At 62.3% G+C, this 57,360-nt stretch carries 50 protein-coding genes and 1 riboswitch (1 of these 51 only partly in view); of the genes, 29 read left to right on the forward strand and 21 right to left on the reverse strand.

Annotated features, from left to right (window positions below; genetic code table 11):
* The first annotated feature begins 245 nt into the window (after positions 1-245).
* The 4 genes from G4923_RS19650 (at position 246) to G4923_RS19665 (ending at position 5,333) form a co-directional block, all read left to right on the forward strand.
* A complete protein-coding gene (locus G4923_RS19650; RefSeq protein ID WP_111912235.1) occupies positions 246-695 on the forward strand; it encodes an early set domain-containing protein in 450 nt (149 codons plus the stop codon).
* A 207-nt stretch (positions 696-902) separates the two neighbouring features.
* Positions 903-3,050, forward strand: coding sequence for an adenosylcobalamin-dependent ribonucleoside-diphosphate reductase (locus tag G4923_RS19655; RefSeq protein ID WP_163138067.1), 2,148 nt, complete (start codon positions 903-905; stop codon positions 3,048-3,050).
* 9 nt (positions 3,051-3,059) lie between these two features.
* Complete coding sequence (locus G4923_RS19660) at positions 3,060-3,740, forward strand: TSCPD domain-containing protein (RefSeq protein WP_163138068.1); 681 nt, start codon at positions 3,060-3,062, stop codon at positions 3,738-3,740.
* A 222-nt stretch (positions 3,741-3,962) separates the two neighbouring features.
* Positions 3,963-5,333, forward strand: coding sequence for a PhoH family protein (locus G4923_RS19665; RefSeq protein ID WP_163138069.1), 1,371 nt, complete (start codon positions 3,963-3,965; stop codon positions 5,331-5,333).
* Positions 5,334-5,402: 69 nt separating this feature from the next.
* Here G4923_RS19665 and thiQ read toward each other — a convergent pair whose 3' ends face one another.
* From thiQ to thiB, 3 genes are all read right to left on the reverse strand, one after another.
* Complete coding sequence (gene thiQ / locus G4923_RS19670; RefSeq protein WP_163138070.1) at positions 5,403-6,107, reverse strand: thiamine ABC transporter ATP-binding protein; 705 nt, start codon at positions 6,105-6,107, stop codon at positions 5,403-5,405.
* Between the two features lie 69 nt (positions 6,108-6,176).
* Positions 6,177-7,805: a thiamine/thiamine pyrophosphate ABC transporter permease gene (thiP, locus tag G4923_RS19675; RefSeq protein WP_171276803.1), complete on the reverse strand. Its 1,629-nt coding sequence runs from the start codon at positions 7,803-7,805 to the stop codon at positions 6,177-6,179.
* The gene (gene thiB, locus G4923_RS19680) at positions 7,781-8,761 is read right to left on the reverse strand and encodes a thiamine ABC transporter substrate binding subunit (protein ID WP_163138071.1); all 981 of its coding nucleotides are present in this window, start codon (positions 8,759-8,761) and stop codon (positions 7,781-7,783) included. Before thiB ends, thiP begins: the two co-directional genes overlap by 25 nt.
* Positions 8,762-8,861: 100 nt before the next feature.
* A riboswitch (TPP riboswitch) is annotated at positions 8,862-8,952 on the reverse strand.
* 91 nt (positions 8,953-9,043) lie between these two features.
* Here thiB and G4923_RS19685 point away from each other — a divergent pair.
* Positions 9,044-9,334 (forward strand): PilZ domain-containing protein, encoded by a 291-nt coding sequence (locus G4923_RS19685; RefSeq protein WP_111912247.1) that lies wholly within the window; start codon positions 9,044-9,046, stop codon positions 9,332-9,334.
* Between the two features lie 104 nt (positions 9,335-9,438).
* Here G4923_RS19685 and G4923_RS19690 read toward each other — a convergent pair whose 3' ends face one another.
* From G4923_RS19690 to leuA, 5 genes are all read right to left on the reverse strand, one after another.
* Complete coding sequence (locus tag G4923_RS19690; protein ID WP_163138072.1) at positions 9,439-10,368, reverse strand: transglutaminase-like domain-containing protein; 930 nt, start codon at positions 10,366-10,368, stop codon at positions 9,439-9,441.
* A gap of 262 nt (positions 10,369-10,630) precedes the next feature.
* Entirely contained in the window at positions 10,631-11,230 is a 600-nt protein-coding gene (gene leuD, locus G4923_RS19700) for a 3-isopropylmalate dehydratase small subunit (protein WP_111912251.1), read from the reverse strand.
* A gap of 98 nt (positions 11,231-11,328) precedes the next feature.
* Complete coding sequence (leuC, locus tag G4923_RS19705) at positions 11,329-12,726, reverse strand: 3-isopropylmalate dehydratase large subunit (protein WP_163138073.1); 1,398 nt, start codon at positions 12,724-12,726, stop codon at positions 11,329-11,331.
* 32 nt (positions 12,727-12,758) lie between these two features.
* Positions 12,759-13,844, reverse strand: coding sequence for a 3-isopropylmalate dehydrogenase (leuB, locus tag G4923_RS19710; protein ID WP_106885894.1), 1,086 nt, complete (start codon positions 13,842-13,844; stop codon positions 12,759-12,761).
* 206 nt (positions 13,845-14,050) lie between these two features.
* Positions 14,051-15,613, reverse strand: a complete 1,563-nt coding sequence (gene leuA, locus G4923_RS19715; RefSeq protein ID WP_106885895.1) for a 2-isopropylmalate synthase — start codon at positions 15,611-15,613, stop codon at positions 14,051-14,053.
* Between the two features lie 406 nt (positions 15,614-16,019).
* Between leuA and G4923_RS19720 the strand changes: the two genes are divergently transcribed.
* From G4923_RS19720 to ilvN, 6 genes are all read left to right on the forward strand, one after another.
* Positions 16,020-16,643 (forward strand): TetR/AcrR family transcriptional regulator, encoded by a 624-nt coding sequence (locus G4923_RS19720; RefSeq protein ID WP_005323843.1) that lies wholly within the window; start codon positions 16,020-16,022, stop codon positions 16,641-16,643.
* A gap of 139 nt (positions 16,644-16,782) precedes the next feature.
* Positions 16,783-17,286 (forward strand): phosphatase PAP2 family protein, encoded by a 504-nt coding sequence (locus G4923_RS19725; protein WP_163138096.1) that lies wholly within the window; start codon positions 16,783-16,785, stop codon positions 17,284-17,286.
* Positions 17,283-18,392: an MJ1255/VC2487 family glycosyltransferase gene (locus G4923_RS19730; RefSeq protein WP_163138074.1), complete on the forward strand. Its 1,110-nt coding sequence runs from the start codon at positions 17,283-17,285 to the stop codon at positions 18,390-18,392. Before G4923_RS19725 ends, G4923_RS19730 begins: the two co-directional genes overlap by 4 nt.
* Positions 18,393-18,427: 35 nt before the next feature.
* Positions 18,428-18,580, forward strand: a complete 153-nt coding sequence (locus G4923_RS19735) for a hypothetical protein (RefSeq protein ID WP_106885898.1) — start codon at positions 18,428-18,430, stop codon at positions 18,578-18,580.
* A 388-nt stretch (positions 18,581-18,968) separates the two neighbouring features.
* Positions 18,969-20,687, forward strand: coding sequence for an acetolactate synthase 3 large subunit (locus G4923_RS19740; RefSeq protein WP_111912261.1), 1,719 nt, complete (start codon positions 18,969-18,971; stop codon positions 20,685-20,687).
* Positions 20,687-21,181 carry an acetolactate synthase small subunit gene (gene ilvN, locus G4923_RS19745; protein WP_025328160.1) on the forward strand — a complete coding sequence of 165 codons (495 nt, stop codon included), beginning with the start codon at positions 20,687-20,689 and terminating at the stop codon, positions 21,179-21,181. The genes G4923_RS19740 and ilvN overlap by 1 nt, the downstream gene beginning before the upstream one ends.
* 401 nt (positions 21,182-21,582) lie before the next feature.
* Here the strand turns inward: ilvN and pta are convergent, their stop codons facing one another.
* Both pta and G4923_RS19755 read right to left on the reverse strand, forming a co-directional pair.
* Entirely contained in the window at positions 21,583-23,736 is a 2,154-nt protein-coding gene (gene pta, locus G4923_RS19750) for a phosphate acetyltransferase (RefSeq protein WP_139745677.1), read from the reverse strand.
* 70 nt (positions 23,737-23,806) lie between these two features.
* Positions 23,807-25,009 (reverse strand): acetate kinase, encoded by a 1,203-nt coding sequence (locus G4923_RS19755; RefSeq protein ID WP_025328158.1) that lies wholly within the window; start codon positions 25,007-25,009, stop codon positions 23,807-23,809.
* 302 nt (positions 25,010-25,311) lie between these two features.
* Here G4923_RS19755 and yfbV point away from each other — a divergent pair, with 302 nt between their 5' ends.
* Entirely contained in the window at positions 25,312-25,752 is a 441-nt protein-coding gene (yfbV, locus tag G4923_RS19760; RefSeq protein ID WP_025328157.1) for a terminus macrodomain insulation protein YfbV, read from the forward strand.
* A gap of 45 nt (positions 25,753-25,797) precedes the next feature.
* Here the strand turns inward: yfbV and G4923_RS19765 are convergent, their stop codons facing one another.
* From G4923_RS19765 to G4923_RS19775, 3 genes are all read right to left on the reverse strand, one after another.
* The gene (locus G4923_RS19765) at positions 25,798-26,298 is read right to left on the reverse strand and encodes a YfbU family protein (RefSeq protein WP_005323826.1); all 501 of its coding nucleotides are present in this window, start codon (positions 26,296-26,298) and stop codon (positions 25,798-25,800) included.
* 221 nt (positions 26,299-26,519) lie between these two features.
* Complete coding sequence (gene bcp / locus G4923_RS19770) at positions 26,520-26,984, reverse strand: thioredoxin-dependent thiol peroxidase (protein ID WP_106885901.1); 465 nt, start codon at positions 26,982-26,984, stop codon at positions 26,520-26,522.
* Between the two features lie 23 nt (positions 26,985-27,007).
* The gene (locus tag G4923_RS19775) at positions 27,008-27,541 is read right to left on the reverse strand and encodes a glycine cleavage system transcriptional repressor (protein WP_025328154.1); all 534 of its coding nucleotides are present in this window, start codon (positions 27,539-27,541) and stop codon (positions 27,008-27,010) included.
* A gap of 201 nt (positions 27,542-27,742) precedes the next feature.
* Between G4923_RS19775 and dapA the strand changes: the two genes are divergently transcribed.
* The 3 genes from dapA (at position 27,743) to G4923_RS19790 (ending at position 31,020) form a co-directional block, all read left to right on the forward strand.
* Positions 27,743-28,630 carry a 4-hydroxy-tetrahydrodipicolinate synthase gene (gene dapA, locus G4923_RS19780; RefSeq protein WP_163138075.1) on the forward strand — a complete coding sequence of 296 codons (888 nt, stop codon included), beginning with the start codon at positions 27,743-27,745 and terminating at the stop codon, positions 28,628-28,630.
* The gene (bamC, locus tag G4923_RS19785) at positions 28,623-29,747 is read left to right on the forward strand and encodes an outer membrane protein assembly factor BamC (protein ID WP_171276796.1); all 1,125 of its coding nucleotides are present in this window, start codon (positions 28,623-28,625) and stop codon (positions 29,745-29,747) included. The genes dapA and bamC overlap by 8 nt, the downstream gene beginning before the upstream one ends.
* 169 nt (positions 29,748-29,916) lie before the next feature.
* Positions 29,917-31,020, forward strand: a complete 1,104-nt coding sequence (locus G4923_RS19790) for a phosphoribosylaminoimidazolesuccinocarboxamide synthase (protein WP_163138077.1) — start codon at positions 29,917-29,919, stop codon at positions 31,018-31,020.
* A 128-nt stretch (positions 31,021-31,148) separates the two neighbouring features.
* On the opposite strand, the gene G4923_RS19795 is transcribed toward G4923_RS19790, so the two are convergent.
* Positions 31,149-31,751, reverse strand: a complete 603-nt coding sequence (locus G4923_RS19795) for a short chain dehydrogenase (RefSeq protein ID WP_163138078.1) — start codon at positions 31,749-31,751, stop codon at positions 31,149-31,151.
* Positions 31,752-31,849: 98 nt separating this feature from the next.
* On the opposite strand from G4923_RS19795, the gene G4923_RS19800 reads away from it, so the two are divergent.
* From G4923_RS19800 to G4923_RS19815, 4 genes are all read left to right on the forward strand, one after another.
* The gene (locus G4923_RS19800; protein WP_163138079.1) at positions 31,850-32,749 is read left to right on the forward strand and encodes a LysR family transcriptional regulator; all 900 of its coding nucleotides are present in this window, start codon (positions 31,850-31,852) and stop codon (positions 32,747-32,749) included.
* A gap of 69 nt (positions 32,750-32,818) precedes the next feature.
* Positions 32,819-33,442, forward strand: coding sequence for a DUF2057 domain-containing protein (locus G4923_RS19805; protein ID WP_163138080.1), 624 nt, complete (start codon positions 32,819-32,821; stop codon positions 33,440-33,442).
* A 70-nt stretch (positions 33,443-33,512) separates the two neighbouring features.
* On the forward strand, positions 33,513-33,959 hold the full coding sequence (locus G4923_RS19810; protein WP_163138081.1) for an HIT domain-containing protein: 447 nt from the start codon (positions 33,513-33,515) through the stop codon (positions 33,957-33,959).
* 118 nt (positions 33,960-34,077) lie between these two features.
* Positions 34,078-34,776, forward strand: coding sequence for a DUF3334 family protein (locus G4923_RS19815; RefSeq protein WP_163138082.1), 699 nt, complete (start codon positions 34,078-34,080; stop codon positions 34,774-34,776).
* 69 nt (positions 34,777-34,845) lie between these two features.
* Here G4923_RS19815 and G4923_RS19820 read toward each other — a convergent pair whose 3' ends face one another.
* Positions 34,846-35,844 (reverse strand): DUF2860 family protein, encoded by a 999-nt coding sequence (locus G4923_RS19820; RefSeq protein ID WP_163138083.1) that lies wholly within the window; start codon positions 35,842-35,844, stop codon positions 34,846-34,848.
* Between the two features lie 201 nt (positions 35,845-36,045).
* Between G4923_RS19820 and arcB the strand changes: the two genes are divergently transcribed.
* From arcB to G4923_RS19850, 6 genes are all read left to right on the forward strand, one after another.
* Entirely contained in the window at positions 36,046-38,358 is a 2,313-nt protein-coding gene (arcB, locus tag G4923_RS19825; protein ID WP_163138084.1) for an aerobic respiration two-component sensor histidine kinase ArcB, read from the forward strand.
* A 33-nt stretch (positions 38,359-38,391) separates the two neighbouring features.
* A complete protein-coding gene (gene dgt, locus G4923_RS19830; RefSeq protein ID WP_163138085.1) occupies positions 38,392-39,762 on the forward strand; it encodes a dGTPase in 1,371 nt (456 codons plus the stop codon).
* A 291-nt stretch (positions 39,763-40,053) separates the two neighbouring features.
* Positions 40,054-40,257, forward strand: a complete 204-nt coding sequence (locus G4923_RS19835) for a hypothetical protein (protein WP_139745667.1) — start codon at positions 40,054-40,056, stop codon at positions 40,255-40,257.
* A 143-nt stretch (positions 40,258-40,400) separates the two neighbouring features.
* Complete coding sequence (locus G4923_RS19840; protein WP_163138086.1) at positions 40,401-44,654, forward strand: transporter substrate-binding domain-containing protein; 4,254 nt, start codon at positions 40,401-40,403, stop codon at positions 44,652-44,654.
* Positions 44,647-45,858: an EAL domain-containing response regulator gene (locus G4923_RS19845; protein ID WP_163138087.1), complete on the forward strand. Its 1,212-nt coding sequence runs from the start codon at positions 44,647-44,649 to the stop codon at positions 45,856-45,858. The genes G4923_RS19840 and G4923_RS19845 overlap by 8 nt, the downstream gene beginning before the upstream one ends.
* A 37-nt stretch (positions 45,859-45,895) precedes the next feature.
* Positions 45,896-47,872, forward strand: a complete 1,977-nt coding sequence (locus G4923_RS19850) for a HAMP domain-containing methyl-accepting chemotaxis protein (protein WP_163138088.1) — start codon at positions 45,896-45,898, stop codon at positions 47,870-47,872.
* A 126-nt stretch (positions 47,873-47,998) separates the two neighbouring features.
* Here the strand turns inward: G4923_RS19850 and rfaH are convergent, their stop codons facing one another.
* The 4 genes from rfaH to metN form a co-directional block, all read right to left on the reverse strand.
* The gene (gene rfaH, locus G4923_RS19855; protein ID WP_106885915.1) at positions 47,999-48,499 is read right to left on the reverse strand and encodes a transcription/translation regulatory transformer protein RfaH; all 501 of its coding nucleotides are present in this window, start codon (positions 48,497-48,499) and stop codon (positions 47,999-48,001) included.
* A 98-nt stretch (positions 48,500-48,597) separates the two neighbouring features.
* Positions 48,598-49,398 (reverse strand): methionine ABC transporter substrate-binding lipoprotein MetQ, encoded by an 801-nt coding sequence (metQ, locus tag G4923_RS19860; RefSeq protein WP_106885916.1) that lies wholly within the window; start codon positions 49,396-49,398, stop codon positions 48,598-48,600.
* A gap of 26 nt (positions 49,399-49,424) precedes the next feature.
* The gene (locus G4923_RS19865; protein ID WP_005327310.1) at positions 49,425-50,078 is read right to left on the reverse strand and encodes a methionine ABC transporter permease; all 654 of its coding nucleotides are present in this window, start codon (positions 50,076-50,078) and stop codon (positions 49,425-49,427) included.
* Positions 50,059-51,102: a methionine ABC transporter ATP-binding protein MetN gene (gene metN / locus G4923_RS19870; protein WP_111912285.1), complete on the reverse strand. Its 1,044-nt coding sequence runs from the start codon at positions 51,100-51,102 to the stop codon at positions 50,059-50,061. Before metN ends, G4923_RS19865 begins: the two co-directional genes overlap by 20 nt.
* Positions 51,103-51,584: 482 nt before the next feature.
* Here metN and G4923_RS19875 point away from each other — a divergent pair, with 482 nt between their 5' ends.
* The gene (locus G4923_RS19875; RefSeq protein ID WP_111912287.1) at positions 51,585-52,040 is read left to right on the forward strand and encodes a hypothetical protein; all 456 of its coding nucleotides are present in this window, start codon (positions 51,585-51,587) and stop codon (positions 52,038-52,040) included.
* A 52-nt stretch (positions 52,041-52,092) separates the two neighbouring features.
* Here G4923_RS19875 and ppgK read toward each other — a convergent pair whose 3' ends face one another.
* Together ppgK and queG are read right to left on the reverse strand one after the other, a co-directional pair.
* Positions 52,093-52,836 (reverse strand): polyphosphate--glucose phosphotransferase, encoded by a 744-nt coding sequence (ppgK, locus tag G4923_RS19880; protein WP_163138089.1) that lies wholly within the window; start codon positions 52,834-52,836, stop codon positions 52,093-52,095.
* 83 nt (positions 52,837-52,919) lie between these two features.
* A complete protein-coding gene (gene queG / locus G4923_RS19885) occupies positions 52,920-54,074 on the reverse strand; it encodes a tRNA epoxyqueuosine(34) reductase QueG (RefSeq protein ID WP_163138090.1) in 1,155 nt (384 codons plus the stop codon).
* A gap of 132 nt (positions 54,075-54,206) precedes the next feature.
* On the opposite strand from queG, the gene G4923_RS19890 reads away from it, so the two are divergent.
* The 3 genes in view from G4923_RS19890 to G4923_RS19900 are tightly spaced (at most 17 nt apart) and all read left to right on the forward strand, a layout consistent with a single transcriptional unit that may run on beyond the window.
* Complete coding sequence (locus G4923_RS19890) at positions 54,207-55,709, forward strand: NAD(P)H-hydrate dehydratase (RefSeq protein ID WP_163138091.1); 1,503 nt, start codon at positions 54,207-54,209, stop codon at positions 55,707-55,709.
* A 17-nt stretch (positions 55,710-55,726) separates the two neighbouring features.
* Positions 55,727-56,200, forward strand: coding sequence for a tRNA (adenosine(37)-N6)-threonylcarbamoyltransferase complex ATPase subunit type 1 TsaE (gene tsaE / locus G4923_RS19895; RefSeq protein WP_041206351.1), 474 nt, complete (start codon positions 55,727-55,729; stop codon positions 56,198-56,200).
* Positions 56,191-57,360: the 5' portion of an N-acetylmuramoyl-L-alanine amidase gene (locus G4923_RS19900; RefSeq protein WP_163138092.1), read on the forward strand. It continues 363 nt past the right edge of the window; the window shows 1,170 of its 1,533 coding nt (coding positions 1-1,170); its start codon is at positions 56,191-56,193; the stop codon falls past the right edge of the window. Before tsaE ends, G4923_RS19900 begins: the two co-directional genes overlap by 10 nt.

The following is a 57,360-nucleotide window of genomic DNA, read 5'->3' on the forward strand; positions in this document are numbered from 1 at the left end:
GGGTTTTTTATTGCCTGAAAATCAGTGTGTTGACTGATAATTGACCTCGAAATTTGACTGCTTGTCCCCTCGACCCAAAAATCCAGCCCCTTTTTCTGTTCGATATTTATCCATTGGCACTAGGTGCTGGATATAAAAAGCACAGAATGTGATGACTCTACCTTTCTTGTGATGCCCGCTCTGCTTTAATTCGTCTGCCCACGTTCGATGGGCCAAGGAATCACAATAATTTAAGGAATAGACCCATGTTCAAAAGAACAGTAACGATGATGCTGGCGGCGGGAACCCTGGTATTAGGCGGTTGCGCATCCAATGGTGGTGCAGAGCAGGCGGCAGATAACAGCGACTTCGGTGGCAAGTCCATCTACCTACGCGGGGAGATGAACGACTGGATGGCGACCGATGAGAGCAAGGTGGTCAAGGTGGCCGACAAGCTCTACATGGCCAAGGGCACGCTCAAGAAAGAGTGGGCTCCCTACAAATTCAAGTTCGCCGATACCGGCTGGAGCTGTGGCACCAACTTCGGTTACAAGAGCCCGAGTGACGGTGTCGCCGTGCTGGGCGGAGAGCCTGTGCCGGTCAACCCCTGCTCCAAGTATGAGGACATGAAATTCTCGCCGGATGCCGACGGCGTCTACGAGTTCTATCTGAATATGGCGGGTGAGACGCCGAGCGTGTACGTCAAGAAGCCCTGAGATTCCCTCTCCCGTTAAATTCATCGGGAAATGAACCGGTTAAATGCCCTGGCCCAAATATCTGCTGGCCGGGGCATTTTTTTAGGATAGAATCTGCGCCCCGTGAGAGAGATACTATATATAGTGTTATCTGGTTGATGTGAAACCTATTGGTTGTGTTTTTGACTCTGTCATGACGTTGTTGCATTCACATAAGGTGGCTTGAAAATGGCTAAATCCAACCCTGTGCTGGAGAGTGGAACCGGCTCTGCCCTCATCCCCATGCAGGAAACCTCCCTCGAGATCTGGGACAGCAAGTATCGCCTCAAGAGCAAGGATGGGACGCCTATCGACGGCACCATAGACGAGACTTATCAGCGGGTCGCCCGTGCGCTGGCGGCGCAGGAGAGCGAGCCCGATGCCTGGTATGAGTCCTTCCTGTGGGCGCTGCGCAATGGCGCCATTCCGGCGGGCCGGATCACCTCCAACGCGGGGGCCTTCGAGCACAAGCCCGCCACCTCGACCATTAACTGTACCGTCTCCGGCACCATCGAAGATTCGATGGATGACATTCTCGGCAAGGTGCACGAGGCGGGACTGACCCTGAAGGCGGGTTGTGGCATCGGCTACGACTTCTCGACCCTGCGCCCGCGCGGTGCCTTCGTCTCCGGTGCCGGGGCCTATACCTCGGGCCCGCTCTCCTTCATGGATATCTACGACAAGATGTGTTTCACCGTCTCGTCTGCCGGCGGTCGCCGTGGCGCCCAGATGGGCACCATGGATATCCGGCATCCTGACGTGATCGAGTTCATCCAGGCCAAGCGGGAAGATGGTCGTCTGCGCCAGTTCAACCTCTCTCTGCTGATCACCGAAGAGTTCGTCAAGGCAGTGAAGGAGGATGTCCCCTGGCAGCTGATCTTCCCCTACACGGCCAAAGAGGTGGAGCAGGACGGCATAGCGCTGGATGATCCCGACGTGGTGTTCTGGGCCGACTGGCCGAACAAGGAAGGGGTGGTGATCAACGCGCTTGGGCAGGTGGCCTGCAAGGTCTACAAGACCCTGCCCGCGCGCAAGCTGTGGAACGTCATCATGAGTTCCACCTACGACTACGCCGAACCCGGTTTCATCCTGATCGACAAGGTCAACCAGATGAACAACAACTGGTTCTGCGAGGAGATCCGCGCCACCAACCCCTGCGGTGAACAGCCCTTGCCCCCCTATGGTGCCTGCCTGCTGGGGTCGGTCAATCTGACCAAGTTTGTGCGTCACCCCTTCACCGAGCAGGCCAGCTTCGACTGGCAGGGGTTTCGCAAGGTGGTGGCCATCTTCACCCGCATGCTGGACAACGTGGTGGAGATCAACCAGCTGCCCTTGCCCAAGCAGCGTGAGGAGATCACAGCCAAGCGTCGCCACGGCATGGGCTTCCTTGGTCTGGGCTCGACCCTCACCATGCTGCAGGTAAAATATGGCTCTGCTACTTCAGTTGCCTTTACCGAGCAGGTTTCACAAGAGTTGGCCATGACCGGCTGGCGCGAATCCCTGGCCCTGGCCAGAGAGAAGGGGCCGGCCCCCATCATGGAGCAGGAGTTTGAGGTGACCGGCAAGATGCTGCGTCTGCGCCCGGAGATGGCAGCCGATGGCATCAAGGTCGGCGACAGGCTCAAGGGCAAGGTGCTGCACGCGCGCTACAGCCGCTACATGCAGCAGGTGGCCGAGGTGGATCCCGCCCTGGTGGCCGCGCTGGCCGAAACCGGTGGTCGTTTCACCCACCACAGCAGCATAGCGCCGACCGGCACCATCTCGTTGTCACTGGCCAACAACGCCAGCAACGGCATAGAGCCGAGCTTCGCCCATCACTACAGCCGCAACGTCATCAAGGCGGGCAAGAAGAGCAAGGAGAGCGTGGATGTCTACTCCTTCGAGCTGCTGGCCTACCGGGAGCTCATCAACGCCGCTGCCATGCCTTACACCGAAGATGATGCCTGCCGTCTGCCGGATTACTTCATCACAGCCGACGACATCAGTCCGGCCCAGCACGTGGACATCCAGGCGGCGGCCCAGCGCTGGATAGATTCGTCCATCTCCAAGACGGCCAACGTACCGACCGACTTCCCGTTCGAGCAGTTCAAGGACATCTACATGTATGCCTCGGACTCGGGGTTGAAGGGTTGTACCACCTTCCGCTTCAACCCTGAGGCCTTCCAGGGGGTGCTGGTGAAGGAGAAGGATCTGGAGAACACTCAGTACGAGTTCACCCTGGAGGATGGCTCCGTCATCACGGTCAGGGGCAACGAAGAGATCGAATACGATGGCGAGCTGCACACCGCCGCCAACCTCTATGACGCCTTGAAAGAAGGCTATTACGGTAAATTCTGAGAACAGATTATGGTCAAGAAGATCGACAAGAAAATCGTCGCCTACAAGGTGCGTACCAAGGATGAGCCGCAGGAAGATCTGGCCCCCCAGGATGACGTGGTGCACATGCACGAGACGGTGCTGCGCCCGGAGCGCTTGATGGGCACCACCTACAAGCTGAAGACGCCGGAGCATGTCTCCGAGCACTCGCTGTTCATCACCATCAACGACATCATTCTCAACGAGGGGACCGTCCACGAGACGCGCCGTCCGTTCGAGATCTTCATCAACTCCAAGAGCCTGGAACACTATCAGTGGATAGTGGCGCTGACCCGCATCATCTCGGCGGTGTTTCGCAAGGGCGGGGATGTCACCTTCCTGGTGGAGGAGCTGCGTTCCGTGTTCGATCCCAAGGGGGGCTACTGGAACAAGGGCAAGTATGTACCATCGCTTATCGCCGAGATTGGCAACGTGATCGAGACCCATCTCACCGAGATAGGCATGCTCAAGGCCACCGGGCTGGATGAGCATCAGCAGGCGTTTCTGGCCGAGAAGCAGGCCGAACTGCAAGCCGAGCAATCCAGTCAGCAGCAGGCCGGCAGCGGCTTCCCGGCCAATGCGGCGCTCTGCTACAAGTGCCACAGCAAGGCGCTGGTGCAGAAGGATGGCTGCATGACCTGCCTCAACTGCGGCGACTCGAAGTGTGGCTAGCAGGTGTGGTTAGTCCGATAAGCAGTGCGAAAAGACCGGCCTATGGGCCGGTCTTTTCTATTGATTATTTTCTGTTCAATCGGTGGTGGGAGCCAAAGGGATTTGTTGCACGCTGGTAAAATCGGGCGTAGCGTGAGGGGTAATAAAACTGTCACGGCCGTGTGGTTTCAATGACATCTGAGATTCACACACGTGGCACCTTCAGTGCCAAGGAGGATGCTTATGGACAACACGGACCGAAAGCTGTTTATCCTGGATACCAACGTTCTGCTTCACGAACCCCTCGCCATCTACTCCTTCAAAGAGCACGACGTGCTCATCCCCATGACGGTGCTGGAAGAGCTCGACAACATCAAGGATCGTCAGAAAGACGTCAGCCGTGATGCGCGGGTCGCCATCCGTGCGCTGGAAGACGTGTTCCGTGACGCCAACCCTGAGCAGATAGTGCAAGGGGTGGCGCTGGCGGGGGAGGCGAGCGGTCATATCTCCATCTTCAGTGATCACCATCTGCCCCAGGATGCCGAGGTGTTCACCGACAAGGAGGCCGACAACCGCATCATCAACGCGGCCCTCTATCTGCAAAAGCACGAGATGAAACGCCAGGTGGTGCTGGTGACCAAGGACATCAACATGCGCCTCAAGGCCAAGGGGGCCGGTCTGGCGCATGTGGAAGACTATCGCAGCGACCAGCTGATCGATGACATCCGGCTGCTGGCCAAGGGCTTCCAAGTGGTGCCGGGCAGCTTCTGGGAGCGGGTCGGCGAGTGCGACAGCGAGACCCATGGCCGCGACACCGTCCACGTGATCGACTCGAACCTGCTGGAGGGGGTGCACGTCAATCAGTACCTGCTTGACGAGGAGAACTTCTTCGCCGCCAGGGTATTGAGCAACGATGGCAACAAGATCCGCCTCAAGGATCTGGGCCGCGAGCGGTTGATGTCACGCAAGGCCTGGGGCGTGCATCCCAAGAACATCTATCAGGGCATGGCACTGGATGCCCTGCTGGATCCGCACATCGATCTGGTGATCCTGACCGGCCCGGCGGGCTGCGGCAAGACCTTGCTGGCGATGGCGGCGGCGCTTGAGCTGGTGATTGAGAAGGGGATCTACGAGAAGGTCATAGTCACCCGCAACACCCCGGAAATTGCCGAGAGCATCGGCTTCCTGCCCGGCACCGAGGAGGAGAAGATGATGCCCTGGCTGGCGGCGGTGACCGACACCCTGGAGGTGCTGCACAAGCAGGACGAGAACATGAGCGGGTCCCTGAGCTACATCATGGAGAAGGCCAACATCCAGTTCAAATCCGTCAACTTCATGCGCGGGCGCAGCATCCAGAACACCTTCGTGCTGCTGGACGAGTGCCAGAACCTGACCGCCTCCCAGATCAAGACCATCATCACCCGCTGCGGCGAGGGGACCAAAATCGTCTGCTCCGGCAACCTGGCCCAGATCGACTCCAACTACCTGAGCCCGGTGACCTCGGGTCTGACCTATATAGTCGAGCGTTTCAAGGACTTCGACGGCAGTGCCAACATCTTCCTGAACGGTGTGGTGCGCAGCCGACTGGCTTCGTTCGCCGAGGAAAATCTCTGATTTAACGCAATCTCTGCATGAGAAAGGGGAAGCCAGCAGGCTTCCCCTTTTTTGATCCCGTTACCGTCATTACCCTTGCGTACGGCCAAGGTAGCGCAGCAGCCCGGGGTGCTCGCTGTCTTGCAGTATGTCGGGTTTGCCCTGCAGGGCGATGCGGCCCTCGTCGACGAAGAGCACCTGATCGGCGATGAGCTGGGCATCCTCAGGGTTGTGGGACACCATGAGCACTGTGATCCCCTGCTCGCAGGCGAGGCGGGCCACTTCGGCCAGCATCTCCCGGCGCAGGGCGGGATCCAGGGCCGAGAAGGGCTCATCCAGCAGCAGCAGGGGTTTTCCCCGCACCAGGGCGCGGGCCAGCCCCACCCGCTGTTGCTGGCCACCGGAGAGCTGCTCCGGCAGGCGGCTCAGCATGTCGCCAAGACCGACTCGCTTTGCGCCCTGTTTCACCTGCTGGCGCTGGGCCGGGCTCAGGCGCAGGCCCGGGTGCAGGCCGATGGCGATGTTGTCGAACACCGAGAGGTGCAGGAAGAGGTTGTGATCCTGAAACAGGGTGGTCACCGGCCGCTCGGCGGGGCCGAGCGGCAGCAGATCGACGCCATCGAAGCTGAGACGGCCGGACTCCACCGGCACGAAACCGGCGATCATCCCGAGCAGGGTGGACTTGCCGGCGCCGCTTGGCCCTATCAGGGCGGTGATCTCCCCCCTGGGCAGGGTGGCGCTGAAGCTGACGCGCCAATCCGGGTAGCTGGTGACCAGCTCATCGATGTTCAGCATTTTTTCCTCTCAAAGAGTCCGTTCGACCAGCCAGAACAGCCGCAGAAACGGTAGCGCAGGGTTTGTACCTCAATGCTCGCCATTTTTTCCTCCAAGACCCCGCTCAACCAGCCAGAACAGGGAGAAACAGAGCGTGAGCAGCAGCAGGGCAGTGGCGGCCGCGTCGGTCAGCCGGTAGCTGCCGAGCTGCTGATAGAGCAGCCAGGGCAGGGTGGTGAGGGCCTGGCTGCCGAACATGGCGATGGCGCCGAGATCCCCGAGGGACAATATCATGGAGAGCGCCATGGCCAGCGCCAGCGGGCGACGCAGCAGGGGCCACTCCACCAGTCGCAGGCGATGCAGACCGCGCACTCCCAGGCTGTCCGCCAGCCGGTCGTACTGACGCACCACCAGCTGCATGGGGGCGCTGAGGGTGCGCAGCACATAGGGCAGCGCCATCAGGGCGTTGACCAGTACCACCAGCCAGGGGCCCAGGGCAAAGACGTCGGCAAAGGGCATGAACATGATGAAGAGCCCTGTACTCAGCACCACGGCCGGGATCATCAGGATCATGGAGCCGCTGGCCTCCCACAGGGCGGCGGCCCGCCGCTTGCGCCCGCGCACCCTCAGGTGGCGGCTGGTGAGCAGCAGACCGGCGCCGAGCAGGGTCGCCAGCGATCCGGCAGCCAGGGCGATGGCCAGGGATTGACCGCCCGCCTGCCACAGTCCGGGGGATGCCAGCGCCGTCAGCAGGCCGGGGTTGAAACCGGCCACGACTATGGCCAGCAGGGGCGGCAGGAAGATGGCGAGCCCGGTGCAGAGCGCCACGGCATCCACCAGGCCTGTCCCCGGCTGATGGCGATCCGGCCGCAGGCAGGGGCGGCGGCTGGTGAGGCGGCTGGCAGGGGTGGTCTGCAGCCTGTGTTGCAGCAGGAGCAGGGCGACGGTCAGCAGCAGCTGTACCAGCGCCAGGCCGCCCGCGGTGGCGAGATCGAAATCAAAGCGCAGTGCCTGATAGACGGCGACTTCCAGGGTGGTGGACTTGGGGCCGCCGCCCAGCGCCAGCACCGTGGTGAAGCTGGTGAAGCAGAGCATGAAGATGAGGCTGGCGAGCCCCGGCAGTATGCCGCGGATGAGCGGCCACTCCAGCAGCAGGAAGATGTGGGATGAGCGCATGCCGAGCTGGCTGGCGAGGCGCCAGGAGGTCTCAGGGACGCTCTCTATGCTCTGCAGCATGAGGCGCGCCGCCAGCGGCATGTTGAAGAACACATGGGCCAGCAGTATGCCGAACAGGCCGTACAGGTAGTTGCCAGGATCCAGCCCCAGGCCGCGCAGCAGCTGTGGCAACCAGCCCTGGCGACCGTGTACCGCGACCATGCCGAAGATGGCGATGATGACGGGCAGCACCAGGGAGAGGCCGAACAGCTTGAGCAGCAGGGCTCGACCGGGGAAGCGGCGCCGCGCCAGGGCACGGGCCACCGGAATGGCGAGCCCCAGGCTCAACAGGGTGGAGAGCAGGGCCTGCCCCAGGCTGAAGCCCAGCACATGGCGCAGATAGGGATCGGCCAGCAGGGTGCGGGGAGACAAGGTGCCCGCCTGCCACAGCAGGGCCGCGAGCGGCCCGAGGGACAACAGCAAGATCAGCAGGGTGGCCGCACTGCCCGGCAGCCACCAGAGGGGACGAGAGCCTGCGTTCACTGGGTGACGGCTTGCAGCCATTCGCGGATCCAGTTCTTGCGATTGGCGGCCACCTCATCGGCGCTGAAGGCGAGCGGCTTGGCCACGGTGATCATCTGCTCGAAGCCCTTGGGCAGCGGCTGGTCGGTCACCGGGTACATCCAGTTGCCGGCGGGGATCTCCTGCTGGAAGGCCGGGCTTATCATGAACTGCAGGAACTGGTCCGCCAGCTTGTCCTGGGCAGCGCCTTTCAGCTTGGCGGCCACTTCCACCTGACGGTAATGCCCCTCTGTGAAGGCGGCCGCCTGATACTGGGGCTTGTTCTCGGCGATCAGGTGATAGGCGGGGGAAGTGGTATAGGAGAGCACCATGTCCGCCTCGCCGTCGAGGAACATGCCATAGGCCTCTGACCAGCCCTTGGTGACGGTGACCGTCTTCTGGGCCAGCTGTGCCCAGGCGGCGGGGGCCTGGTCGCCGTAGACGGACTTCATCCAGAGCATCAGCCCCTGGCCCGGGGTGGAGGTGCGGGGATCCTGATAGATCACCTTGAGATCGGGCCGTTCCACCAGCTCTTTCAGGCTCTTGGGGGGCTGCTTGAGTTTGTCCTTGTCATAGACGAAGGCGAAGTAGCCGTAGTCATAGGGGACGAAGGTGTCATCCTGCCAGCCACCCGGCACCTTGAGGGCGTCTAGCCTGGTGTGATGGGGGGCAAACAGGCCGCTCTGCTTGGCTTCGCTGACCAGGGCATCGTCCAGCCCCAACACCAGGTCTGCCTTGCTGTGCTGGCCTTCCAGCCGCAGCCGGTTGAGGATAGCGACGCCGTCTTCCAGGGCCACCAGGTTGAGGGTACAGCCGCACTCCTTCTCGAAGGCCTGCTTGATCTTGGGACCCGGGCCCCATTCGGCTGCAAACGAATCGTAGGTGTAGACGGTGAGGGTGTCGGCGGCAAATGCCTGGGCAGAGAGCAGGCCGGTCGTGAGCAGCAGCAGGGTCTTCATCAATGGCACTCCTGTGGGTACTGAGGTGCCATGGGCAGCGGTCTGCTCATCAATGGCACGTCTCCTGTGGTGAGGGCCAGCGGATGAGGGCACAAAAAACGCGCGCCATGCCTCAAATTCCTCCGCCAGCATTATCTGGATCAGGTTCACGGGTATAATCTCAGCGGTAAACCGCACCCCGTTTGAGCAACGAACCGCATTGTATTGGCCTTCTTTGGGGGAGGCCAGCACTATGTTTCACGGGCCGCGCCGTGCGAGCCACCACCAAGGAGGATGCCCCCAGTGATCACCAGCACCAAGGAAAGACGTGCCTTCCAGCGCATGGTCATCAACGCCCCCGTCACCCTGTTCCAGCGCCAGCAGGTGCTTGAGGGAGTCTGCCGGGATCTCAGCGCCAATGGCATGGGGGTCGAGGTGAATGAACATGGCTTCGATCTGGCTCACCCCATCAGGGTGAGCCTGGCCACCAGCAGCAACCTGCTGCCCCCCTTCGAGGCCCAGGCCCGCATAGTGCGGGTGCTGGAGGAGGAGGGCGGGCTCTTGCTGGCGCTGGAGTTCCTGCCGCTGACCTGAGCCCGCACACTACCCTGTTCCATCGACCAGCCACCGGCTGGTCGATGCATTTTCGGCCCGGGCCAGCCTTGTCTTCCCGCCCGGGCTGCCGCCCTGGGGGCAGCTCAGTTGCTGGCCAGCACGGGTTGGATGCTCAACTGCTTGCTGTCGACCAGCGTCTTGCTGGTGGGGGCGAGCTGGCCCATGGGAAGCTGGGCGGGGCCGGTCGGTTCCAGCAGCAGATAGCTTTCCCCTTGCCAGCTCAGGGTCGCCTGACCCGGGCTGGCCGGCAGTGCCACCCCCAGCAGGGCATGGCCCGGTACGAACACCATGGCTTGCTTCAGCTCGGGAAAGCGCTGGGCCAGCAGGGCCGCCATCAGGGTGACCTTGCTGTCACAATCCCCCCGATTTTGCTCCAGCACCTGGCGGGGGCTGAGAAAGCCCTTGCCCGAGCGCCCCGATTGGCTGTCGAGCAGCTGATAGGGGATGGTCTGGATGAAGTCGAGCATGTGCGCCACCGTCTTCTGGCGCGCCTCTGTCTCTGTGGCCCCCTCCTGCTTGAGCTGCTCGGCCAGGGGCGCCAGTTCGGCGCGGCTCTCCAGGGCGATGCGCACATGATCCTGCTTGATGGCGGGGGTGCCGTCGGGCGGGGTGAAGGGCTGGAAGTAGTGCTGCTTGAGCCACTCTGCCTCCAGCCTGGCCTGCTCCGGCTTGACCCATAACGAGGCTTCCCTGGCCTTGTCGGCGTTGCGGCTCTTGAGGCTGAGGGCGAGGCTGGGGCGAGCGAGGGAGAATTGCACCTCGGGGAACTCAAGGGCAGCCTGCTGCAGCAAGGTCTGCAACACCTCCTCCTGCATCCTGGCCGGGCGATAGGCGATGAGCGGCGGCAGCTTGCCCGCCTCCAGCCGGTAGCTGAGTTGCTGGGGTTGGCCCTCCCTGTCCTGCCAGCCGACGTTGAGCTGACCGCCGTTGCTGTTGAAATAGGTCTGCCCGGCGCTGGCCGGGAGGGCGAGCAGCATGCCAAGCAGCAGGGAGAGGGAGCGGGTCGTCTTCATCATCCTTTCCTGTCGGTGAGCCCACTGTGCCTGGGCGGGACTGAGAATAAAACAGGGAGCCTGGGCTCCCTGTGGATTCTACTCGTTTTCTTGCCGCTGGCGCGTCAGATCCAACTTGGCTGTTTTGCCTCGAAGGCACTGATGGCTGCCTCGTGTTGCAGGGTCAGGCCTATGGCATCCAGCCCGTTGAGCAGGCAGCACATAGATGGGGGCGGAACTCGTCGATGTGAAAATTTCATCGGACCCGCCCTCATATGTCTGTTTAAATCCAGCTCGGCTGCTTCGCCTCGAAGGCGCTGATGGCCGCTTCGTGTTGCAGGGTCAGGCCTATGGCATCCAGCCCGTTGAGCAGGCAGTAGCGGCGGAACTCGTCGATCTCGAAACCGAAAGTGAGCGCACCCGCGCGCACCTGGTTCGCCTCCAGATCCACTTCGATCTGGGTGCCCGGATGGGCCGCGACCAGCTGGAACAGGGCCTCGACCTCTTCTTCTTTCAGGCGTACCGGCACCATGCCGTTGTTGATGGCGTTGCCGTAGAAGATGTCGGCAAAGCTCGGGGCAATGATGGTCTTGAAGCCGTAATCCGCCAGCGCCCAGGGGGCGTGCTCGCGGCTCGAGCCACAGCCGAAGTTCTCCCGGGCCAGCAGTATGCTGGCACCGGCGAATTGCGGCTGGTTCAGCACGAACTCCGGGTTGGGCTGCTCCCCTGCATCGTCCAGGAAGCGCCAGTCGTGGAACAGGTGCTTGCCAAAACCGATGCGGTTTACCTTCTGCAGAAACTGCTTCGGAATGATGGCGTCGGTATCGACGTTGGCGCTGTCGAGGGGGACGACGATCCCCTTGTGTTGCTTGAAACCTGTCATATGAATTCCCTCTTACAGCGCACGAAGATCGGTGGAGATAATGCCGGTGACGGCGAAGGTTCGTCTGTGTTGCTTGAATGCTCTCATCCTAACCCCCCTTACAGCGCGCGAATGTCGGCAAAGCGACCGGTGACGGCGGCGGCTGCGGCCATGGCCGGGCTCACCAGATGAGTGCGACCGGCACGGCCCTGGCGTCCTTCGAAGTTGCGGTTGCTGGTGGAGGCGCAGCGCTCCCCGGGTTGCAGCCGGTCGTTGTTCATGGCCAGACACATGGAGCAGCCGGGCAGGCGCCACTCAAAGCCCGCCTCGAGGAAGATCTTGTCCAGCCCCTCGGCCTCGGCCTGGGCTTTCACCTGCTCGGAACCCGGCACCACCAGGGCTTGCACCCCGGCGGCGACCTTGCGGCCACGGGCGATGGCGGCGGCGGCACGCAGATCCTCGATGCGGCTGTTGGTGCACGACCCGATGAACACCTTGTCGATGGCGACATCACAGAGCTTCTGGCCCGGCTGCAAGTCCATGTAGGCGAGTGCCTTGCGGGCGGACTGCTGCTCCATCAGATCGCTGAAGGATTCCGGTGCCGGAATGGGTTCATTGACGGCGATCACCTGGCCCGGGTTGGTGCCCCAGGTCACCTGAGGCGCGATGTCGGCGGCGTTGAGCACCACCTCGGCATCGAAGGTGGCATCGGCATCGCTCTTGAGGGTCTGCCAGTAGGCGATGGCCTGCGCCAGTGACTCGCCTGTGGGGGCGAATACCTTGCCCTGGATGTAGTCGATGGTGGTCTGATCCGGGGCTATCATGCCCGCCTTGGCGCCGAGCTCGATGGCCATGTTGCACACCGTCATGCGCCCTTCCATGGAGAGACCTGTGATGGCATCGCCAGCGAACTCCACCACGTAACCTGTACCGCCGGCAGCGCCGACCCGGCCTATGATGGCCAGCACCACGTCCTTGGCGCTGATGCCCTCGGCCAGTTGGCCGTTGACCGAAATGCGCATGGTCTTGGCCCGGCCCTGCTTCAGGGTCTGGGTCGCCATCACGTGTTCCACTTCCGAGGTGCCGATGCCGAAGGCCAGGGAGCCGAAGGCGCCGTGGGTGGCGGTGTGGGAGTCGCCGCAGACTATGGTGGTGCCGGGCAATGTGATGCCGAGCTCAGGCCCCATCACGTGGACTATGCCCTGGTATTTGTGGTTCAGATCGTAGAGACGGACCCCGAACTCCTTGCAGTTGGCTGCCAGGGTTTCCATCTGGATTCTGGCCATCTCGCCGGAGGCGGCGATGTCCTTGGTGGTGGTGGAGACGTTGTGATCCATGGTGGCCCAGGTCAGATCCGGGCGGCGCAGCGGGCGCTTCATGGCGCGCAGGCCGTCGAACGCCTGCGGGCTGGTCACTTCATGCACCAGATGGCGGTCGATGTAGATGAGGGGGGTTTCCCCTTCCACTTCCCGGACCACGTGGGCGTCGAACACTTTCTGATAGAGGGTCTTGGACATTGCTCTGTATTCCTTGTTATGTGCTGCGTGGCTCAGATCCGTGCGGCTATCTGGCTGCCCATCTCGGCGGTGCTCTGCACCGGATGCTGTGCGCTACCCTGATGCAGATCGGCGGTGAAGTAACCCTCGGCCAGGGCCTGGGCTACGGCCTGCTCTATGGCCTGGGCGGCGGCTTCCTGGCCCAGGCTGTAGCGCAGCATCAGGGCGGCTGAGAGGATCTGGGCTATGGGGTTCGCAATCCCCTTGCCGGCGATGTCCGGGGCCGAGCCACCGGCCGGTTCGAACAGGCCGAAGCCGGATTCGTTCAGGCTGGCGGAGGGGAGCAGCCCCATGGAGCCGGTGATCATGGCGCACTCGTCGGAGAGGATGTCGCCGAACAGGTTGGAGCAGAGCAGCACGTCGAACTGGGACGGATCCTTGATGAGCTGCATGGTGGCGTTGTCGATGTACATGTGGTTCAGCGCCACGTCCGGGTAGGACTTGGCGACTTGCGTCACCACCTCGCGCCACAGTATGGAGGAGGCGAGCACGTTGGCCTTGTCGATGGAGGTCACTTTGCTGCGGCGCACCCGGGCTGATTCGAACGCTATCTTGGCGATGCGCTCGATCTCGAAGCGGTGATACACCTCGGTGTCGAACGCCTTCTCGGTGGCACCTTCCCCTTCGCGCCCCTTGGGTTGGCCGAAGTAGATGCCGCCGGTCAGCTCGCGCACGCAGGCGATGTCAAAACCGCGATCCGAGATGTCGGCACGCAGGGGAGAGAATTGCTCCAGACCGGTGTAGATACGGGCCGGACGCAGGTTGCAGAACAGTTTGAAGTGGGCACGCAGGGGTAGCAGGGCGCCGCGCTCCGGCTGATCGTTCGGCGGCAGGTGCTCCCACTTGGGGCCACCGACCGAGCCGAACAGCACTGCATCTGCCGCTTCGCAGCCGGCTATGGTGCTTTGTGGCAGCGGGGTGCCGTGGTTGTCGATGGCGATGCCACCGACATCAAAGCGATCATAGTCGAGGGAGAAGCCGAATTTGGTCTGCACCTTTTCCAGTACCTTGATGGCCTCTGCCATCACTTCCGGGCCAATGCCGTCCCCCGGCAATACTGCGATCCGATAACTGCTCATACTCTCTCCGTCCTGATGTTGTGTTGAGTTCCATCTGCCCAGTGACCCGATACTGCGATCCTCTACCTGTTCAGACTGTCTCCGTCCTGATGTTGTGTTGAGCTCCATCTGCCCAGTGACCCGATACTGCGATCCTCTACCTGTTCAGACTGTCTCCGTCCCGATGTTGTGATTTCATTCCATCCGTTCAGCTAGTCGATCGCTGCTCAGACGGTTTCCGATTTGATGTTGTTATTGCGTTCCATCTGCTCGGCGACCTGATCGGCGCGCCAGATGCTGTTGATGACATGGACCAGGGCCTGGGCCGAGGACTCTATGATGTCGGTGGCCAGCCCCATGCCATGGAATTTGCGACCCTTGTACTCGGCGACTATGTCGACCTGGCCGAGGGCATTCTTGCCTTCACCCTTGCCCTTGAGTTCGTACTTGTCGATGCGGATCTCGTAGCCGGTGATGCGGTTGATGCACTGATAGACAGCATCCACAGGACCGTTGCCGGTGGCCGCTTCGCAGATCAGATCCTGGCCCACCTTGAGCTTGACCGAAGCGGTGGCGAGCACAGAGCTGCCGCTCTGCACGCCGAGGTACTCCAGCTTGAAGTGCTCGGGCTCCTCGTGGATCTGGCTGAAGAAGGCCAGCGCCTCGAGATCGTAATCGAACACCTGCCCCTTCTTGTCGGCCAGGACCAGGAACTTGCCGTAGAGGTGGTCGAGATCGTAGCTGCTCTCGGCGTAGCCCATGCTCTCCATGCGGTGCTTGATCACGTGGCGGCCGGAGCGGGAGGTCATGTTGAGGTTGTTCTGGGTCAGGCCGATGCTCTCTGGGGTGATGATCTCGTAGGTGTTCTTGGCCTTGAGCACGCCGTCCTGGTGAATGCCGGAGCTGTGGGAGAAGGCGTTGGCCCCGACGATGGCCTTGTTCGGCTGTACCGGCATGTTGCACAGCTGGCTGACGAGCGTGCTGGTGCGGTGGATCTCGTTGTGGCGGATGTTGGTGTGCACCCCGAGCAGGTCGGCGCGGGTTTTCAGGATCATCGCCACCTCTTCCAGGGAGCAGTTGCCTGCCCGCTCGCCGATGCCGTTGATGGTGCACTCGATCTGGCGTGCCCCCATCTGCACGGCACTGATGGAGTTGGCCACCGAGAGGCCCAGATCGTCGTGGCAGTGCACCGAGATGATGGCCTTGTCGATGTTGGGCACCCGGTTGAACAGGGTCTGGATGATGCCGGAAAATTCGGTCGGTACCGTGTAGCCCACTGTGTCCGGGATGTTGATGGTGCGGGCGCCTGCCTTGATGGCGGCCTCCACCATGCGGCAGAGATTATCGATCGGCGTGCGGCCCGCATCCTCGCAGGAGAACTCCACGTCGTCTGTGTAGCGCAGGGCATGCTTGATGGCGCCGACCCCCATCTCCAGCACGTCTTCGAAGCTTTTCTTCAGCTTGCTCTCCACATGGATGGAGGAGGTGGAGATAAAGGTATGGATGCGAAAGGCCTCGGCGACCCGCAAGGCTTCGCCGGCGGCATCGATATCCTTGGGCAGGGCGCGGGCGAGGGCGCAGACCCGGCTGTTCTTGATGTGACGGGCTATGGTCTGCACCGATTGAAAATCACCGGGGGAGGAGACGGGGAAGCCCACTTCCATGATGTCGACACCGAGTCGTTCCAGCGCCTGGGCAATCTGCAGCTTCTCCTTGACCGTCAAGCTGGCCGACAGCGCCTGCTCGCCATCACGCAAGGTGGTATCGAATATGATGACTCGATCTGACATGTGACTTCCCTCTTCCTAAGTTCGGTGCGTGCATCCTGCATTGGCATAAAAAAACCCGTGCGGGGTGCACGGGTTTTTGTAAATTCCGGCTATGCCTTAGCCCGGCTACAAGGATCCCGCGCGAGGAGTCGCGATTAGGGGGAGCAGTAGTAGCAGAGCGGCAATATGCATGATGACTCAATCCTTCCAGTCGATAACGCTACTACCAATATCGAGATTTTTATGCTGTGTCAACTCGAAAGGACAGGTTCAATTCACTGTGTTATTTAATCGGATTGTAAAGGAGTGCAAATTTCCTTGTCCCATATTCGGTTCATGCCTGATTATCTGGTCGTTCCTGCTGTACTCGATCACCCGCACAATCAGATCGACTTATCAGCCCTTGCTGAATTATCTGAGGTATTCCATGGAAAAGCGCAGACCTGGCCGTCCGGTCGGACGTTCCGACATTCGTGACAAGCTGCTCGCCGCCGCACGCGAACGTTTTCTCAACACCCCCTACAGCAAGGTGACGACCCGTGAGATCGCCGAGCTGGCCGGCTCCAATCTGGCGATGATCCACTACTACTTCGGCAGCAAAGAGGGCCTCTACAAGGCGGTGCTGGGGGATGTGGCCGAGCCGCTGGATCAGGCCTGGCATGACGAGAGCAGCAATCGCAGCCTGACCGATCTGCTCAATACCTACTATCAGGTGATGGCGCCGAACAGCGAGCTGACTTCCGCCATCTCCAGCGCATTATCAACCGAAAAAAGCCCGGGGCGGGATTTTGTATTGAATCGTCTGCTGGAGCGTCAACTGCCCCAGTTCGATGCCCTGCTCGAATCCATGCGCTCCAACGGTCAGCTGGGTGACAACCTGGATCCCGAGATGCTGAAGATCTCCTTCCTCAGCATGATGTGGCAGCCCTTCGTGATGAAGGATCTCTACGAGCAGGTGTTCGGCCTGACGGTGGACGAGAGCTTCATGAGCCGGTTGGCAGCCCACAACTGCCAGTTGATGGAGAACGGCCTGCGCGGTTCCCTGAACTGAGTCTTCCCGGGTAATAGCTGAAAAAGGGCCGCATGGCCCTTTTTTGCATGGTTCATGTCACAAATCTGTTATCTCTCCTTCAACCAAGTGTCACTGCGCCGCCCTAGTCTGCATTCAAGACTCAAGGGAAGGGGGCGTGATGAACAAGATCCAGCAATGGGACCTGCGGGTGTGCCGTGTCTGTCTGCTCCATCCCTACAACCGGCCACAGGCCAGGATCAGTCGGGTCATTTCCCGTACCGGTGACGGTCCCCTTTACGCCGTGCTGGCCGCCCTGCTCTGGTGGCAGGGGGAGGCGCAGCGGGAAGTGGTACAAGTCGCCCTGCTGGCCTTTGCCGCCGAGCTGCCGCTTTATCTGCTGCTCAAGAATGCCCTGAAACGCCAGCGTCCCGTGGGCTTGCCGGTCTTCATCACCCCCTCAGATCGCTACAGCCTGCCCTCCGGCCATACCGCCGCCGCCTTCCTGATGGCCACCGTGCTGGCGGCCAGCTTCCCGCTCTGGGCACCGCTGCTGTTTCTCTGGGCCATCCTGGTCGGGGCGTCGCGGCTGCTGCTCGGGGTGCACTATCTGAGCGATCTGGTGGCCGGCGCCCTGCTCGGGGGGGGTTGCGCCCTCTGGGCCCTTAACTGGAGCCAGGGATGAGGATACTGTTCGGGGTACAGGGGACCGGCAACGGTCATATCAGCCGCAGCAGGACTCTGGCGCGCGCCCTGAAGAGCAGGGGGATAGAGGTCGACTACCTGTTCAGCGGGCGCGCCGCCGACGGCTACTTCGAGATGGGGGAGTTCGGGGACTATCGCACCTTCCCCGGCATCAGTTTCGTCAGCCATCAGGGCCGCATCTCGGGCTGGCGCACCCTCAAGGGACTCTCTCCCCTTCGCTTCTGGCAAGACATGCGAGGCCTCGACTGCCGGGATTACGATCTGGTGATCAGCGATTTTGAGCCACTCAGTGCCCATGCCGCCCGGCGCTGGCAAAAACCCAGTCTGACCATCAGTCATCAGGCCAGCTTCGACTGGCCCATTCCGCGCTGGGGGGAGAGTGGTTTCAACCGCCAGCTGATGCGCCACTTCGCCCCTGTGAGCCGCTCTCTGGGGCTGCACTGGTTCCACTTCGGTCAGCCGCTGCTGCCCCCCATCATAGATCCCATGACCCCGGCGCCGGACAACCAGCAGATCCTGGTCTATCTGCCATTCGAGCAGACAGAGCAGATAGCTGCGCTGTTGTCGCGCTTCAACCAGCAGCGCTTCGTCTGCTTCCACCCCGGCCTTCGCAAGGCCAGTCAATGGCGCAACATCCGCTTCGAGCCTGCAGCCAGAGAGGGATTCAAATTAGCGCTAGCCGGCTGCCGGGGTGTCATCAGCAATGCGGGATTCGAGCTGGCCTCGGAGGCGCTCTCGCTCGGCAAGAAGCTGCTGGTCAAGCCGTTCGGCGGCCAGTTCGAGCAGCTGACCAACGGCAGGACCCTGGAGCTGATGGGGCTGGCCCAGTTGATGGAGACGCTGGATGCCAATGCGTTGAGAACCTGGCTCGAGGCGCCGTCACCCGGGCGGATCCGCTACCCCGATGTGGCGGGGGAGCTGGCCGACTGGCTGCTGGTTGGTGCCAAGGAGGAGCTGGCCTCTCTCTCCCGCCGCCTGTGGGCCAGGACCCTCTTCCCGGAGGAGGTGTGCGATCGCCTCAGCGAACTGGCGGGCAATCCGGCATTGGCCCGTCCCTGGTTATCGCAACTCAGCGCCTTTGACTAGACTGAGTTGATCCCATCAAGGAGAGGACGGACAACATGCGCTTTACCAATGAAAACGGCGACACCATGACACTGGCAGACAATCTCACCCTGCATGAGCTGCTCGACATGGGGGTCAGCATCTCGGTCTGTGAAGAGACGGATCCGGATCAGCAGATCTGGCTGGTGGAGCCGGAAGACGAGCACTGAGACGCTATGGTTTTGACGGCCCGCCCTCTGGGGCGGGCCATTTATTTCCATCCCTGCTCTGATTGGCAGCATGATCCGCTAGTTTCCCCCCCATACTCCCCGCTTTGTTTCCGGTCTGGTGACCAAGTCACTGAATGTTAATAGCTGTTTGAAATTTATGACTGTTCTGGTCAGACAAAGCCGTGGACAAGCGTTCACAAGCGGGTTAAGTTGGTTTTTCACCCGCTTTTCGGGTGAATGATGGAAAAAACCTATTTTTCTACTATCGACGGCTCCGAACTCGCCTGGTCTGGATGCAGACAACAACAAGAGACGGATCGGCGCTGCCGGGAAGCAGCGGACTGTCGGTAGCTTTCGCTTAACGGAGCAAAGCCTGGAGGGCTTTATCATGGAGATGTTATCAGGCGCCCAGATGGTGGTTAGAGCGCTGGAAGATCAGGGAGTGGAGCACGTCTTTGGCTACCCTGGTGGCTCAGTGCTCGACATCTATGACGCTCTCTTCGAAAACGGCAAGATGGAGCATGTCCTGGTGCGGCACGAGCAGGCCGCGGTGCACATGGCGGACGGTTACGCCCGCTCCACCGGCAAGGTGGGCACTGTGCTGGTGACCTCGGGTCCCGGCGCCACCAACTGCATCACCGGCATCGCCACCGCCTACATGGACTCGATCCCCCTGGTGATCCTGTCCGGTCAGGTGCCGACCAGCATGATAGGGGAGGACGCGTTCCAGGAGACCGACATGATCGGCATCTCCCGCCCTGTGGTGAAGCACAGCTTCCTGTGCAAGAAGGCCAGCGAGATTCCCGACGCCATCAAGAAGGCCTACTACATTGCCGCCAGTGGCCGCCCGGGGCCCGTGGTGGTGGACTTGCCCAAGGACGTGCAGAACCCGAAAGAGAAATTCCCCTACCAGTATCCCGAGTCCGTTTCCCTGCGTTCCTACAATCCGACCAAGGCCGGACACAAGGGCCAGATCAAGCGGGCCGCCAAGCTGCTGACCGAGGCGAGCCGCCCCGTCATGTATGTGGGCGGTGGCGCCATCAACGCCAATGCGGATCACCTGGTGACCAAGCTGGCAGAGCTGTTGAACCTGCCGGTGACCACCACCCTGATGGGACTGGGGGCCTTCAGCGGCACCCATCCGCAATTCATCGGCATGCTGGGGATGCATGGCACCTTCGAAGCAAACAAGAGCATGCACAACGCGGATCTCATCTTCGCCGTGGGTGCCCGCTTCGATGACCGCGTCACCAACAACGTGAGCAAGTTCTGCCCCAACGCCACCATAGTCCACATCGACATAGACCCCACCTCCATCTCCAAGACGGTACAGGCCCATGTGCCCATCGTCGGCTCGGTGGAAACCGTGCTGGAGCAGATGCTGGAAGTGATCCGCGAGTGCGGCTTCGACAACGACAAGCAGGCGCTGGCGGACTGGTGGAGCCAGATTGATCAGTGGCGCTCCCGCAACTGCCTGGCCTACGAGACCCACCCCACCCTGATCAAGCCGCAGCAGGTGATAGAGGCGCTCTACAAGGTGACCAAGGGGGAAGCCTTCGTCGCCTCCGACGTGGGTCAGCACCAGATGTTCGCCGCCCTCTACTATCCGTTTGCCAAACCGCGCCAGTGGATCAACTCCGGGGGCCTCGGCACCATGGGCTTCGGTATTCCGGCCGCCATGGGGGCCCAGTTTGCCAACCCGGATGCCGTGGTCTGCTGCGTCACCGGTGACGGCTCGGTGCAGATGAACATTCAGGAGCTCTCCACCTGCATGCAGTACGGGGTGCCCATCAAGATCATCTCCATCAACAACCGTGCGCTGGGCATGGTCAAGCAGTGGCAGAAGATGTTCTACGGCGGTCGTCACAGCCACTCCTACATGGAATCCCTGCCGGACTTCGTCAAGCTGGCGGAGGCCTATGGCCACGTCGGCATCGCTGTGAGCGATCCGGCGGAGCTGGAGAGCGCCATGGAGAAGGCCTTCGCCATGAAGGATCGGCTGGTGTTCATGGATATCTCGGTCGACCCGGATGAGCACGTCTATCCGATGCAGATCAAGTTTGGTGCCATGGACGAGATGTGGCTGAGCAAGACGGAGAGAACCTGATGAGGCATATCATTTCAGTACTGCTGGAGAACGAATCCGGTGCCCTGAGTCGCGTGGTAGGTCTCTTCTCCCAGCGCGGCTACAACATCGAGACCCTGACGGTGGCCCCCACCGAGGATCCCACCCTGTCCCGCATGACAATCGTCACCATGGGTGACGAGCGGGTGCTGGAGCAGATCCAGAAGCAGCTGCACAAGCTGGTGGACGTGCTCAAGGTGTGTGACCTGAGCGAAGGGGAACACATAGAGCGGGAGATAGCCCTGGTCAAGGCGCGCGCCGCCGGTGGTGCCCGCGACGAGCTGAAACGACTGGCTGACATCTTCCGTGGCCAGATCGTCGACGTCACCCCGGAGCAGTACACGGTGCAGCTCGTCGGGACGAGTGAGAAGCTGGACGCCTTCATCAAGACTGCCGCCCAGACCAACGAGATCATCGAAGTGGTGCGCTCCGGCGTCTGCGGCATCTCCCGGGCCGACAAATCCCTGCGTCCCTGATATCAGGGGCTGGTAACCTATCCCAAAGGGGCTCTTCGGAGCCCTTTTTCATGGACGCAAGGGGAGGAGGGCGCTGGCTGGCGCTGTCATTTTCTTTCAAATGATCGGTAAACTATCCACAAAAGCTGTGGAAAACTCTGTAGATTAGCGGTGTGTCTGGCGTTAGTTAGCTGATCTTAAAGGGATATTCTGATTTGATCCTGACTGGATCGCAATTGTGCAATCCCCCTGCGCGGGTGTGAGTGTTTGCTTATCGCCGGCTCCTTGCCAGGAGGCGTTCGCGGCCAGTCCGGCGGATCCTGCGAGGATCCGGATTTGATCTCGCCGATCAACAGATCCCTGTCCGCCATAAAAAAACCCGCCTCTCGGCGGGTTTTTCACAGGGTCAGCGCTGGGCGATATTACTCGGCCTGGGCTGCCTGGATACCGGTCAGGGCTATGGTGTAGACGATGTCGTCCACCAGAGCGCCACGGGACAGGTCGTTGACCGGCTTGCGCATGCCTTGCAGCATGGGGCCGATGGAGACCAGTTCTGCGGAACGCTGTACCGCCTTGTAGGTGGTGTTGCCGGTGTTCAGGTCCGGGAACACGAACACAGTCGCTTTACCTGCGACCGGTGAGTTCGGTGCCTTGGACTTGGCCACGTTCTCCATGATGGCCGCGTCGTACTGCAGCGGACCGTCGATGATGAGATCCGGGCGCTTGGCCTTGGCCAGCTCGGTCGCTTCACGCACTTTCTCTACGTCCGCGCCGGCGCCAGAGGTACCGGTGGAGTAGGATATCATGGCGACGCGCGGCTCGATGCCGAAGGCGGCAGCGGAGTCGGCGGACTGGATGGCGATCTCGGCCAGCTGTTCGGCGCTCGGGTCCGGGTTGATGGCGCAGTCACCATACACCAGCACCTGATCAGGCAGCAGCATGAAGAAGATGGAGGAGATCAGGGACGAACCCGGGGCAGTCTTGATGATCTGCATCGGCGGACGAATGGTGTTGGCGGTGGTGTGCACGGCGCCGGAGACCAGACCGTCCACTTCGCCACGCTCCAGCATCATGGTGCCCAGCACCACGTTGTCTTCCAGCTGTTCGCGGGCGACCACTTCGGTCATGCCCTTGTTCTTGCGCAGCTCGACCAGACGCGGCACGTAGCGCTCGCGCACTTCCAGCGGGTCGATGATCTCGACGCGATCGGTCAGTACCACACCCTGCTGTTCGGCGACGCGACGGATCTCTTCCGGGTTGCCCAGCAGCACCGGACGAGCGATGCCACGCTCGGCACAGATGGCGGCAGCCTTGATGGTCCGCGGCTCTTCCCCTTCCGGCAGCACGACGCGCTTGTTGGCCTGACGGGCCAGCTCGGTCAGCTGATAGCGGAAGGCCGGCGGGCTCAGGCGACGGGAGCGGGTGGACTTGGCAGAGAGAGACTCGATCCAGTGCTTGTCGATGTGGCCAGCCACATAGTCCTGCACCAGCTCGATACGCTCGCGGTCATCTTCCGGGATGTCGACGTTGAAGTTCTGCAGGCTGACGGCGGTCTGCCAGGTGTTGGTGCCGGTGATCATGATCGGCAGGCCGGTAGCCATGGCCTGTTGGCACAGGGCAATGACTTGCGGCTCAGGGTGATAGTTGCCGGTCAGCAGCAGGGCACCCAGCTTGACGCCGTTCATGGCGGACAGGCAGGCGGAGACGATGACGTCGGAGCGATCGCCTGAGGTCACCAGCAGGCTGCCCGGACGGAAGTGCTCGATCATGTTATGGATGGAGCGGGCACAGAAGGTCACGGTCTGCAGGCGACGGCTGTCCAGCTCACCCTTGTGCAGGATCTTGGCGGCCAGATGCTTGGCGAGATCCTTGGCGCGCGGGGCGATCAGCTGGGTGTTCCAGGGGATGCAGCCGAGGATGCGCAGCGGGCTCTTGCCGAAGACCTGCAGCACTTCCAGGTTGTGGGCGGAGTCGGAGGTGTGGTGATGGGCCTCGAACATCTCGGTCAGATCGGGGCGGGTCACGCCGTGCTCGTCAACCGGTGCACCCACCTTGTTGATCACGCAGCCCACGATACGCGGGTTGCTGACGCCACCGAAGTTGGAGCAGGCCAGCTCGATGCGCTCTTTGAGCTTCTGGCTGGAGTCGTTGCCCGGATGGGTCACGAACACCATGTCGGCATCCAGCGCCTTGGCGACGTCGTAGTTCAGCTTGTTGGCAAAGGGCTGCTTGTCGGTCGGGACCAGACCTTCGATCACCACCACTTCGGCACCGCTGCTCTTCACGTGCTCTTCGAAGCGAGCCACTATCTCTTCCAGCAGGATATCGGTGTTGCTGGAGGTGATCATGTTCTCGGCGTAGGAGAGGGCGAACGGCTCGGGCGGATTGATGTTGGCGGCGGCGCGGATCACGGCGGTGGAGCGCTCGGTACCGGTTTCACCCGGACGCGGCTGGGCAACCGGTTTGAAGAAGCTGACATTGACACCGTGACGTTCCATGGCGCGAACGACGCCAAGGCTCACGGAAGTTACGCCGACACCAGTGCCGACCGGGATGAGCATAATAGTGCGTGCCACTTATTACCCCTTGTTCATTTTTTGGGATCAGGAAAAGGCCGCCCTGGGGCGGCCTTGCTCTACAGCTAATTTATGCGCCGACCAGTTCCAGCGCGTCGTGGGCGATGACCCACTCTTCGTTGGTCGGGATAACCAGGGCCTTGGTGGAGCCAGCCTTGGTGATCTCGCCACCCTTGCCGAAGCGTGCCTTCAGGTTGGCGTCGTGGTCGACGTCAAAGCCCAGCAGGCCCAGCTTGTTCAGGGTGATCTCACGGATCGGGGCGGAGTTCTCGCCGATGCCGCCGGTGAAGACCACGGCATCCAGACGACCGTCCATGGCGGCGGCGTAGGCGCCGATGTACTTGGCCAGACGGTAGCAGTACACGTCCATGGCGCGCTTGGCTTCTTCCTTGCTGTCGTAGTTGTCTTCAACGAAACGGCAGTCGGAGGTGACTTCGGTCAGACCCTGCAGGCCGGATTCCTTGGTCAGCATGGTGTTGATCTCGGCGACGCTCATGCCCAGCTTGTCGTGCAGGAAGAAGATGATAGCCGGATCGATGTCACCGGAACGGGTACCCATCACCAGGCCTTCCAGCGGGGTCAGACCCATGGAGGTGTCGACGGATTTGCCGTTCTTGATGGCGCAGACGGAGCCGCCGTTGCCCAGGTGGCAGTTGATGATGTTCAGCTCTTCGACCGGCTTGTTCAGCTGCTTGGCGGCTTCCAGGCTGATGTAGTAGTGGCTGGTGCCGTGGGCGCCGTAGCGACGGATGCCGTTCTCTTTGTAGAGCTTGTACGGCAGGGCGTACAGGAAGGCTTCTTCCGGCATGGTCTGGTGGAAGGCGGTGTCGAACACGGCTACGTTCTTCTCGGCCAGCTCAGGGAAGACCTTGAGGGCGGCACGGATGCCGATCAGGTGAGCCGGGTTGTGCAGCGGAGCGTAAGGAATGGCGGCTTCGATACCGGCGATCACGTCTTTGCAGATCCGCACGGAAGAAGTGAATTGCTCGCCGCCGTGTACCACGCGGTGGCCGATGGCAATCAGGTTCTTGGACAGTTCAGGGTTGAGCGGCAGGATCTTGTGGACGATGTAGTCCAGTGCTTCCTGGTGAGCGGCACCGGCACCCAGATCGGCACTGCCCTTCTCGCCGTTGAGCTTCCACTTGATGCGGGCGTCGTCGAGGTTGAAGCACTCGGCCAGGCCGGACAGCAGATCATCACCGGTGGTTGCGTCAATGACAGCAAACTTCAGGGACGAGCTGCCACAGTTAAGAACAAGAACCAGCTTACTCATGAATAAATCCTATCGCAGATTGGGTTGGGTTGGAGGATGCGCCGGACGCGGTGCGCCCAAAAACTATCAACTTATCCTTATGAGGGTTGGCAATCTGTTGCTTGCCCCTTGTATAGTGATACAAGACCCGGAATTCTGACGTCCCTGACAGGCCAGCAGCAAACCACTGGCGTAAAAATTGGGCGTACAAAGGATAACCTGATTGTTGAAAAATAACAAAGTCATCCTCAACCTTTGTTATTGCCTCTCAAATATTGTCGAGGTTTTGCCGTTAATACGTTCAAAAAGAGCTCGGAGGTAGTATGAGCATGAACATTTTTGGAACTAAATTACAGCAAGGCCGTCATTATATGACTCTTTGGCCGCGCCGTCCCGAGCTTAATTCCATGTTCCCGGAGAATCGGGTGATCAAGGCCACCGAGTTCGCCCTCAGGGTCATTCCGGCGCTCGCCGTGCTCAGCGTCATGCTGCAGTTCCAGTTCGGCGAGCTGCACTACTGGCCCTCCGTGATGGCCTCAGTGTTGTTCCTGCTCAGTCTGCCGCTGCAAGGCTATTACTGGCTCGGCCAGCGTGCCGATACCCGTCTCCCGCCCTCTCTCGCCAACTGGTACAGGGAGATCAACGGCAAGATGAACGAGCAGGGCGGTCATCGTCAGCTGGTGGCCCGACCCCGTTACGAGGAGCTGGCTGACACCCTCAACGCCGCCTTCAAGCAGCTGGACAAATCCTTCCTCTACGAATAACCCCGGCAGGGGAGCAAAAGGCGCCACCAGGCGCCTTTTTCACATTCAGGCGGCCAGCACCTTGCTGATCTCCTGGATGGAGAGCTTGTACTGACGGGGGCACTGACGCCAGGCCGCCAGCATGCGTTGGTACTTGTCGCGCATGGCGATGTCGCTGGAAAGCTCGTCACAGGGGCAGGGCAGCTCGGGGAAGCGCTTGTCCACCTCCAGCAGGAAGCAGACATAATCCGCCAGTTCCCGCTCCTGGCTGCGGCTGTAGCCGTTGAAGGCCAGGCGGCTTTCGTTCACCTCGGCCCGGGTACCTGCGTCTAGGTTGCCCCAGGAGATGGCCAGAGCATGATGTAGTTCCAGGGTGTCCAGCACCTCCTGGCAGGTGGCAAGATCCAGATGGCCGAAGCTCTTCTCCAGCTCGAGGATCTGCAGGCAGTAGCCACGCTCGACTATGGTGCTGGCCCGCTGGTAAAACGCCGCCTTCTCCGGGTTGAGTTTGGCCAGGATCTCGTACTGATTGCTCAGGATCAGGCGTTCGGTATGGCTCATGTTCATGGGCTGTCTCACTGGAAAATGAATCTGGGGCCACGTTAACCCATATCCAGGATGAATTTTTTGATCTGATAGGGGAGGTTGGCGAGAAAAACGGGGAGGAGGGCGCAATAGGGGCGCTGCTTTTGGCAGGACATTCCCGGCGCTTGCGCGGCAGAACAGGGGGGCAAACGAACAGGGCCTGCATCTGCAGGCCCTGTTGTCGTGTCTGAACTGGCGGGGCTTCAGCCCTTGACGAGGTCGAGCACCACCTGATGGTGATCGCTGGTCTTGAACTTGTCGAAGCGATGGGCCACCTTGCCCTCCTCATCGATGAGGAAGCTCAGCCGATGGATGCCGTCGTACTCCTTGCCCATGAACTTCTTCGGGCCCCAGACGCCAAAGGCATCGGCCACGGCGTGATCCTCATCGGCCAGCAGCCGGAAGTTCAGGCTGTCGCGCTCCTCGAACTTCTTCAGGCGCTTGGCCGGATCCGGGCTGATGCCGAGCACCACCACATTGAGGGCGGCCAGTTCGGCATTGACGTCCCGCAGGCCGCAGGCCTGGGTGGTGCAGCCCGGGGTCATCGCCTTGGGATAGAAATAGATGAGCACCTTCTTGCCCCGCAGGGAGGACAGACTGACCTGCTGACCATCCTGATCGGAGAGGGAGAAATCGGGGGCCTGAGTACCAACTTGTAGTGGTTGCATGGGGTCTCCTCGGATAAACGCCGTCAGGCGTATTTGTGATTGACGATGAACTCGAATGACTCGGCACCCAGTTCACGACAGAAATCGGCGAAGGCCGTTTTCGAGTCGGCCGCCTCGCCCTGCTTGGCCTGATTGAGCTGGAAATTGGCCTTGAGCAGGTTGAAGGGTTGCTGCTCGAGGGTGACGGTCTGCATGGCCTGGATATCCCAGCCGTGATCGCTGAAGAACTGGGTGCACTGGCTTACGATGCCCGGCTGATCCCGGATCAGTACTTCGGCGCTGGCGCTGATGTCATATTGCAGGGAGTGGTGGCGCTCGGTGCGCTTCATCATGGTGATGAGATCCCACTCCTGGCTGCGGAGGGGGAGGCTTATCTCAAGCTGCATCAGGCTGTTCCAGTCACCGGACAACAGCATGATGAAAGTGAATTCGTTACCGAAGATGCCAAGACGGCTGTCGACAATGTTGCAACCGCAGCCACTGACGTGACGGGTAACCTCATTGACGATGCCAGGCCTGTCCGTGCCGATGGCCGTTACGACCAGGTAGTGAGTCATAAATCGTCTCTCGTCCATTTATTGCGAATGCGGTGACAGCGAGCGCGCTTGGCGGGCATGACGCCCTGCTCCGGGCCCTGTCCTGCCCTCGTGCATCCATACGTTTTGTGGCGGATGGTAACACGGCTTGTCCCTTGCCTCCCTTGTTTTTCAAAAGGGGCAGCTTTACCATTACGCCCCTGAAAATCGGGAGAAATATCCATGTTACGCGGTAGTATTGTTGCGCTCGTTACCCCCATGCTGGCCTCGGGTGACATCGATTGGACCAGTCTGGCAGCTCTGGTGGAGTATCATGTCGGTGCCGGCACCAGTGCCATAGTCGCGGTGGGCACCACGGGAGAGTCGGTCACCCTGAGCGAGCAGGAACATATCGCCGTCGTTGAAAAGACCGTCGAGTTCGCCGCCGGTCGCATTCCGGTCATCGCAGGCTGCGGCTCCAACAGCACTGCCCACGCCATCGCGCTCTCCCGGCGTTTTGCCAAAACCGGCGTGGTGGCGGGCCTCTCGGTGACCCCTTATTACAACAAACCCACCCAGGAAGGCCTCTATCGTCACTATTGTGCGATCGCCGAGGCTAGTGGTCTGCCTCAAATTCTCTATAATGTGCCCGGTCGCACCTGTTGCGATCTCAAACCGGAGACCGTGGCTCGTCTGGCCAAGGTTCCCGGCATTATCGGTTTGAAAGAGGCGACGGGTGATTTGAGCCGCACCCCGCTGCTGCGCGAGTTGTGCGGGCCGGATTTCGCGCTTTATAGTGGCGATGATGCCAGCGGATGTGATTTTATGCTGCAAGGGGGCGATGGCGTCATTTCGGTCACCACCAATATTGCGGCGCCCCAGATGGCCGACATGTGTCGTGCTGCGCTGGCCGGTGATGCCGGGCAGGCTCATGACATCAACAATCGATTGATGCCGTTGCATCAGACTCTGTTCTGCGAACCGAGTCCCATCCCGGTGAAGTGGGCCTGTGCCCGACTGGGATTGATGGCGACGGCGACCTTGCGCCTGCCGCTGACCGACCTCACCCCCGAGGGGGAACAGGCGATGGCGCGAGCACTGACGACTGCGGAGTTGATGGCGAGTGTTTAAAGCAAATGGAAAGGGAAATGCAGTGCGCCTGGTGCTGAGTGTCGCGACTGTTGCCGTGTTGGCAGCCTGTAGCTCACCCCAGGATCGCAAGATGGCCAACCGTGGCTTCGAGTATGAAGAGAGCCGCCTCGAAGGTCGCGCCTTCCTCGTGCCCGCCGGGTTGAGTACCCCCGCCTTTAACAGTAATTTCGACATTCCGGCCCTGCCTGAGAGCAGCCGCGAAGGTGCCATCGGCGCCAAGGTGGACGTGCGTCCGCCAGCCCAGCTGCTGACGGTGGTCCCTGGCAGTCAGGTGGTGGCCAAGGCCAGCGAGCCTACCCTGGCCTTCTATGCCCTGAGCACCAGCCAGAGCGTGGAGCGCGATACCTGGGCCTTCCTGATGAACTTCCTGGCCCAGCACAAGGTCACCACAGAGAAGCTGGATCAGCAGGCCGGCGTGTTGCAGACCGGCTGGTTTGACAACTCCGCCGCCCTCGATGGCTGGGCGGAGGAGGACGAAGACTTCCGCATCCGTCAACGCTACCAGTTCACCCTCAGCAACGACCTGCAGCGTCACGCCGTCAACATGTCGGTACGGGTGCTGGATCATGAAGAGACCATAGACGGCGAGACCAGCACAGTGCTGACCCCGGCCGATGCCCAGCGTTATGCGACCCGGGCGCTGAACCAGTTCTCCCTCTACTACGACAAGCAGCTCAAGGCCCGCGAACAGCACAAGTCCACCGATGGCATGGGCCTGGAGCTGGGTCTGGACAACAACGAGCTGAGTGCCTGGATTGCCGATGGTTCCTTCGAGCAGGTCTGGCGCCGTCTCAATCAGGTGTTGCCGGCCTACGGTTTCACCATCAAGGACACCCAGCAGTCCCTGGGCTGGATCGACGTCGAGTATGACGAGCCCAATGCCGAGTTCTGGCAGGCCAAGGGGGCCGAGCCGTTCAAGCTGGAGGAAGACCAGTACCGCTTCCAGCTGGGCGAGATGGCCGGAGGCAAGACCTCCATCACCCTGTTCGACAAGGACAAGAAGCCGGTCGCATCCGGCATCATCTCCCAGATGTATATCAGCCTGTCCGAGGCCTTTGCCAAAGGCGTGGCCGATCAGGCCGCTAAAGCAGAATAGAAACAGGGGCCTGGTGCCCCTGTTTTGTTATGCGGAGTCCGCGCCAAGGGCCCTCCTGGGAGCCTGCCCCGGCAGAGGGGCCTAGCGCTGCTTAGCTGAATGAATCCCTCGTAGACAGGAGCCTGATGCGCCTGTCTTGTCAGTCCCACAACAGGAAGTGTTATTAGCCATGAGTCTTGCAGATCAAGTATTGGCGGTGAATGACGATTTACCGATCCGTACCGATAAACCTGTCCATTCCGGCAAAGTGCGCAGCGTCTACTGGTTGACCCCCGCAGACAGTGCCCGGCTCATAAGAGAGAAAGGCTATGATGTGCCTGCGGATACACCGCTCGCCCTCATGGTGATCAGCGACCGCATCTCGGCCTTCGACTGCATCTGGCAGGGTGTGGATGGCTTGAACGGCGTGCCGGGCAAGGGAGCTGCACTCAATGCCATCTCCAGCCACTGGTTCAAGCTGTTCAAGGAGAAGGGATTGGCGGACAGCCACATCCTGGATATCCCGCACCCCTTCGTCTGGATAGTGCAAAAAGCCCGCCCCGTGATGATCGAGGCCATCGCCCGCCAGTACATCACCGGCTCCATGTGGCGTGCCTACAAGGACGGCGAGCGCGAGTTCTGCGGCATCACCCTGCCGGAAGGGCTCAAGAAGGATCAGAAGCTGCCCGAGATCCTCATCACCCCCTCCACCAAGGGTGTGCTGAAAGGGCTGGACGGCGTGCCGGAAGCGGACGACGTCAACGTCTCCCGTGCCGACATAGAGCGCCACCATCAGGCCTTCGGCTTCCGCTCCCCGGCGGACATAGACAGCTATGAAGCCCTGCTCAAGGAGGGTTTCAACGTCATCAGCGAGGCTCTGGCCGCGCTGGATCAGATCTTCGTCGACACCAAGTTCGAGTTTGGCTATGTCCAGGATGCCGCCGGTCGCGAGAAGCTCATCTACATGGACGAAGTGGGTACCCCCGACAGCTCCCGCATCTGGGACGGCGCCGCCCTGCGCAATGGCGAGATCGTCGAGAAGTCCAAAGAGGGCTTCCGCCAGTGGCTGCTGAACCACTTCCCGGATCCGGACATCCTGCTCAACAAGAACCGCATGCCGGAACGCTTCGCCCTGGCCCGGGACAACAAGCTGCCCACCGAGGTGATGATGGACATCTCCCACACCTACGTGGGGATCGCCGAGAAGGTCATAGGCCACAAGCTGGTGCGCAGTGCCAATCCCAAGCAGGAGATCATCGAGGTGCTGCGCGAGCAGTACGGTCTGATCGACTGAGGCTGAGCGCCTTTTTTTGCCGCCGGCACACAAACGTTTGCCGGTGGTGAAGGCAACAAGCCGACAAACAGACGGGCCCCGTGACGGGGCCCGTTTTTATTGGCGTCTGGCAGTGGGAGGGGGCGGCCTCAGCCATTGACCCTGAAGATCTGGCCGGTCTGCACCCCCAGCACCGACTTCTTGTAAGCCTGCGCCACTTTGGCGGCGGGCACAGCCACGAAGCCCGGGAAGAAGTCGGCGTATTTGCCCATGGACTCCTCCAGCACGGTGGGGCTCACCACGTTGATGCGCAGGCCCCGTGGCAGCTCGCAGGCGGCCGCTTTCACAAAGTGATCGATGGCGCCGTTGACGGTGCTGGCGCTCACGCCCCAGTTGATCGGCTCCTCGCTCAGGATGCCGCTGATCAGGGTAATGGAACCCTTGTCATTCAAATAGGGGATGGCGGCGCGGGTCAGATTGATCTGGCCCATCAGCTTGCTCTCCACTCCCACCTGCCACTGCTCGTCGGTCATCTCGGTCAGACCGTTGAAGGCCACGCTGCCGCTGGCGACGACCAGCGCATCGAACTGGCCCAGCTTGGCGAACAGCGCCGTGATGGAGGCGGGATCGCGCATGTCGACCGTGGCATCACCACGGCTGTGGCCGACGCGGATCACCTGATGATCTTTGGCAAGCAGTTCACTGACCGCGGAGCCGACGGTGCCGGAGGCACCCACAATCACAATTTTCATCTTGGTCACTCCTGATGGGGATGTGTTGATGATAGCTGGATGAAAAGGGAGAAAAAGCGCTTAAGATGAACCCATTGTTTCCATATTGGAGCTAATGGATGGACATCGCCCATCTGAGCAGTTTCTACGAGGTGGTGCAGCGGGGCAGTTTCTCCGCCGCCGCCGATGCATTGGGGGTGAGCAAGGGGATGCTGAGCCGCCACGTCAGCGCCCTCGAATCCTCCCTCAATGCGCAACTGTTGCAGCGCACCACCCGTCGCCTCAGCCTGACCGAGGCGGGCAGGACCCTCTATGTGCAGGCGGGTCAGATAGCCGCGCTGGCCCGCCAGGCGGAGCAGGACATCCAGGCTCTGACCGAGGAGGACAGCGGTCGCCTGCGCTTCACCTGCCCGGTCAGTACCGGCGATCGCATGGTGAGCGAGCTGCTGGCGCGCTTCGCCGAGATCTGCCCCGGGGTCGAGGTGGAGCTCAATTTCACCAACGCCATGATCGACATGAGCCAGGGGGAGAATGACATCGCCCTGCGCGCCATGGATCAGGTGCCTGACAACCTGGTGGCGCTGCCCCTCGGGCAGCTGAAAGACGTGGTGGTGGCGAGCCCAACCCTGCTGGCTCGGGAGGGGCTCCCCGCCACCCCCTATGAGCTGGGCGGGCGCCCCTGCCTGCTCCAGGGGCACAACCCGGCCTGGGAGCAGTGGCATTTTCGCAAGGCAGGGGAGGAGGCCCACATCCTGGTGCAGGGGAAGGTGCGGGCCAATCACTACAGCACTGTGCTGCAACTGGCTCGCTCGGGCATGGGGTTTGCCAAGTGCCCGCTGATGCTGGTGGAGACGAGTCTGGCCAGGGGCGAGCTGGTGGCAGTGCTGACGGACTGGCAGACGGCCCTGCACCCGCTCCATGTGCTCCATGCCCAGCAGCGCCGGGTGCCGCGCAAGATACGGCTGTTCAAGCAGGTGCTGGCCCAGTGGTTTGCCGAGCGGCCCCACTACCTGCTCTGAGCCCGTTATTTTTCTGTCATCTTTGGCTGCTAGCCTGCGCCCATCATAGCGAGCAGAGAGAGACAGGGAATGAAGGGTCATCAGGGTTGGGTTGGGGTCATGTTGCTGTGTGCCGGCTTGTCGTGTGCCGGCTCGGTGCAGGCCGAGGTCAGGGTCGAGGTACCCGGGGATTTCCAGATCCTGGCGGTGAGCGACGGCAAGGTGCAGGACGAGCAGCATGGGGTGCTGGCCGACGGGGCGCAGCAGTTGCTGGTGCGCTATGAGGGGGTGATCCCGAGTCGCAACAGCAGCGACAACGATCGCCAGATCCGCTCCGAGCCCCAGGTGATCCGCTATGAGGCCCGCGGCCAGTCGGTGCGCCTGCAGGCTGTGGTGCCCACCGACGAGAAAGGCATGGAGCGCTACGCCAAGGCGCCGGTCGTGAGCCTGCTGGCGGGGGACAAGCTCCTGAAGGTGCAGCAGGATGCCCTGGTGGTCAACGGCATGCAGATCGGCATGGACTGGCACGCCAGGCTGCAAGAGTACAACCGTGGCACGGGCAAGGCGGTGCTGGCGACCACGGCAGCGGCGACGGCGGCCCAGGCCCCTTCAGTCCCTGCCAGCGAGCTGGAGGGGCAGTTGCAGCAACTCTTCCTGCAGGCGGACCCCGAACTTCGCAAGCGCTTCATCGGTTGGGCCGTGCCCCGGCTTTAAGTTTGCCCCCCGTTGCAGTAACGTGGGCACACTCATCTCCTGACGTGCCCATGTTGACCAGCGAGGCCCCATGTTTGAATTGCATCCCCGCCTGCAGGCGGATACCCAGATACTCGGGGATCTCCCCCTTTGCCGCGTACTGCTGGCCAAAGACAGCCAGTATCCCTGGCTCATCCTGGTGCCCAGGGTCCCCGGGCTGCGGGAAATCCACCATCTGCCTCCCGAGCAGCAGCAACAGCTGATGCAGGAGTCCTGCGCCGTCGCCACCCTGATGGAAGAGGCGCTGGGCCCCGACAAGATCAACGTGGCGGCGCTCGGCAACCTGGTGCCCCAGCTGCACCTGCACCATGTCGCCCGCTTCAGCACCGATGCCGCCTGGCCCGGTCCCATCTGGGGAGCGCACCCCGCGATTCCCTATCAGGCACAAGATTTGCGACAGCAGGCCGATAACTGGCGAGCCCGGTTGGCCACCCTGGGTGGATTTCAGCCGTTTCTGACTGACAATACGGTCAAGTGAGAGGCGGCTCGCGGTTTCAGCACCGGGATCACGCAATCTGTTAGCGTATCGGACGCGCGCGTGATGACATGGGCGGTGAGACAGACAAGCCTATTTTTTCGATCAGCAGGAAGGTTCCATGATAGTAACAAGATCCGAGGATGATGCCGTATTGACCACAGAGGATGTGCTGCTGAGCCTGTGCAATTCGGTCACGGGCGTCCTGAGCGCGGCGACCCAGACCCAGGTGCGCTTCTCCGGCATGGTGCAGCGGATCAGCAAGACCTGCCTCAAGCCGGATATCGGCTGCTTCGTGCTGTTTGATGGCGGCTTCTCCGGGCTGGTGGTGATCAACTTCTCCGCCGCCGCGGCCATGGAGCTCTACCAGAGCTACATGCTCAGCATGGGGCTCTCCAAGGAGGATCTCGCCATCTCCCACACCTCTGACGAGGTGAGCAACGTCATGGGCGAGCTGATGAACCAGATCCTCGGCAGCTTCACCGGCAAGGTGGGGCGCGAGCTGCAGACCCACATCACCCAGAACCAGCCCAAGATGCTGGCCCTGAACAAGCAGGTGATGCTGAGCGTGGATACCAACCTCGACAATCCCGAGACCCGCAGGGTCACCTTCTTCACCGCCAGCAACAACATCTTCTATCTGGAGCTGGCGATGGACGGCACCGAGTTCATTCGGCTGCACAACGAGGGCAGGGATCAGGAGGAGATTGACCCCGATGCGCTGATCGCCCAGACCAAGCTGGCGGCGACCAAGCCGGCGCAGGCGGTCGCGCCTGCGAGCAACGAGCACGACGATCTGCTGGATTCCCTCGGCATCTGACGCCGTCAGGAAGCGAAAAAAAGCGAGGCCACCCCTGGGGTGGCCTCGCTGTTTCCGACAGGGTTCGGCTTAGAAGTTGTACAGCAGGCCGGTGCTGAAGCGGGTGGCCTGGGTATCGTAGAAGTCGATGTCGGAGTCGGCGCCGGAATAAGCCGCCGTGAAGGTCGCGGCCAGGGCCTTGACCCCGAACAGGTTGTGCCAGAAGAAGGTGCCGTTGATGGCGAACTCGTCTGCATCGGCACGCTGGCCGAACAGGGGATTCGCCTCGTCATACTTGCGCTTGCCGGCATAGAGGTTGCTGACGATGGACCATTGCGGGCCCCGCTTGGCGTAAGTCAGCTGCAACCCTGTGTTGTCAAAGCTCTCGGCACTGCCATCCAGCCTGGCCTGCTTGTAGAGGATCGCCGGCTCCAGCAACTGGTTGCCGCCGAAGTGGAACTGGTAGGAGAGCGCCATGTCGTGCACCTTGCCGTTGCGATCCAGCATGGCGGCATACTGGGTGCCGTGTGTCTGGTCATACTGCTGACCGCTGCGCTCCTCGTCCAGATCCACCTCCCGGGTGGTGAGGGTGCCGTAGAAGTTGCTGCCCCAGATCTTGTCCCAGGCAAAGCGCACTCCCTTCGACTTCACGTCGGTGGCGCTGCGATCTACCCCGGTGGCGAAGGGATCGCTCCACAGCTCCACCGGCATGGCGTTGAACACCAGGGAGGTGGCCACTATGCCCTTGTCGCCCATCTCCTGGCGCAGGCCCAACTGCTGGGTGAAGTCGAAGCGCACCGCATCCTGGATAAGGTTGCCGAGGAACACCTGGGTGCGGGTGTCGGCGAAGGTGTAGCGGATGTCGGCGTTGATAAGCGGCGTCAGGCCGCTCTCGCTGTCGGGAGAGCCGAGGTCGTTGATTCGACTGTGGTTGTCATCGCCGGCGTAGAAGTTGGACTCGTAGCTGACGACATTGACCCCGCCGAGCAGGAAACCGGACCAGCCGGACTCTCTGGGGATCTCGCCAAGATCGGCGTGGGCGGCATTGGCGGCTAGCAGACCAAGACTCAACAGGACATGATTGCGCATGGGGTGTGCTCCTGACACAGGGGATGACAAGGGTAGCAGTGCGGCTCGGGATCCTTTGCTGAACCGGAGCTGACTGACTCAGGCGGGAATGCTACCCCAGTCGGAGTGTGACGTTAATCAATAATTTAAGGTGCAAGGGGCAAGAGTTCAGGGCGCCGTACTGGTATTCTGTTTGCGCAATAACGGGGAGAAAACAACGAGATGAAGCAAATCAAATCCTGGGCGCAATACTATGTCGACCTGATGACCAAGCTGGGACTGGTGCGCTTCAGCATGTTCCTGGCGACCGCCATCATAGTGCTGGCGGTCTCCATCCAGATGGGGGTGACCCTGTTTCTGCGCGGCACTGTGGACATAGTCGACCTGGTGCGCTCTGTCTTCTTCGGCCTGCTGGTGACCCCCTGGGCCGTCTATTTCCTCTCCATCGTCGTGGATCAGCTGGAAGACTCCCGCCAGCGGCTGACCCGCATGGTGCGCAAGCTGCAGGACATGCGCGAGCGCGACCTCGAGCTCAACAGCCAGTTGCAGGAGAACATCAGCCGCCTCAATGCCCAGATAGCCGAGACCAACCGGGCCGAGACCCTGCGCCAGCAAGCCATAGAGGATCTGGAGAACGAGGTGTTCCAGCGGGAAAAGGCCCAGCTGCACCTGGGGGAGCGTACCGCCCTGTTGCGCTCCTTCATCGACTGCTCCCCGGATCTGGTCTACTACCGCAACGAGGACGAGCAGTTCTCCGGCTGCAACCGCGCCATGGAGGAGCTCACCGGCAAGGTGGAGGCCGAGCTCATCGGGCTGACCCCGTTCGACGTCTACAAGCAGGAGATAGCCAACAAGGTGGTGGAGACCGACAAGCAGGTCTTTGCCAGCAACGAGCCCCTCACCTATGAGCAGTGGCTGGAGTATCCCGATGGCTGCAAGGCCTACTTCGAGCTGCGCAAGGTGCCCTTCTTCGACAGGTTCGGCAAGCGGCTCGGCCTGCTCGGCTTTGGTCGCGACATCACGGAGCGCAAGCAGTATCAGGACAAGCTGGAGAAGGCGAGCCGGGACAAGACCACCTTCATCTCCACCATCAGCCACGAGCTGCGCACCCCGCTCAACGGCATAGTGGGGCTGAGCCGCATGCTGATGGATACGCCCCTCGATGCCAAGCGGCAGCAGCAGCTCAAGACCATCCACCTGAGTGCGGTGACCCTGGGCAACATCTTCAATGACATCATCGATCTCGACAAACTCGACCGCCGCCGCCTCGAGATAGCGCCTGCCCCCATGGATCTGCCCGCCTTCCTCGACGAACTGGAGATGCTGTCGCGCATCCAGGCGGAGCAGAAGGGGCTCTATCTGCATTTCGACAGGGATGGCGACATGCCGCAGTTCGTGATGGCGGACGGCACCCGCCTGCGTCAGGTGCTGTGGAACCTGGTGGGCAATGCGGTCAAGTTTACCGACGAGGGCGGGGTGACGGTGCGCTGTCTCGCCCACGCGGCCGATGAACCGGGCAAGCTGGCCCTGCACTTCGAGGTGGAAGATACCGGGGTCGGCATTCCGCGCGCCCAGCAGGAGAAGATCTTCGCCATGTACTATCAGGTGCAGGGCAAGAAGCACGCCACCGGCACCGGCATCGGCCTCGCCGTCTCTCGCCAGCTGGTGCAGGCCATGGGCGGTCAGCTCTATGTGGACAGCGATCCGGGCGAAGGCTCCTGCTTCACCGCCGAACTGGAGGTGGATTGTGTCGCGCCGCAGGCGACCCCGCCGGAACCCGAGATGCCCTCCCTGGATATTCTGCTGGTGGAGGACGTGGAGCTCAACGTCACCGTCGCCTGCGCCCTGCTGAACAAGCTCGGCCATCAGGTGCAGGTGGCGCGGGACGGCACCCAGGCGCTGGCCATGGCCAACCCGGATGACTTCGACCTCATACTGCTGGACATCCAGCTGCCGGACATGACCGGCTTCGACGTGGCGGCCCAGCTGCTGGCCCGTTACGGCGACAGCCTGCCCCCCATGGTGGCACTCACCGCCAACGCCACCGGCGATCGCCAGTACTATCGGGATCACGGCATGCAGGATGTGATCAACAAGCCGCTCGGCTCCAAGGCGGTGCGGGAGGTTATAGGCCACCTGTTTGCGGATCTGGCGGACGACGAGGCCGATGAGCAGGCGGACGCGGGCAACCAGGATGCACTGCTGGATCTGCCCTTCCTCACCGATTACGCCAGCACGGTCGGCAAGCCAGTGCTGCTCTCCAGCGTCGATCTGTTCGAGAAGATGATGCCGGACTACATGGCGGTGCTGGACTCCAACATGATTGCCAAGGATCAGGCCGGTGTGGTGGAGGAGGCGCACAAGATAAAAGGGGCGGCGGGCTCCATCGGCCTGCGTCGCCTGCAGCAGACGGCCCAGCTTATCCAGAGCCCGGATCATCCCGCCTGGTGGGAGAACGTGGAGGACTGGATTGAGACACTGCGCCGTGAATATCCCGGCGACATCGCCCGCTTGCGGCGCTGGTTGTTGTCGTGAACCTGACGGACGTCGCAGGCAAGGAGCCGCACCATGTATGACAGTCTGATTACCCCGGCGCGCATTCACCCCTGGGGCAGCGAGGCGCTGCTGGAGGCGACCGAGCAGGATCGCGCCCGCATAGTACAGGCGGCGCCGGTGCGCCGCCTGCAGCAGAAGACCCAGGTCTTCCCGCTGGATGTGAAGGCCTCGGTGCGCAGCCGTCTCACCCACTCGCTGGAGGTGCAGGAGACGGGTCGCCAGATCAGCAGGCGCATCCTGGCGGCCCTGCCGGCGGGCACCGTCTGCGAGGGGGCCTTCATCAACCTGGTGGAGATGGCCTGCCTGCTGCACGACGTCGGCAACCCGCCGTTCGGCCACTTCGGCGAGCAGGTGATGAGCCAGTGGCTGGCACAGTCGCTGGATGAGCTGTTCGCCAGCGCCCATGAACAACTGCCGAGCCCGCAGTGGGCCGAGTTGCGCCAGGACCTGCTGGTGTTTGACGGCAATGCCCAGAGCCTGCGGCTGGTGCACAGCCTGCACGAGATGAACCTCACCCTGGGCCAGCTGGCGGCCCTGTGCAAATACCCGCAGCAGCCCCTGCTGCACAGTCCCCAGGGCTATGGCCAACACCATGGCTGGACCAGCAAGCGCGGCATCTTCTTCAGCGAGCAACCGCTCTACCGCGCCCTCGGCCAGAGTCTGGGGCTGGCGCCGGGATGCCGGCATCCGCTGGTCTACATCATGGAGGCGGCGGACGACATCTCCTACTGCATCGCCGATCTGGAGGACGCGGTGGACAGGCGCATCCTCACCCAGGGGGAGCTGCTGGTGGCGCTGCGCAGTGCCGATGAGGGGGACTACATGGCCACCCTGCTCGAGGAGGCGCTCGCCTCCGGCCGGGGCTTCTTCCCCCATTTTCGCCAGCATCTGACCCGGGATCTGGTGGCGCTGGCGGCCCACACCTATGTGAGCGATCACGAGGCCATACTGAGCGGGGCCTACCCCAGGGCGCTGCTGCACGGTCAGGCCCCGGCGGCGCAGGTGCTCGACACCCTCAAGCAGGTGGCCCGCGAGCAGGTATTCATGCGCCCCGAGGTCGAGGCATTGGAGCTGGAAGGCTATGCCGCCCTGCGCGGTGTGCTCTCCACCTACGCCTGCCTGCTGGCGCTGCCGGCCGCCCAATTCGAGCGGCTGCTGGCCGGCAACGGCGGGAGCGAGCTCTTCTTCGCCCGGCGGCTGTTCCACCGGTTGTCGGCCCGCCACCTCAAGGCCTACCGGCTGGCGGTGGCTAGCCGGGATCCGCGCTTTGACTATGGCGCCGAGCAGGAGTGGTACTACAGGGTGCGGCTGCTGCTCGACTACGTCAGCGGCATGACGGATACCTATGCGCTTGAGGAGTTCAGGCTGTTGTCCGGGATTTGACCGGGGCCGGTTCTGGCCGCATTTCACCCATATGGGTGGGGGAGATATTGCGTAAAATTCGGTGTTTTTTTAGACTGTGGCAACTTGTTCAACTTTCACACGGTAAGGAGACGATCATGCAACATTCCATGTTCAACGTTGCGTTCGATCGCTGCAATGGCAGCGCGAAGACTCGTGCTCTTTATTTACCGCGTGGAGGGAACAGGTAACACCTGCTTTTTCATCACCCGCGGTTGTCCCGCAGGGTGATGCCTCTCTCCGGGAGAACCGCACGTTCAACTGGAGAATATTATGTCTATCGAACTCGCCCTGCTGCGCCGCGTCGAAACCCTGGTTCAAAAACGGATCACCCGGCTGGAACGTCGCGTCAGCTATCTGCATCTCTCTCCCGCCCTGCTCAAAGACATAGGGCTGGAAGGGCACAATGTGCAGGTCGCCCACATCCGTGAGCGGGAGTTTCAAACCGGTTTCCGACTCGGGAATCGAATAACCTGAGGCGAGGGGCTCCGGCCCCCGACTCCTGGATGGCAGGCCTCGGCCTGCCATTTTTCTTTCCTGATGAGCATTATCTCAATTTTGTTGTCGCACATTTAGCCAGACACATTATGATCCCCCTCCTATCCATACGGGAGTTAACTATGCTTTGCCGCTGCTATCGCCTCATCCTGTTGTGCTGGCTGGCCTGCTGTAGCCAGGGGGCGACGGCGGTCGAGACGCTGCTGGACAGGAGCGCCTTCGCGCCCTCCGGGCAGCAATGGCTCTTCACCCACGATGAGCTGGTGGTCGGCATGCCGGCGACGGCCTGGCCCCCCTATATCTATACCGATGGCCGGGGTAACTTCACCGGCCCCCTGGATGCCTTTGCCTCGCAGATTGCGGGCAGCCTGGGTCTCGAGCTGCGTTATCGCACCTATGCCAACAATACGGCGGTCCAGCAGGCGTTGCTGGACGGCAAGATTGACATGGTGATCGGCGTGGCCCCCAGCCCGATCCGCAAGCTGCAGATGCTGTTTACCTCAGAGCTGATGGCGCTGCCCCGCGCCGTTCTGTTGACCGGAGGGCGAGAGAGCCTCTCCCTGGAGGAGGCCTACGGGGTGCGTTGGGTCTGCGTTTTCGGTGTCAGCGCCTGCGATGAGCTGCTGCGCCTTGGCATCTCGAACCTGGTGACTGTGGACAGCCGGGATGAGGCGATCTTCATGCTCAAGGAGGGGAAGGCGGACGCCTATCTGGCCGAGCTGCCCATGTTGAGCCGCCTGCAGGCCATGGCGGGCATGGCGGTTACCACTGTGGACTGGATGAAGGATACCTCCCTCGCCATGGCGGTGGCGCCGGGCAACGAGCCCCTGCAGGAGCTGCTCGAGCGGGCGCTGGATGACATCTCGCCCGGCGAGCGTCGCCGCATCCTGGAGGCGGGGGGCATAGTTGACTATGAGCTGGTGAAGGGCAGCAAGGAGGTCGTCTTCAGCGCGCCGGAGCAGGCGTGGCTGCAGCAGCACCCTGTGCTCAAGTATGGGGTCGCGCCGGACTGGCCCGGGATGAGCGAGATAGACGACAAGGGCCGGCTCAAGGGGCTGGTTGCCGATCTGCTGGCGATGTTGAACCAGCGTGCCGGCCTGCAGTTCACCCTGGTGCAGACCAGGAACTGGGCCCAGACACTCGAGCTGTTCCAGGCTCGCAAGCTGGATGTCATCCCGGCCATGACCCCGACCATGGAGCGCCAGCAGTTTGCCCGCTTTACGCCCAATTACGTCTCTTTGAATCGGGTGATAGTGGGCAGGCATGGCATGGCGGAGCTGGCCAGTCCCAGGGAGTTGAAAGGGTACAGGGTGGGCATGGTGGGGGGCTCGGTGGAGAAATCCCTGCTGAGCGAGGTGGGGGCCGAGCCCGTGACGGTCGCAAGCGATCCCGAGCTGCTGCCGCTTTTGGATCAGCAGAAGGTGGACTATTTGCTGATGAGCATGACCACCCTGGAGCAGTCGTTGCAGCGGGGCTTCAGCGATCGCTATCAGGTGGTCTTCTCCGGCAGCGAGTTGCGGGTTCCCATCGCCATGGCGGCCCACCTGCATGATCCCATGTTGCAGCAGATCCTGACCAAGGTGCTGCTCTCAATCCCCCCGGAGGAGCTGGTCGCCCTGGAGAAGAAGTGGCTCTCCCTGACCATACATACGGGGTTGGATCCGCACAAGGTGTTGCTCTGGTCCTCCCTGGGCGGGGGGATTTTTCTGCTCTTCCTGCTGCTGTTCGTGGGCTGGAACCGGACTCTGCGCCGCCAGATCAGTCAGCGGCGGGAGGCGGAGCGCCGGCTCGAAGAGCAGCTGGTGTTCGTCCAGATGATGCTGGACGCCCTGCCCAACCAGGTGGTGCTGACCAATGAGCGCCATGAAATTGCGATGACCAACCTGGCATATCGACAGATGTTCCTGGGGGGCGAGAACCTGAACGGCTCCTATGAGAGCTTGCTCAAGGACAGGCTGCCTGAGGCCATCCGGGCCAGGGTGATCGAGGAGGATGCCAGGGTCTGGGAGAGCGGCGAGGAGTTCCACGGCCGCGGCGAGATCCAGCTCGCCGACGGAGTCGAGCATCAGATGATTTACACCAAGCGGCTGTTCGTCGGTCCCGACGGCAAGCGGCTCGGGATCCTGACCGTACTGACGGACGTCACCGAGCTGAGGCAGGCGCGTTCCGCGGCGCAGGAGGCGCAGACCCGGCTGACCCAGATCACCGACAGCATGCCGGGGCTGGTCTATCAGTATCACTGGCTGGGGCCGGGCAACGGCAGCTTCCTCTATACCTCCCAGGGGCTCAAGGAGATGCTGGGATCCGAGGAGACCGACGACAGCCTTCTGGGGCTGACGGGGCAAGCCCTGCATGACTTCGTGACCACGGTGGAGCGCCATGCCCTGACCATGCAGCCGCTGGATCTCGAGGTGGAGATCAAGCGCCAGGGACAAGCGGGCTACCTGCAGATCCGGGGCCACTTCGTGCGACAGGAGGGGCTGGAGGGGGTCATCCTGAACGGGGTGGTGCAGGACATCACCAAGCTCAAGCGCCAGGAGCTGGAGCTGCGTGAGGCCAGACGGGTGGCGGAAGACGCGACCCAGGTGCGCAGCCGGTTCCTCGCCACCATGAGCCACGAGTTGCGCACCCCCATCTCCGGCATGCACGGCATGCTGGAGCTGCTGCAGATGAGCTCCCTCGATGACGACCAGCGTTACATGCTGCGCAACATCTCGACCTCCACCAATCACCTGCTCTATCTGGTGAACGACATCCTGGACTTCTCCAAGATGGAGGCAGGGCAGCTGCAACTCAATCCCCATCCCTGCCGGTTGACCTCTGTCATCTGCGACGTCATCCGGGGTCATGCCACCCTGGCCTATGGCAAGGGGCTCAACGTGACGCTGGCGTGGGGGCCTGAGGTGCCGGATCACGCCAGCATGGACGCGGTGCGGGTGGGTCAGGTGATCTCCAATCTGCTGAACAATGCGGTGAAGTTCACTGAGGCGGGGGAAATTGCCATCCAGGTGGGCTATCAGGACCATCGGCTGACATTGAAGGTGCGGGATACGGGGATCGGCATAGCCCGGGAGAAGCAGGTCAATCTGTTCACCCCCTTCAAGCAGGTGGAGTCCGACATCACCCGGCGTTTCGGCGGCACCGGGCTCGGGCTCGCCATCTGCCATCAGCTGGCCCTGAAGATGGGGGGTAGTCTGGTGCTGGAGAGCGAGGGGGGGGTAGGCACCACAGTGACCTTCGCGATCCCCCTGGCCGAGTGCCGGTGGGATGCCCCGCCGCTGGCAGGTCAGCGTTGGTGGTGGTTCGGTGAGGACGAGGTACTGCAAGCCGTGATGGAGCAACTCGGCGCCACACTCCACCCCCTGACCGCAGAGCAGTGGCGTCATCCCCTTGAGGGCTACCTGCTGGCGCAGGAGAGCCGCCTGGAGCAAGCCCTTGGCAGTGGCTGGTTGCAGCATTTGCAGCAATCTTCCCTCAAGGGCATAGTACTCTCCCCCCATGAGGCATTGCGTGGCCGCATGGGCAGTGACGCCTGGTGGCGGATAGGCCAGTCTCCCATCTACCCGGACCTGCTGCTGGAGACCTGTCGCCAGCTGTCGAGCGAGCGGCCGAGCCAGCCGATGCAGATGCAGGGAGAGCGGCTCAGGGGCAGGGTGCTGGTGGCGGACGATCATCCCGTCAACCGTGCGCTGCTGACCCGCCAGCTCGCCATCCTCGGCATAGACCCCGAGGTGGTGGATGATGGGGAGAAGGCGCTGCGCGCCTGGCAGGGGCAGGAGTTCGCCCTGCTGCTCACCGACTGCCACATGCCGGTGATGGATGGCTATACCCTGGCGCGCACCCTGCGGGCGGCCGGTGACGAGGCGCCCATCATAGGTGTCACCGCCGATACCTCGGAGGAGGCCAGCCAGCAGATGCTGGAGGCCGGCATGAACGACATGCTGTTCAAGCCCTACAGCCTGGAAACCCTGCGCCAGACCCTGGCTCGCTGGCTGCCGGCGGTCAGCCCGCAACAAGAGACAATGGCTCCCCGGCAAGCAGAGGTTCAGGCACCGGGAATAAGCTGGTTGACCCTGTTTGGTGACGAGGCGGTGGCGCGCAGCATGGGGAGGGAGTATCTGGAGGCCAACCGGCAGGATGGCGATGACATGATGCTGGCGCTGGCCAGACAGGATACCCAGGCGCTGGTGGAGACGGCGCATCGCATCAAGGGGGCCGCCCGCATGGTCGGGCAGCAGGCCCTGGCGAGCGAGGCCGCCCAGCTGGAGGCGGCGGCCAGGTTGAAGCAACTGGACAGACTCGACGAGCTGGGCCAGACGGTACAGGCATTGATGGACTCTATCAGAGGTGAAATGGAGTTATGGCTCGATGAATAGTGCACGGCATGAGTTGATGATCATGGTGGTGGAGGATCACAACTTCCAGCGCAAGGCCCTGATGCACCAGATACGCGGGCTTGGCTACGGCAACCTGCTGGAAGCCCAGGACGGAGAGGAGGCGCTGACCCAGTGTCAGCACCATCAGGTCGATATCCTGTTCTGCGATCTGCGGATGCCGGGCATGGATGGCATGGCCCTGCTGCGCCGCCTCTCCCTGGGTGGCTTTCGCGGCGGCATAGTGCTGTGCAGCGCACTGGAAGACGATGTGGTCGACGCCGTGCTGCGCATGAGCCGCGCCTACGGCCTGCAGGTGCTGGGGCGCATCGACAAACCCGCCAGTCATCAGCAGATAGCCCAGTTGATCGGCGCCTGGCAGCCCCAGCAGGCGCGCAGCCAGGAGGAGGACGGCCACAGCCTGAGTCTGGATGAGCTGTGCCGGGCCCTGGAGCAGGACCAGCTGCTGCCCTGGTATCAACCCAAGGTGAGTTTTGAAAACGGTCAGTGGGTCGGCATGGAGGCGCTCGCCCGCTGGCAGCACCCCGAGTATGGGCTCATCTCGCCGGCCCGCTTCATCCCGCTGGCGGAGCACAACGGGCTCATGGATCCGCTGACCGAAGTGATCATCGGCAAGTCATTGCGCGACGGCCACCTGTGGGAGAAGACAGGGCTCTCCCTCAACCTGTCGATGAACCTCTCCACCACCTCGCTTATCGAGGGGGATCTGTGCAATACCCTGCTCAATCACTGCCAGCGCTGGAGCATCAACCCCGAGCTCATCACCCTGGAGGTGACAGAGAGCGCCTTCGTCAAGGATCTCGGCAAGTCGCTGGAGGTGCTGACCCGCTTGCGGATGCACGGCTTCGGCCTCTCCATCGACGACTTCGGGACCGGCTACTCCTCCATGCAGCAGCTCGCCCTGCTGCCGTTCACCGAGCTGAAGCTGGACAGATCCTTCGTCGATCGCTGCTATGAAGATCCCTCCCGCCTCGCCATCATCGAATCCAGTATCGAACTGGCGCGCAAGTTGGGGTTAAAATCGGTGGCAGAGGGGGTCGAGGACGAGGCCACCTGGCTGCTGCTGGCCAGGCTGGGGTGCGATCAATGCCAGGGGTTCTTCTCCGCACGCCCCATGCCACGCGAGGAGTTGCTCGTCTGGCATGACACCTGGCGCGAACGATTGCCCGCATTGATCGGGCGCTAATCAAGGGCAGGATGCCCGCTGCGACACAAGGATGGTCATGAAAATATCAAGCAAGCTGTTGTTGAGTTTCTGTTTTATCAACCTGCTCATCATTCTCTCCTCCGCCCTTGTCTACCATCAGCTCGGCCGGATTGAAGCCTCCCAGGAGGCCTTGCTGGGCCGGGCCCTGCCCGCCCTGCAACGGGACGAGGCGAGCCAGAAGGCCCTGATCGCCACCGTCTCCTCCCTGCGGGCCTACCTCATTCTCGGCAAGGATCCCGCGCAAGGTGCACGCATCAAGCAGGAGTGGGAGCAGGCCTGGCATGCCATAGAGCAGCAGGGATTCACGCCCGCCCTGAGCCGCTCCCTCAAGAGCTTCAAGGGGGCGCAGGAGAAGGTGTGGGCCCTGGCCCATACCGAAGATAACCTGCCGGCCCACACCCTGATGCTGCTGGAAGCCGGTCCCCTGGCGGAGGCGGCCCTCGATCAGCTGCAATCCATTGCCAACGAAGAGGTGGCGACGCCCCAGGAGGCGCAGCCCGGCGATCGCCGCCTGCTGCTCAAGCAGGTGGGGGATGCTTACAACGGGCTGGCCAATGCCCTCTCCGCCCTGCGGGACTTCCTCATCTCGGGGGACAAGGAGTATCGCGACAAGTACCAGGACTACTACCAGTTCCATCTGCAGCGGGTGGCCGAGCTGAAACAGCAGCAGGCCAACTTCACCGAGGCGCAGAAGGGGTTGTGGACGCTCTTTGAGGAGATGTCTGCCCCCTTTGCCGAGCTGGTGGGGCAGGTGATCGCCAGGCGGCAGGCGCCGGACTGGGATCAGGCCAACCACCTGATGGCCACCGACATAGAACCTGCGTTGACCCAACTGGCCAGTCAGCTGGCGAGCCAGGTGACCCAGACCCGGGGAGAAGTGGACAAGATAGCGGGCAAGCTGGCCGGGGCCAGTCAGGCCATCCACCGTACCCTGCTGCTGGCGACCACCAGCGTCATCTTGCTCGGCACCCTGGTGGCCCTGCTGTTCAGCCGCCGTCTGACCCGTGACATCGCCAGCCTGGTGAACCGGGCCGGGCAGGTTGCCGATGGCCGCTTGCCGAGGGAGCCCCTGCCGGTGCTGCGCCAGGACGAGCTGGGCGGATTGACCGGCTCCATCAACCGGATGTCGAGCCAGCTGCGCCAGCTGGTGGGGGAGATCCAGGGTGCGGTGGCGCAGGTGGAAGGGGCCGGCCGCGAGGTGGGTCAGACCACCAACGCCATAGTGGACGATCTGGCGAGTCAGAATCAGCGGCTGGATACGGTCGCGGCCGCCATAGAGCAGATGTCCGCCAGCACCCGGGACGTGGCGGGCAACATCGCCGATGCGGCCGGCGCGGCGCGTCAGACCGAGCAGCAGGCCAGGCAGGGGGAGCAGGCCCTCGCCCGCATGAGCGCCACCATGGCGCAGATTGCCGCCATGATCACCCAAGCCAATCAGGCGATGACGCTGCTTCGCAGCCAGAGCGAGCAGGTGGGCCGCGTCACCGAGGTGATCGCCACCATAGCCGAGCAGACCAACCTGCTGGCGCTCAATGCCGCCATTGAGGCGGCGCGCGCCGGGGAGCAGGGGCGGGGGTTCGCCGTGGTGGCGGACGAGGTGCGCCAGCTGGCCAGCCGTACCAGCCAGTCGACGGCGGAGATCAACCAGACTATTGCCAGCATACAGCAGCAGACCCGGCAGACGGCCGATACCGTGGGCAGCGGCACCCTGTTGGTGGAGCAGGGCAGGGGCGCCGTGGCCTCGGCCACCGAGACCCTGGCGGCCATGTCGGCGCTGGTGCAGGATCTCTGCGGCCAGCTCGCCGCCATCGCCACCGCGACCGAGCAGCAGTCCAGAGTGGCCCAGGAGGTGGCGGGCACTGTGGAGGAGATCGCCGGGCTCAGCCATCAGTCCAGCGAACACAGTCAGCAGGGGGAGCTGATTGCCGCCAGACTGACCCGGGAGACGGGCCAGCTGACCGCGGCCATCAGTCGCTTCGAGCTGGATGCCTGAGCAAGGCAGGGATGACAGAAAAGCGGGGCAGGCCTATGGGCCTGCCCCGCTTTTTTTTTCAGTCCAGACGTCGGTTTCCTGATTCAGCAGACTGACCAGCAGGATGGCCCGCCTCTCGCTGCCGACTCAGTCCAGACGCCGGAAGGCCTGGTTGTCGAAGCTGCTGCTGGTTTCCTGATTGAGCAGGCTGACCAGCAGGATGGCCCGCTTCTCCCCATCCGGCTCCAGGTAGATGGCCTCGAACCCGGCCAGGGGGCCTGATTCGATCAATACCTTGTCCCCTTGCGTCGGCAGGCAGGCATAGCTGGCGCGCGCTTCGTCGCTGTCGTCCCGGCTCATCAGCCGGTAGATCAGCTGGCTGCTGACGGGGCTCCACTCCTTGCCGAAGTGGATGATGCGGCTGATGCCGCGGGTGGACTTCAGGGTGACCGGGGTGACCACTTCCAGATCCACGTAGATGAACAGGTAGTTGGGAAACATGGGTTCACGCTGCGGGACCCGTTTGCCACGCCGCAGTTTCTCCACTTCCACCATGGGGTAATAGGATTCGACGCCTTGAGCCGCCAGATGGGCGCGGGCGCGGGCCTCTTCCTTGGGCTTGCAGTAGGCCAGATACCATTTCTTCATTGTTGTTCTGTTTTTTCGTGTTGCCGTGCTTCTGGCTATGATAACGGGGGCAAAAAAAAAGGCCACGCTTGGCGTGGCCTTTTTTACAGAGTGAGTGATTACCAACCTTTCACCAGGCCGCCCTTGAACAGCTCGGTTCCCTTCTTGTAGACCTCGTCGGTCTGGAAGGCCTGGACGAACTCCTTGACCTTCTCGTCGTCCTTGTTGTTCTCGCGGGCAACGATCAGGTTGACGTAGGGGGACTCCTTGTCTTCGACGAAGAGGCCGTTTTCGGTCGGGGTCAGACCAATCTGACCGGCGAAGGTGTTGTTGATGATGGAGAGATCAACATCTTCCAGGGAGCGGGGCAGCTGAGCGGCTTCCAGTTCGACGATCTTGAAGTTGCGCGGGTTGCTGGCGATGTCCAGCACGGTCGCTTCCAGACCGGCGCCTTCCTTCAGCTTCAGCAGGCCCTGCTTCTCCAGCAGGATCAGGGAGCGACCCAGGTTGGTCGGATCGTTCGGCACCGCGATCTGGGCACCGTCTTTCAGCTCGGACAGGGCCTTGATCTTCTTGGAGTAACCGGCGATCGGGTAAACGAAGGTGTTGCCAACCGGCACCAGCTTGAAGCCGCGATCACGGATCTGGGCATCCAGGTAGGGCTTGTGCTGGAAGGCGTTGACGTCGACGCTGCCGTCGTTCAGGGCCACGTTGGGAGTGACGTAGTCGGAGAAGGTGACGACCTCGACGGTCAGGCCGTATTTCTCCTTGGCCACCTTGGCCGCAGTCTCGATCAGTTCGGTCTCGGGGCCGGCGATGGCGCCGACTTTCAGGGTCTTGCTCTCTTCCTTCTGACCGCAGCCGACCAGTACCAGAGTTGCCAGCAGCGCAGCTGCGGCGGATTTAATGCCCAATTTCATAAAAACCTCCTGTCAGAAATCGACGATTAACGATGATCACATTGTTTGACCAGGCGCTCACCCGCGCTCTGGATGAGTTGAACCAGTACCACCAGAATGACCACGGTGACCAGCATGACGGTAGGGTCGAAGCGCTGGTAGCCGTAGCGAATACCCACATCACCGAGACCACCACCACCGATGGCACCGGCCATGGCGGAGTAGTTCACCAGCGTGACCAGGGTGATGATGATGCTGTTGAGGATCCCGGGCAGGGCCTCAGGCAGCAGCACCTTGGCAATGATTTGCAAGGGTTTGGCACCCATGGCCTTGGCGGCTTCGAGCAGGCCGTCCGGCACTTCCATCAGGGCACCTTCCACCAGACGGGCGATGAAGGGGATGCAACCGACGGTCAGCGGCACTATGGCGGCTATGGTGCCTATGCTGGTGCCGACGATCAGCCGGGTCAGCGGAATGATGGCAACCAGCAGTATGATGAAGGGCACGGAGCGGCCGACGTTGACCACGATGCCGAGGATCTTGTTCAGCAGTGGGTTGGCCAGGATCTGGCCGGCCTTGGTCACGTGCAGTGCCACGCCCAGCGGCAGGCCGAGCAGGCAGCCGAACAGGGCGGAGGCAAACACCATGATCAGGGTGTCGCCGAGGGCTGTGATGAGCAGATTAATCATGGCTTCGGACATAGCCCATTACCTCCAGCTGAATGTGGTTGTCGATGAAGAACTGCTGGGTGGCCTCGCACTGGGCCTCATCCCCGAACAGTTCCGCCAGCAGGAAGCCGAACTTGACGCCACCGGCGTATTCGATGTCTGCGCTCAGTATGCTGATGTCGATGTTGAAACGGCGGCTCACCTCGGAGATGAGCGGCGAATCGACGGTGGCGCCGGTGAAACCGAGCTTCACCAGGGGATAGCTGTTGGCCACCCGCTCGCGGCTCATCCTGTCCTGATACTCCTGGGGCACTTCCAGGTGGATGGTGGAGTGGATGAAGTCACGGGCCAGCTGGGTCTTGGCGTTGCTGAAGAACCAGGCCACTTCCCCCTGCTCGATCAGGCGACCGTCGCTGATGATGGCCACTTCGTCACAGATCCCCTTCACCACGTCCATCTCGTGGGTGATGAGCAAGATGGTGAGCCCCAGCTTGACGTTGATCTCCTTGAGCAGGCTCAGGATGGATCGGGTGGTCTGGGGGTCGAGGGCCGAGGTGGCCTCGTCACACAGCAATACCTTGGGGGCCGGTGCCAGGGCGCGGGCGATGGCGACGCGCTGCTTCTGGCCGCCGGAGAGCTCGGACGGATAGGCGTGGGCACGGGCTTCCAGCCCGACCAGGGCCAGCAGCTCGTCGACCCGGGCCTGGATCTGCGCCTTGCTCCAGCCCGCCAGCTCCAGCGGGAAGGCGATGTTGGCGAACACGGTGCGGGAGGCCAGCAGGTTGAAGTGCTGGAAGATCATGCCGATCTGGCGGCGAGCCTGGGTCAGATCCCGCTCGCTCAGGGCCACCAGATCCTGACCATCGACGATGACCTGCCCCTGGGTGGGGCGCTCCAGCAGGTTGACGCAACGAATCAGGGTGCTCTTGCCGGCCCCGGAGGCGCCGATCACCCCGAAAATCTTGCCTTGTGGCACATGCAGGCTCACGTCACGCAGGGCGTGCACGGCGTCACTGCCTTTACCGTAGACTTTGTTGAGACCGATCAACTTAATCATGGATTCTTCCGTGCTAACAGCCTTAAAGCACAGGGCGCTACAGGCGGGTGAATTGGGCAGAGGTTTCACTGGGTTGCTCTGCCATCATGGAGGATGATGCTAAGATGTCCGGATGGCTGTGTCAACGCATGTTTCTACGTCTAGACGTCTAAAAAATGGATAAGGATTCCCGCTCGCTGACTAAGGGAAGAGGGGTAAACCGGCGGCTTCAATATTAGATTCTGATTTGAATTCATCCGTCCGAATATAACCTGGATAATCCTCCTTAACTCGATGATTCCCCCGTTTTGTCACGACCTCTCCCTGGGCGCTGGCGGCCAGTTGCCAGCATGACAGGGAGGAATCTCTTCGCCCCTTTCTCTTCGTTTTCTCCTTTTTCTTTCCCATCCCTTTGATGTAGAACAAAAATTGACCGCTTTTATCCGGGGAGGGGGCGGCGTTTTTTTATACTGGCAGGAGGTGGACGGCAGGAGGAAGCCAAGATGCGATTTCAACAGATCAAGGACCTGATGCTTTACCTCGAACAACTGCATCAGCAGCAGGGGCGCAGTTACGGGCGCCTGATCCCCCAGGTAGATGGGGAGCGCAGCCGGATGTTGCTGGCCTATCTGCAAGGGCGGGAGGACGCGGCGGCGGCTCACCTGCACGACTATCGGGAGCAGATGGGGAGCGGGGTCAAGGAGACCTGGCTGGATCAGGGATTTGGCGTGGATCTGCTGGCCGATTGCCAGCGTCTGGCGTTGCCCGCCGCTGCCCAGCCTGACGAGATAGTGACCCTGGTGTCACGGCAGGAGGAGAAACTCGTTGGCGAGCTGGGGCGCCTGGCCCGGGAGTGCCCCACGCCGGACACGGCCGCGCTGCTAGCCTCACTGGCGTCCATGGCGCAATCCCGGTTGACTCGGCTGGTGCACGGGGCCCATCGGCTCGACGACCTCTAGGGCGCCATGGCAGAGGCCCGGTTCGGGCCTCTTGCTCTTTGCTGGGGTAGGCTCAGCCCTCTTGCCGGGCAGCGCCGTAGAGGGCGGCCCCTATGATGCCGGCCTGGTTGAGGTTGGCCGCCGCCACCAGGGGGGCCCGGGTCTCTATCCGGTCGATGAACTTGTCGAGCTTGGCGGCGCTGCCGCCTCCCAGGATGAAGAGATCGGGGGAGAAGAGGAACTCGAGGCGGGCCAGGTACTTGTTGAAGCGCTTGCCCCAGCGGTTCCAGGAGAGATCCTCGCGCTTGCGCACCGCATCGGAGCAGTAGTGCTCGGCGACCATGCCTTCCAAGATGAGATGACCCAGCTCGGTGTTCGGCAGCAGCTGGCCGTTGACGAACACCGCAGTGCCTATGCCGGTGCCGACGGTGATGAGGATGATGACCCCCTTGCGATCCCGGCCCGTGCCGAAGCGCATCTCGGCCAGCCCGGCAGCATCGGCGTCGTTGAGCACGTGGCAGGGCAGGCCGGTCACGTCGGCGAACAGGTGGGCGGCGTCTGTCTCGATCCAGCTCTTGTCGATGTTGGAGGCATTCTTGGCTATGCCGTTATGGATGGTGGCGGGGAAGCCGCACCCTATGGGCCCCTTCCACTGGAAATGCTCGACCAGTGCCTTGAGGGTGTGCGCCACTGCGGCCGGGGTGGCCGGTTGCGGCGTGGCAATGCGGTGGCGATCGCCAATCAGCTCGCCAGTCTCGGTGTCCACCAGGCAGCCCTTGATCCCGGAGCCGCCAATATCTACTCCCAACATCTGCATCCGAATCTTCCTTTTATTGTGCCTATGGTCAATGGTCGGCAGAGCATGAAAAAAGTGCTGTCATCCGGCAAGGGCCAGATCACTTATGCGTGATCCGGCAGGCCTTTTTCGATGCAGCGGATCAGCAAACGGGTCTTCTTGTTCTCTTTCTCCTGGCGCGCGGCCAGGGTCGCCAGCGCCCACTCGATGTGCTCGGCCACCATGGGCTCGGCGCCGGGAAGCGCCTGCTGCAAGGCCGCCATGGCATCGCTGCTGGCCGGACCGTTGCCCAGCGCCACCGCCAGGTTGCGGCGCCAGCGTTGATAGCCGATGCGGCGAATGGGGCTGCCTTCGGTGTGCTTCAAAAATGCCGCCTCCGACCACTGCCACAGATCGAGCAGGGGTGGGCGGTGCAGATTGGGGCGGGGGCTGAAGTCGGGCTCTGGGCTCGCATCCGCATAGCGGTTCCAGGGGCAGATGAGCTGGCAGTCGTCACAGCCATAGATGCGGTTGCCCATCAGCGGCCTGAACTCTTCCGGGATGGGGCCGTCGTTCTCTATGGTGAGATAGGAGATGCAGCGCCGCCCATCCACCACGTAGGGGGCTAAGATGGCGCCGGTGGGGCAGATGTTGATGCAGGCCACGCACTTGCCGCACTGCTCTTTTTCCACCGGGGCATCGACGGGCAGCGGCAGGCTGACCAGCAGCTCCCCGAGAAAGAAGAAGGAGCCGGCCGACTCATTGAGCAGCAGCGAGTGCTTGCCCACCCAGCCGAGGCCCGCCTTGGCCGCCAGGGGGCGCTCCAGTATGGGGGCCGAATCGACGAAGGGGCGCCACTCCCCCGGGGTTTCCTGCGTGGATGGCAACAGCGCCTGGCAGCGCTGCTCGATACGCTCCCCCAGCTGCTTGAGCCGGTTGCGCAGCACCTTGTGGTAGTCGCGCCCCAGGGCATAGCGGCTGATGTAGCCCAGGGTCGGATCGCGCAGAGTGGCGGCAAAGCCTGCCTCGAAGGGGAGATAGTTCATCCGCACCGACAGCACCCGCAGGGTGCCCGGCAGCAGCTCGTGGGGCCGGGCCCGCATCATGCCGTGGCGCGCCATGTAGTCCATGGTGCCGTGATGGCCCGCATCCAGCCAGGCCTGCAATCTGGGCTCCTCGAGGGCGAGATCCGTGTCCGTGATGCCGACCTGGTCAAATCCTAGCTCCCGTGCCCAGAGCTTGATATCGTGGGCCAGTTGCGCGAGTTCGGCGGCCGTCATTGTGTCTCACCTGCCTGCTGGCAGCGGCATGGCGCCCGCGGCACTGAGGGTGACGAGGGCCGTGCGCCGTCATGGCACGCCATATGCCAGGCCAGGAGTCGGGCCAGTGGATGATGAAGGTGGGGAGCCGTCATGGTACAGGTTATCGAGGACGCTATCGGCAAAAAACAAGGCATCAGTCTAGCACAGCCCCTGTGGCGGGCCGAACAGATCCGCAAGATGGAGCAGTGCTGGGCCGAGCGTGAGGGGCAAGCCCTCTACGCCCTGATGGAGCGGGCCGGCGCCGCCCTGTGCAGCTATGCCCGCCATCACTGGCCCCAGAGTCACCATTGGTGGATCTTCGTCGGCCCGGGCAACAACGGGGGGGATGGCTATGTACTGGCCCGCCTCGCCCGCCGACTCGGCCTCGAGCCCCTGGTGATAGCCGCCCGGGCGCCAGGCCTGCTCAGAGGTGACGCCAGGCGGGCCGCCGACGAGTGGCTGGCGGCGGGGGGAGAGGTGATGATGGCCGATGCGCTCGAGGGGGCGCAGTTCCCTCCGCCGGATCTGGTGATAGATGCACTGCTCGGCACCGGTGTCCAGCTCCCCCTCTCCTCGCCAATGACAAAGATCGTCGCAACAATCAATGGCTTGAATGCCCCGGTTCTGGCGGTGGATCTCCCCTCCGGGCTCAATGCCGACACCGGCCGCGCCATGGGGGCCCTGGTGCATGCCACCCGCACCCTCAGCTTCATCGGCATCAAGCAGGGCATGCTCACCGCCGACGGGGTGGACGGCGTCGGCCAGCTCGACTGGGATCCCCTCGGGGTGGTGCCCGAGGCCGGTCTGGTGCCCGCCGCCGAGCGCCTGGATTATCCCCGTATAAAGAACCTGCTGACTCCCCGTTCCCGCTCGGCCCACAAGGGCAAGCACGGCAAGGTGCTGCTGGTGGGGGGCAACCTGGGGATGCAGGGGGCCATACTGCTGGCGGGGCAGGCCTGCCTGCGGGCGGGGGCGGGTCTGGTGCGACTGTGCCAGCACCCGGACTCTCCCCCCGCCAGCCTGGTGCAGCCCGAGCTGATGGGATGCCCGGCCGGGAGTGACGAGGGGTGGGCTACGGTGCGGGTTCTGGGGCCCGGGCTCGGTCAGGATGAGTGGGGAAGGGCCCAGTTCGAACACCACCTCAGCGCCAGTCTGCCCCTGGTATTGGACGCCGATGGATTGAATTGGCTGGCGCAGGCACCCCGTCATCAGGATAATTGGGTGCTCACGCCCCACCCCGGGGAGGCGGCCCGCCTGCTGGGGTGCTCCGTCGCCGAGGTTGAGGCGGATCGTTTCGCCGCCGTTTCCCGGCTGCAGCAGCGATACGGCGGCGTGGTGCTGCTCAAGGGGGCGGGCTCGCTCATCTGCGATGGCCAGTGCATCAGCCTCTGCGATGAAGGCAACCCCGGCATGGCCAGTGGCGGCATGGGGGATCTGTTATCTGGTATAATCGCCGCCCTCCTGGCCCAGGGCTGGTCTGCCGGCATGGCCGCGCGACTGGGGGCCGTGATCCACGCAGAGGCCGCCGATCTGGCCGCCGCCGAGGGTGAGCGGGGCATGTTGGCATCGGATCTGCTGCCCTGGATCCGCCGTCTGGTCAATCCGACACCGTAACAAGTAACAAGAAGAACATGGCAAAAACCTTGATGATGACACTGCCGGACGAGGCAGCAACTGTGGCACTGGGTGGCCGTCTGGCGCAGGCGTGCCAGCAGGCCACTACCGTATTTCTGCACGGCGCCCTCGGGGCCGGCAAGACCACCCTGACCCGCGGCTGGGTGCAAGGGCTTGGCCATCAAGGCAAGGTCAAGAGTCCTACCTATACACTGGTGGAGCCCTATGAACTGGCCGACTGGCAGGTCTATCACTTCGATCTCTATCGACTGGCGGATCCGGAAGAGCTGGAATTCATGGGCATTCGGGACTATTTCGGCGCCGACACCCTCTGTCTGGTGGAGTGGCCGGAGAAAGGGGAGGGCTGGCTGCCATCCCCCGATCTCGAGATTACCCTGACGTATGTGAACGAGCAGCGCGAGGCCCTGATTGCGGCCCGCACTGCTATTGGCGAAGCCATTCTGGAACGGTTGTCATCTCAGTGCGCTTGATCCTTGTTATTGCCCTCTCCCTGATGGCCTTACCCTCCTGGGCGAATCAGCTCAAGAGTGTGCGGGTCTGGCCATCGCCGGATAACACCCGGGTGGTGCTCGACATGAGCAGCGCCCCCAATTTCAACTACTTCACCCTGAGCGGCCCGAGTCGCCTGGTGATCGATCTCAAGGGGGCGAGCAACGCCGCCAACCTGGCCCGCATCGAGAACAAGAGCGAGCTGGTGCGCAAGATCCGCGAGAGCACGCCCCTCGAGAAGGGCAGCATGCGTCTGGTGCTGGATCTCAGCTCCGCCATCAAGCCGGTGGTGTTCCCGCTGGCACCGGCCGGCCCCTATGGCCATCGCCTGGTGATCGATCTGCCCTATGAAGAGAAAGGGGGCGCCACGGCGCAGCCCGCTCCCGTCGGCGGCCAGGGCAAGGCCATCGTCATCGCCATCGATCCGGGTCATGGCGGGGAAGATCCCGGCTCCATAGGCCCGCGCCGCACCTACGAGAAACGGGTGACCCTGTCGGTGTCCCAGAAGCTGGCGGCGCTGATCGACCGCGAGCCGGGCATGCGTGCCGTGATGACCCGTCGTGGTGACTACTTCGTCGACCTCAACAAGCGCTCCGAAATCGCCCGCAAGGCCAAGGCGGATCTGCTGGTGTCCGTGCATGCGGACAGCTTCCACAACTCCACGCCGCGCGGCGCCTCGGTCTGGGTGTTGTCGACCAATCGCGCCAACCGCGAGATGGGCAGCTGGCTGGAGAAGCAGGAGAAGCAGGGGGAACTGCTGGGCGGGGTGGGCAAGGTATTGGCCGAATCCGACCCCAATCCCTATCTGGCGCAGACCTTCCTCGATCTCTCCATGGACAAGTCCAGGGCCGAGGGCTATGAGGTGAGTCGCCAGATACTGCGCTCCATGGGACGGGTTGCCCGGCTGCACAAGAAGGCACCGGAGCACGCCAGCCTGGCGGTGCTCAAGGCGCCGGACATTCCCTCCGTGCTGGTGGAAACCGGCTTCATCTCCAACCATGCGGAAGAGAAGCTGCTGGCTACTGCCAGCTACCAGGATCAGCTGGCCCGGGCCATCTTCGAGGGGATCCGCAGCTACTATCGCAGCCACCCGACCAAGGGCCCCATGATGACGGGCAAGGGGCAGCGAGTGGCCAGCGCC

It is taken from the genome of Aeromonas rivipollensis, from assembly GCF_010974825.1.
In the GTDB taxonomy this organism is placed as follows: Bacteria; Pseudomonadota; Gammaproteobacteria; order Enterobacterales; family Aeromonadaceae; genus Aeromonas; species Aeromonas rivipollensis.

Coding starts and splice junctions, on each gene's coding strand:
- G4923_RS19650 (WP_111912235.1), top strand. CDS start 246: ATGTTCAAAAGAACAGTAACGATGATGCTGGCGGCGGGAACCCTGGTA.
- G4923_RS19655 (WP_163138067.1), top strand. CDS start 903: ATGGCTAAATCCAACCCTGTGCTGGAGAGTGGAACCGGCTCTGCCCTC.
- G4923_RS19660 (WP_163138068.1), top strand. CDS start 3,060: ATGGTCAAGAAGATCGACAAGAAAATCGTCGCCTACAAGGTGCGTACC.
- G4923_RS19665 (WP_163138069.1), top strand. CDS start 3,963: ATGGACAACACGGACCGAAAGCTGTTTATCCTGGATACCAACGTTCTG.
- thiQ (WP_163138070.1), bottom strand. CDS start 6,107: ATGCTGAACATCGATGAGCTGGTCACCAGCTACCCGGATTGGCGCGTC.
- thiP (WP_171276803.1), bottom strand. CDS start 7,805: ATGGCTGCAAGCCGTCACCCAGTGAACGCAGGCTCTCGTCCCCTCTGG.
- thiB (WP_163138071.1), bottom strand. CDS start 8,761: ATGAAGACCCTGCTGCTGCTCACGACCGGCCTGCTCTCTGCCCAGGCA.
- G4923_RS19690 (WP_163138072.1), bottom strand. CDS start 10,368: ATGAAGACGACCCGCTCCCTCTCCCTGCTGCTTGGCATGCTGCTCGCC.
- leuD (WP_111912251.1), bottom strand. CDS start 11,230: ATGACAGGTTTCAAGCAACACAAGGGGATCGTCGTCCCCCTCGACAGC.
- leuC (WP_163138073.1), bottom strand. CDS start 12,726: ATGTCCAAGACCCTCTATCAGAAAGTGTTCGACGCCCACGTGGTCCGG.
- leuB (WP_106885894.1), bottom strand. CDS start 13,844: ATGAGCAGTTATCGGATCGCAGTATTGCCGGGGGACGGCATTGGCCCG.
- leuA (WP_106885895.1), bottom strand. CDS start 15,613: ATGTCAGATCGAGTCATCATATTCGATACCACCTTGCGTGATGGCGAG.
- G4923_RS19720 (WP_005323843.1), top strand. CDS start 16,020: ATGGAAAAGCGCAGACCTGGCCGTCCGGTCGGACGTTCCGACATTCGT.
- G4923_RS19725 (WP_163138096.1), top strand. CDS start 16,783: ATGAACAAGATCCAGCAATGGGACCTGCGGGTGTGCCGTGTCTGTCTG.
- G4923_RS19730 (WP_163138074.1), top strand. CDS start 17,283: ATGAGGATACTGTTCGGGGTACAGGGGACCGGCAACGGTCATATCAGC.
- G4923_RS19735 (WP_106885898.1), top strand. CDS start 18,428: ATGCGCTTTACCAATGAAAACGGCGACACCATGACACTGGCAGACAAT.
- G4923_RS19740 (WP_111912261.1), top strand. CDS start 18,969: ATGGAGATGTTATCAGGCGCCCAGATGGTGGTTAGAGCGCTGGAAGAT.
- ilvN (WP_025328160.1), top strand. CDS start 20,687: ATGAGGCATATCATTTCAGTACTGCTGGAGAACGAATCCGGTGCCCTG.
- G4923_RS19755 (WP_025328158.1), bottom strand. CDS start 25,009: ATGAGTAAGCTGGTTCTTGTTCTTAACTGTGGCAGCTCGTCCCTGAAG.
- yfbV (WP_025328157.1), top strand. CDS start 25,312: ATGAGCATGAACATTTTTGGAACTAAATTACAGCAAGGCCGTCATTAT.
- G4923_RS19765 (WP_005323826.1), bottom strand. CDS start 26,298: ATGAACATGAGCCATACCGAACGCCTGATCCTGAGCAATCAGTACGAG.
- bcp (WP_106885901.1), bottom strand. CDS start 26,984: ATGCAACCACTACAAGTTGGTACTCAGGCCCCCGATTTCTCCCTCTCC.
- G4923_RS19775 (WP_025328154.1), bottom strand. CDS start 27,541: ATGACTCACTACCTGGTCGTAACGGCCATCGGCACGGACAGGCCTGGC.
- dapA (WP_163138075.1), top strand. CDS start 27,743: ATGTTACGCGGTAGTATTGTTGCGCTCGTTACCCCCATGCTGGCCTCG.
- G4923_RS19790 (WP_163138077.1), top strand. CDS start 29,917: ATGAGTCTTGCAGATCAAGTATTGGCGGTGAATGACGATTTACCGATC.
- G4923_RS19795 (WP_163138078.1), bottom strand. CDS start 31,751: ATGAAAATTGTGATTGTGGGTGCCTCCGGCACCGTCGGCTCCGCGGTC.
- G4923_RS19800 (WP_163138079.1), top strand. CDS start 31,850: ATGGACATCGCCCATCTGAGCAGTTTCTACGAGGTGGTGCAGCGGGGC.
- G4923_RS19805 (WP_163138080.1), top strand. CDS start 32,819: ATGAAGGGTCATCAGGGTTGGGTTGGGGTCATGTTGCTGTGTGCCGGC.
- G4923_RS19810 (WP_163138081.1), top strand. CDS start 33,513: ATGTTTGAATTGCATCCCCGCCTGCAGGCGGATACCCAGATACTCGGG.
- G4923_RS19815 (WP_163138082.1), top strand. CDS start 34,078: ATGATAGTAACAAGATCCGAGGATGATGCCGTATTGACCACAGAGGAT.
- G4923_RS19820 (WP_163138083.1), bottom strand. CDS start 35,844: ATGCGCAATCATGTCCTGTTGAGTCTTGGTCTGCTAGCCGCCAATGCC.
- arcB (WP_163138084.1), top strand. CDS start 36,046: ATGAAGCAAATCAAATCCTGGGCGCAATACTATGTCGACCTGATGACC.
- dgt (WP_163138085.1), top strand. CDS start 38,392: ATGTATGACAGTCTGATTACCCCGGCGCGCATTCACCCCTGGGGCAGC.
- G4923_RS19835 (WP_139745667.1), top strand. CDS start 40,054: ATGTCTATCGAACTCGCCCTGCTGCGCCGCGTCGAAACCCTGGTTCAA.
- G4923_RS19840 (WP_163138086.1), top strand. CDS start 40,401: ATGCTTTGCCGCTGCTATCGCCTCATCCTGTTGTGCTGGCTGGCCTGC.
- G4923_RS19845 (WP_163138087.1), top strand. CDS start 44,647: ATGAATAGTGCACGGCATGAGTTGATGATCATGGTGGTGGAGGATCAC.
- G4923_RS19850 (WP_163138088.1), top strand. CDS start 45,896: ATGAAAATATCAAGCAAGCTGTTGTTGAGTTTCTGTTTTATCAACCTG.
- rfaH (WP_106885915.1), bottom strand. CDS start 48,499: ATGAAGAAATGGTATCTGGCCTACTGCAAGCCCAAGGAAGAGGCCCGC.
- metQ (WP_106885916.1), bottom strand. CDS start 49,398: ATGAAATTGGGCATTAAATCCGCCGCAGCTGCGCTGCTGGCAACTCTG.
- G4923_RS19865 (WP_005327310.1), bottom strand. CDS start 50,078: ATGTCCGAAGCCATGATTAATCTGCTCATCACAGCCCTCGGCGACACC.
- metN (WP_111912285.1), bottom strand. CDS start 51,102: ATGATTAAGTTGATCGGTCTCAACAAAGTCTACGGTAAAGGCAGTGAC.
- G4923_RS19875 (WP_111912287.1), top strand. CDS start 51,585: ATGCGATTTCAACAGATCAAGGACCTGATGCTTTACCTCGAACAACTG.
- ppgK (WP_163138089.1), bottom strand. CDS start 52,836: ATGCAGATGTTGGGAGTAGATATTGGCGGCTCCGGGATCAAGGGCTGC.
- queG (WP_163138090.1), bottom strand. CDS start 54,074: ATGACGGCCGCCGAACTCGCGCAACTGGCCCACGATATCAAGCTCTGG.
- G4923_RS19890 (WP_163138091.1), top strand. CDS start 54,207: ATGGTACAGGTTATCGAGGACGCTATCGGCAAAAAACAAGGCATCAGT.
- tsaE (WP_041206351.1), top strand. CDS start 55,727: ATGGCAAAAACCTTGATGATGACACTGCCGGACGAGGCAGCAACTGTG.